Source organism: Paenibacillus vietnamensis, assembly GCF_020169515.1.
GTDB lineage: Bacteria > Bacillota > Bacilli > Paenibacillales > Paenibacillaceae > Pristimantibacillus > Pristimantibacillus vietnamensis.
Genome location: NZ_JAHMHW010000007.1, coordinates 1 through 57,671, shown reverse-complemented (window position 1 = coordinate 57,671; position 57,671 = coordinate 1). Strand labels below are relative to the sequence as shown.

Here is a 57,671-nt window from a genome sequence, read left to right as displayed (position 1 = left end):
CGGATTGCCGCCGCGGATGTTGGCCGTAGGGTGCTCGAAGGTCGCTTTGTCCAAATAGAACAGCTCCAGACCGTGAAGGCGGCAGCCGATAACGATACCGCCGCGCTCCGGGCACACCAGAACGCTCGAGCCGGTGCTTTGCTCCGTTAATTCATAGACGGTATAGGTGTCTTGAAAGCTGCGTACTCCGTAATTGCTCATTTTGTTTCCTCCAATAATCAGTATAGGTTTTCTCCGCGAAACGTGCTTTTTCCATAAGCAGGCACAGAACCGAGGTGCGCAAAGATGCAGCTAACGGTTCGTGCGCAGCAAAGCCGTTTACGCTTGTCTCCACGGCTCCGATTATACCATATTTGGCCAGCGGCCATGCATGCTGCGAACTCACGGCAGAGGCCCGGAGACAACCGCCAGGGAGCGGTTGTCCTGCGGGGGCGGCTTGCCGCAAGCGGCATTCACCTGACATGGGCACTCCGGTACAGCAGAATTGCAGGGTTCAAATTGGCCGAATCCCGTAAAACATAAATCTACGCCAATCTCTCAACCGGGAATAGAATATATTAGCTTTAGGGAGAGCATGCCTCCCCGTTATAAAGCTAAGCCGCCTGCCCGCTCATCCCTCCGAGCGCTAAAGCGGCTTCTTTTGTCGAAAACGGACATACAAAAAAGGCAGCTCCTCCGGGACCGTATTGATCCCGGAGGGAGCTGCCTTATGCCGTCTAATGCTATTCCGTTGCCGCCGATGGTTCAGCTGGCGTCTCTTCTCCAGCCGCCGCTTCCGGCTCAAGCGTGTTGGTGATTTTCGCTTTCTCGCGAATTTCGGTCATCCAAGCTTGGGAAAGCTCGTTAGCTTCGGTAGCAACCAGTTGTTTTCTGATTTCTTCTTTCTTCTCTTCCAGGGTCGGCACAACGGCCGCTTTCTCCGCCGTCTTCTTGATGATATGGAAGCCGTGCTCCGTCTGCACGACACCGCTGATTTCGTTAACCTTCAGCGCAAACGCCGCCTCTTCGAACTCGGCTACCATTGCGCCTTTGCCGAAGAAGCCCAGGTCTCCGCCGTTATCCTTCGAGCCCGGATCGGTCGATTTCTCCTTCGCAAGCGTAGCGAAATCGGCGCCTTTCTTAAGCTCAGCCAAAATCGCTTCCGCTTCTTCCTTCGTAGCCACGAGAATGTGGGAAGCCTGAATTTGCTCCGGCGTTCCAAGAGATTCCTTGTTGGCGTCATAGTACTCTTTGATCTCCGCTTCGGTAACGTCGGTTTTCGGCTCCAAAATTTTGCGGATCGTCAGGTTAATCTTCGTATCCTTCTTCAGGCTGTCCAGTGTCATGTTATATTGCGCAAGCGCATTATTGAACTCATCGTCCGAGCCGAAGTTTTTCTTGATCAGAGCGATCTCGGCGTCGATGTCGGCGTCCGTTACCGTGATATTAGTAGCCTCTGCTTCCTGCGTAATCAGCTTTTCCGTGATCAGGTTGTCGAGCGTTTGTGCTCCGCCAGCCGTTACAAGGGCGTCATACAGCTCGTCCTTCGTAATGTCGGCACCGTTAACGGTTGCGACGCCTTCGCCTCCGCCGGCACCGCCGAACGGCGGCTTGATCAGCACGATCACGAGCAGGACGGCCAGAATGGCCGAAATGGCGATCCACACTTTGCTTGCACCGCCCGAAGGCTTATCTGTCTCAGTTTTCGCAGCCGCCGCGCGGATCTCCTCGTTCGAATCTTCAGGCAGCTGCTCCGCTTTTTCGCTGCGCAGCTCTTCTTCGATAGCGGCGTCCTCGGCGGACAGCTGCTCCTGCTGCTCTTCATTGTCGTACTTGTAACGCTCCTCTTTCGCAGCCAATTCGTTTTCTGCGTCTTTCTTGGACTGCGACTCGTTGTTATTCATTGCATGAACTCCCTTCAGAATGTGCCTGTCATTTAAATACTATAACAAATTGAATGTGAAAAAACCTTAATCTAACATAAAAATATGATCGGATTACCGCTTCGTCGGCTGCTGCATAAACTTCATTGTTTATAGGAAGCGGGAGGGATGATATGATAGTGTCATAAGATCATCCAACATTATCCTACAAGGTTCGCAGGCGGATGTTATGCATAAATGTCCAGAGAAAGCTGGAGTACATACGCAGTATAGGCAGGGCGACCCGGATTTAATGGACCGCCAGGCGGAGGATGCCCTTCGTACGAACGGCACGGGCGCACATTAACAGCATTTCCATATTTCGACGATTTAAGGCATTGAATACGAATGATCATGTAGGAGGAAACAAGCTTGCTGAACAATACGGGAGTCTACGCACGATTGGCTATATCCATGCTCGTTCCGCTGCTGGGATACCTGGCACTGAGGGGATCGTCCCTCGACAAGAGCATCGATGCGCCGCATGAGCATTTTTATATCGTTAGCCTCGTAGCCGGTCTTGCGTTTGCGCTTGCTATTGCCGTCGGACTTGTTGCCATCAAGCTGCGCAACATCAAGATCAGCTTCCTGTCGTTGTCCTATGTGTCGCTGGCTTCCATGTTCGTGCTTCACGGCCTCGCGACTCCCGGTTTTCTTATGCATCATTCACAGATGGGAGGAGTCGCCGCCCAGCTAAGCGTCGTGCTCGCGGTCATCTGGCTGTGGCTGTCCTCTTTGTCCGTGGATCAGCCTCTGATCAAGTGGTTCGCCCAGTGGCAGGCGATGCTGCTTCCCGTGTGGACGGCCGTGCTGGCGGTCATCTGCGCGGTGCTGTGGCTGGCGCCCGACATTACGCATTATGTTCACCTGAAGGAATCTCCGGTCAAATGGTACGTGACCGTGTTTGTCTTCGTTGTGAACGGATGGACGATGTACAGATATTTGCAAACCTATTTGTCCTCGCGTTTTCCTCTGCAGCTGTCAATCGTGCACAGCACGGGCTGGATGATTATCGCCCAGTTCATTATCGTCAGCGGAACGCAGTGGAACTTGAGCTGGTGGCTTTACCATTTCCTGCTGCTCGCGTCCGTCATTATTATGGTGGCCGGCATCGTCAGTCAATACCTCAGCTCAAAATCGATTTCGGCTTCGGTGAAGCTGATGTTCCGCGCCAATCCGCGCGACTGGATCAATACCTACATGTCCACCAGCGTCAGGGAGCTCGTGATGACAACGGAGGCTCGCGATTCGTATACGGCCGGCCACAATTACCGGGTCGCGCTTTATGCGCTGAAGCTCGGCGAGGAGATGGGATTGTCCTCGAGCGAGCTGAGGGCGATTGCGCAGGGCGGCCTTGTGCATGACGTCGGCAAGCTGCGGATCCCGGATTTTATTCTGAATAAACCGGGCAAGCTCACGCCGGAGGAAAGACTGCAGATCGAAGGGCATCCCGTATCCGGCTACGATCTGTGCAAACGGCTGGGGTTCATGCACGAGGAGCTGTCGGTTATTCGCTCGCATCACGAGAAATGGGACGGAACCGGCTATCCGGACGGACTGTCCGGCGAGCAGATTCCGCTGCTGGCGCGAATTACCGCCGTGGCGGACGTGTACGATGCGCTTACCTCCTCGCGCTCTTACCGCAAGGCGATGACCCACGAGGCGGCGATGGACATTATCGTGAAGGAAAGCGGCAAGCACTTCGATCCGAGCTGCGTGGAAGCGTGGCAAAAGCTGGTCCTCGAGCAGCTGCCTTTCTTCGAGGAGACGCTGAGAAACAGCCCGCACTTGAAGCTGGAGCGCCGTTACCGCGACAGCATTATATGAAAGCGATAAAGCCCGGCATTCCTGCATAAGGAAGCCGGGCTTTATCGCTTTTTTGTACGAAATTGTCACTTTTCCTCATCCGTAAGGCGTCGCGCAAAAATGACATATCAGCTTTTCTAAACTCTTCGCGATCCTTCTCCCGCCTTTACGATCCATTTACGAAAATCGGTAATTGACTGGAAAGTTGGCAATTGCGCACCGTGCCGCTGCTGAGGTATACAGAAACAAAGGCGAGGCGAACGATGCCGGCCGTAAGCGACTGTAATACGATACCGATGAGGGGGAACGGCCTAATGAGCAGCAGCGAGTTGGTTCAAGCCGGAGTGACGGCTCCGGAGCAGGAAACGGAGGAAGTGCATAACGGCGTTCATAATTACAGCAGCGAGGAAGAATGGGTAAAGCCGGAGGATCCTCTTCTGCTTGAGCGTCTGGAATGGTTCAAGGATCAAAAGCTTGGCATTATGATGCACTGGGGACCGTATTCGCAGCTGGGCGTCGTCGAATCGTGGGCGCTGAGCGACGAGGACGGGGATTGGTCGCGGGACGGCATCGATTGGGACGTTGACGGGGAAGAGCTGAAGCGGCAGTATTTCGGCTTGAACAAAACGTTTAACCCGGTCCGGCTGCAGCCTGACCAATGGGCGGAGCTGGCCGCCGAGGGCGGTTTCAAATATTTGATTTTTACGACCAAGCATCACGACGGCTTCTGCATGTGGGACACGAAGACGACCGACTACCGGATCACGGGGCCGGATACGCCGTTTCACACGCATAAGTATGCCGATATTTGCAAAAATGTGTTCGACGCATTCCGGGACAAGGGACTTGCGATTGCCGCTTATTTCTCCAAGGCCGACTGGCATACGCCGACGTACTGGGCGCCGGGCATGGAGCGCGGAACCCATACGTGGCGCGGACCGTCCTACGATCCGAAGCAGCATCCGGAGCTGTGGGAGCAATTCGTGCAATTTACGCACGAGCAGATGATGGAGCTGCTCTCGAAGTACGGGCGCATCGACGTGCTGTGGCTCGATGCCGGCTGGGTGCGGGACGGCGGCAGAGTGCCGCAGGATATCCGCCTCGGCGAGCTTGTCGACCGCGCGCGCCGGACGCAGCCTTGGCTGCTGTCGGCGGACCGGACGGTTGGGGGTCCTTACGAAAACTATGTGACGCCGGAGCAGTCGATTCCGGACAGGCCGCTCAGCGTGCCGTGGGAAAGCTGCATTACGCTCGGCACCTCGTTCTCCTTCCGCTACGAGGACCGTTACAAGACGCTCCGCCAGATCGTCCGCATTCTGATGGAGGTCGTCTCCAAAGGCGGCAACCTGGCGCTCAACGTCGGGCCGCAGCCGGACGGCCGGCTGCCGGAGGGAGCGGTCGCCGCGATCAAGGAGCTTGGCGGCTGGATGAGAACGTACGGCGAAGCGGTGTACGGCACGAGAATTTGCGCTCCTTGCTTTACCGGATCGTTTGCTTTCACACAGAAGGGGGACTGCGTCTACGCGACCCGTCTTTATGAGACGGATCAGACGCCTGTGGCTGAAGAGCTGCTCATCCCCTATACGGAGCCGGTGACGGGTGTCGAGCTGCTTGGGACGGACGAAAGTCTGCCGTTCGAAAGGACGCCGGAAGGCCTGAAGGTTCGGCTGCCGGAAAGCGAGCTGTCCGGCCAGGCGCCTGCGGCGCATGTGTTCCGCTTGAGGAAATAATCGAAGCATACCCGCGCTGATAAGGCCTTCGAATTTTAACTGACGTCATTAGTTATTAATGGCGTCAGTTTTCTTATTCGCTTGTCCGGTTTTCCCGCATAGGGTATAACTGTAGGATAAGCAAGGGAAGGGGATGCCGGTTTGAACAAAATGTGGTTTCGCCGTTTGTTGTTATCGTATCTGCCTGTTTTTTTCATCGTCACTATGATTTTGTTCGTCGTGTTCTTCCAGACGCTGAACGAGCAGAACCGCAGGGAAGCGATCAAAGCGAACGAGTTTTTGGCGCAGCAGGTGATCCATTTCATGGACACGTCCCTGCGGGACATCGATTACAGGGTTGTTCGAGAAATCTTGACAAACGCTGACGTGAAGCGTTTTTTCAGCCGCAATGGCGTGGACGTGTACGCCAACATCCAGTCGCTCAAAGTGATTGACGACCTTAAATTCAGCTATCCGATCATCGATTCAATCTATTTCGTGCGCTTCAGCGACGGCTTTGTGTTCGGAGACTCCTCCCGGACGGCCGGCGTGTTCCAGGACGAGCCGTTTATCGACGGCTATGCGGCAAGCGGAACAACCGCGAAGTGGACGGGCGAGCGGAGCTTCAAGGGTTATTCGCTCAGCGAGTCCGAAAGCGTCATTACGCTTGTGAAGGAAGCTCCTTATAATATGAGCTCGAAGCAGGGTTATTTTGTCGTCAACGTCAGCTTGGCCAAGCTTCAGGAAATGGTCGGCCGCATGTACAATCCGGACATCACCTTCGTCAACATCATCGACGGGGCAGGCCGCAATTTGCTCGGCGAGGAGTCCGGCGGAAGCGCGGGGGAGCGCCCGGGCGCCGTTCTGTCCAGCTTCACCTCTCCCTACACCGGGTGGGAAATCAGCAGCGGCCCGGTCGATAAAAATGGGATGAAGCTCGCTCTTACCTTCTACAACGTATGGGTCGTACTGGCCTTTGCCGCCGCCGCGTTCGGCATTTTATGGGTTATTTATATTACCAAACGGAACTATAAGCCGATTCAGCAGATCGTCTCCCTCATCGAAACGTATGCTGTGAAAGGGAAAGGCCCGGACCGGCCGGAGGAGGGCGAGTTCGGCTTCATCCAGAATACGCTGGAAAACCTGATGAGCGAAACGAAGCAATTTCAGCAGAAGTACCGGGAAAAGCTGATTTTGCAAAAAAAATATCATTTCCACCAGGTGCTCGAAGGCAGCGCACAGCTCGGCGAGCAGGAATGGATCAGCGAACTGCGCGGCTACGATCTGGATGTAGAAGGCAAAACCGCGGCCGTTTATGTGATGGAAATCGACAGCTACACGGCGTTTACCGAAGCGTATAACCAGCGGGACCAGTCGCTGTTGAAATTTACGCTGTACAGCATCATCCACGAAACGGCCAAAAACAGCGGTGCGGCCGTATGGGCGGAATGGACGACGGACTGCCGCGTTTCGTTTATTTTGTGGGTGGATTCGGAAGGCGAGGCTGCAGGGCAAAGCCTGGAAATTGTGGACGCCTGCCGCGAATGGATCGAACAAAACGTCCGGTTTAATATTACGGCCGGGCAGGGCGGAACGGCGGAGACGCTTGAGGAGCTGCGGCAGTCGTACGAGCTGGCGAACCACTGCCTGCAGTTCAAGGCGGTGCTCGGCGCCAACCGGATCATAACGGTGCAGGATACGGTCCGTCCGCAGCAGGAAATGCAGGAATATTTCAAAACGATCGACATGCTGTCCCAGTCGCTGCGCCTTGCCGATCCGGAATGGAAGCCGCAGCTGTGCGCCTTTATCGGGCAAATGCGGGACTCGCTGCTGCCGCGCAAGGAAATCGAAAGCTTGATCTCCTTCTTCATCCACCATTTGGAGGGCGAGCTGATGGAGCTTTCGAAGGAATACCGCAGCTGCTGGCGCGAAGCGCAGGACGGGCTGCAGCGGCTTGAGAAGCGGTGGGACACGGTCGATGAGCTGCAGGAGGAATGTATCCGGATTTTCGAGGCGATGACCGGACAGATGAACCAACTGCGCGATTCGCACAGCAGCAAGGCGCTGATTATGGATATTCGCAGCTTCATCGAGGAGAATTATTCGAACTCGGAGCTGTCGCTTGAATTTCTGAGCAGCCGGTTCGAGCTGAACGCCAAATATTTGAGCAAAATGTTCAAGGAGGAGTTCGGCGAAAACTTCGTCGATTTTCTGATCGGCCTGCGGATCTCCTCCGCGAAGAAGCTGCTCCTCGAAACGCAAAAGCCGATGCAGGCGATCAGCAGCGAGGTCGGCTACTACAATTACAATTCCTTTAACCGGGCATTTAAAAATGTCGTCGGCCTTTCGCCGAGAGACTTCCGCAAGCAGCTCGGAATCGGCGGTTGAAAAAAGCTCTGAGAGCGCGCAGCAGCGCAATCTCAGGGCTTTTTTTGCCGTTGAAAGGTACCGTATATCAGGCTTCGCGAAAGATGAGTATTGTGTGAATTTTGTAAAGTTCGGATTTTGACGGCTTGTACCGCGGTTTTTCGAAAATGGTGAGATGCAGGAATCTTGCGAATTGCCTGACATTTCAGATTGGGGCTAGAATCGGGAGGTGACCGGGACGAACCGTCAATTCGAAGCAAAGGAGCTCGGCTTATGGAGCATGCACAAGTGAAGGCTGTAGAACAGAGAGTTCATCGCGACACGCGCTTTGCCGGCAAGCAATCGGCCTGGAAGAAGGTCATGAGGCATTGGGAGCTATATTTTCTGGTGCTGCTGCCGGTCGCCTACCTGATTATTTTCAAATATGTGCCCATGTTCGGGGTGCAGATCGCCTTCAAGGATTTCAACGTGGTGCAGGGCATTTGGGGCAGCCAGTGGGTAGGCATGAAACACTTCAAGGCTTTCTTTGAATCTCCCAATTTTTGGCTCACCATTCGAAATACGCTCGGCGTCAGCTTCTACTCCTTGCTCGCGGGCTTTCCGATCCCGATTCTGCTGGCGCTCGCGCTGAACGAAATCCGCACGGGCCCGTTCAAGAAGACGGTGCAGATGGTGACGTACGCGCCGCATTTTATTTCCACGGTTGTTATGGTTTCGATTGTCATGCTCATGCTGACGCCCCATGTCGGCGTCGTCGACCGGCTGTTCGCGATGTTCGGCGCCGATATGACGAATATGATGGGTGTGCCGGAATATTTCAAATCGATTTATGTATGGTCCGGCGTCTGGCAGGAGATGGGCTACGCCTCGATCATTTATATTGCGGCGCTGGCAAGCGTCGATCCCGCCCTGTACGAAGCGGCAAGAGTGGACGGTGCGTCAAGGTGGAAAAAAATCATGTATATCGATCTGCCGTCGCTGATCCCGGTAACGGTCATCATGCTGATCTTGAGCCTCGGCAATATTATGGGAGTAGGCTTCGAGAAAATCTATTTGATGCAAAATCCGCTGAACCTGAGCTCTTCCGAGGTCATTTCGACTTATGTGTACAAGGTCGGTCTCGTCGGCGCGAATTTCAGCTTCTCGTCGGCCGTCGGCTTGTTCAATTCCGTCGTGAACCTGATCTTGCTGCTGATCGTCAATTTCATTGCAAAACGAGTATCCGAAACGAGCCTTTGGTAAAGGAGAGTGTCAACGATGCAGGCCATCATCCGAAAAAAGATTAGAGAACCGCTTGGCGACCGCCTGTTTCTGCTTGTGATTTACTTTTTTCTGACGCTGCTGATGCTCGCGGTGCTGTATCCGCTGCTCTATATATTCAGCTCGTCGTTCAGCTCGCCGAAAGCGGTCGTATCCGGCCAGGTATGGCTGTTTCCGGTCGAATTCAGCCTGCGCGCCTACAAGTCGATTTTTCAAAGCTCGCAGCTCATGTTCGGTTACTATAATACAATCGTTTATACGGTGTTCGGCACGCTGATCAACCTGCTGTTCACGGTGCTGCTGGCGTACCCGCTATCGGTCAAAAAATTTTACGGCCGCAATGCGATTATGATCTTGCTGATGATTACGATGTTTTTCAGCGGCGGCCTTATTCCGACCTATCTGCTTGTCAAGGATCTGGACATGCTCGACACGCGCTGGGCGATGTGGCTGCCGGGTGCGCTGTCGGTATTCCAGGTTGTCGTCGCCCGTACGTTCTTCCAATCGTCGATCCCTCATGAGCTTTCGGAGGCCGCGCAAATCGACGGCTGCCGGGATACAAGGTTTCTGGTCAGCATCGTGCTGCCGCTGTCGAAGCCGATCCTTGCCGTGCTGACGCTGATGTACGCAGTCGGGCACTGGAACGCCTATTTCGACGCCCTTATCTACTTGCGGTCGGAGAAGCTGTTTCCGCTCCAGTACGTGCTGCGCAACCTGCTGATCTTAAATGCGTCCGATCCGGAAATGCTGGCGAACACCGCCGGGAAAATCCGGGATCAAGGCTTCGAGCAGGCGCTGAAATACGCGCTTATCGTGGTCGCGTCCGTTCCGGTGCTGGTCATGTATCCCTTCGTTCAACGGCATTTCGTCAAAGGGGTCATGATCGGCTCCCTGAAGGGCTAGAGCAGTCACGCGTTATGGAGAGGGGGGATGCCGGTTCAAGGCGGAGCTTGTCAAAGGCTGCCGGCAGGTTCATGATTAAAGATACAATATTCGGGAGGGGTAATCTTGAAAAAGACGTTTTTTTCCATGCTAGCGCTCGTATTCAGCATCACTCTGGTTCTGTCGGCTTGCGGAAAAAGCAGCAATGAGGGTACCGCAAACAGCAGCGGCAGCGGATCGGCAAATACAGATTCGGGTCCGGTCGAGATGACGTTTTTTGCCCCGCAGGGCAAGGCGGCTTGGGAGGACAACAGCTACACCAAGCATGTCGAAGAGAAATTTAATGTCAAGATCAAATGGGATCTTGCGCCGACGGATGCGCTCGTTGACCGCCGCCAGCTGCTGCTTGCAAGCGGCGATTATCCCGAAGTGTTCCTCGAGGGCAAATTTACGCATACCGATCTGCTTACCTACGGCAAGCAGGGCGTATTTCTCCCGCTGAACGACCTGATCGAGCAATATGCGCCTAACATCAAGGCGATGATGGAGAAAAAACCATATTTCAAGGATGCGATTACAGCGCCGGACGGCAATATTTATGCCCTACCGCGTCTGAACGAGTGTTATCACTGCACCTTCTCGCAGAAGTTCTGGATGAACCAGGAGTGGCTGGACAAAGTGGGGCTCAAGCTTCCGACAACGACCGACGAGCTGTACACCGTGCTCAAGGCGTTCAAGGAGCAGGACCCGAACGGCAACGGCAAAGCCGACGAAATTCCGCTTACCGGCGCGCCTAACAAAAACGTATGGAACGGCAACATCGACGCGTTCCTGATGAACTCTTTTATCTACAATGACAACGGCAAATATTTGATTTTGAAGGACGGCAAGGTGGAGTTCGCCGCGAATCAGGAGGGCTGGAAGCAGGGCCTGATTTATATGAACAAGCTGTACAAGGAAGGTCTGATCGACCCGGCTTCGTTCACGCAGAACGACCAGGCGGTCGGCCAGCTCGGCAACCGCGAAGGAGACGAGCTGGTCGGCTCGATTACGACGGCGCTCGTCAGCTATCTGGTTACCCCGTATGACGAGAAGCTTACGCGCCATAAGCACTGGGTAATCGTGCCGCCGCTTAAAGGGCCGGACGGCGTGCAGCTCGCAGGCGCAACGCAGGGCATCGCCGAGTTCCAGTTCGCGCTCACGAACAAAGCGAAAGAAGCGCAGCAAATCGCTGCAATTAAAATTATGGATTATGCCTTCAGCGAGGAAGGCGCTTTGATGAGCGAGTACGGAACGGAAGAGGGCTTCGGCTGGAAGGCGGCAGAGGAAGGCGAGAAAAATATCGACGGCAAGCAGGCGAAGTACAGCTTCAAGGGGCTGGCCGAGGTCGATCCCGACCTGATCCGCAACGACAGCTGGGTGCTGATGGGGCCGAAGGATCTGTCGAAGGAATTCCGCGATCTGTTCGCGGTTAACCAGGACCCGCTCGCGGCCGACGGCTATGAGACGCGTCTTGCCCAGGCGACGAACGCTTATGCGCCGTATTCGCCGAAGGAGATTTATCCGTCCGGCGTGTTCATCCGTCCGGAGGACAGCGATACGGCCTCGCAATTGACGACTTCGATTCAGGATTATGTCATGTCCAATATGGCCCAGTTCATCATCGGCAGCAAGGACATCGAGAAGGATTGGGACGCTTACGTGAAGGGCTTCGACGGGCTTAATCTGGCCAAGTACATCGAAACGTACAGCAACGCGGTTCAGAAGCAGGAATAGCGGGGCGGGAATTTTGAATGAAGCGCAAATACAGGTCACATCTGCATAATTACGGAAAAATGGGTTGAGGATGTTTTCCTCAACCCATTTTGTCAACTGATCTGTGTTTGTACATCGAAATAAGTAACTTAAAAAGCCCCGGCCTGCTACAATGCACTTTGTACATCAGAATGAGCTTGTTAGCTAATCCAGTCCGGTCCCACTGCACTTTATGCAGCAGATTGGCGGGAAGGCATCCTTTTGTGGCTGCTCGTGAGCGCATTCTACTGCATAACTGCAGCAGAAAGCACAGAGTCGCTCCTCATGTCAGGTATCTGCTGCATGTTATGCACTGGGCCGTGGGGGTCAATTTCGTCGCGAAATGAGCTTTTACCATAAGCAGGCACAGAACCGGGCTGCGCAAAGCTGCAGCTAACGGTTCGTGCGCAGCGTCAGCCGTTTACGCTTGACTTCTCCAACTCTTGCACAGAAGGTATAATAGTTTCAAAGTTCGACAAGCGCCGAAAGCGTGGGTTGGAGGGGAAAACCGGCTTGAACAGAATGTCCTTACGAACCAAAGGCTTGATTCTTATCGTCCTCATTTCCTTTATCCCGCTGCTGATCGCCGGAATCGGGAATTATACGGCCGTCAAGCAGGGGATGATACAATCGGAAATCGAGAAAACGGCCAGCAAGCAGTCCGGCCGGGCGAACAATCTGTCCAGCTGGATGGCGATCCGTGAGGCCGAGGTGACGGTCATCAGCCGCACGGAGCTGGTCCGGTTCGGCACCGACAAGGAGCGGCTGCATTATTTCAACAGGGAGCTTGTCCGCAGCAACTCCGCCTATCATTCAATAGGATATATCGACGAAGAGGGCCGGGCGGTCCGGACCGACGGCGAACCCGTCTTTTTGGGGGACGAGCCGTTTTTTGGGCAAGCGATGAAGGGCGAGACGGCGATTACGGATCCGTACGAGTTTGATTTTGCAAACGGTGTCCAGTCCCTGATCGTTATTCCCGTTTACGGTGCCATGGCGGAGGTGAAAGGGGCCGTTTATGCGTCCATTCTGCTCTCGACGCTGAAGCCGCAAATTTCGTTTCCCGAAGAGCAGTCGGCTATGTGTCTGTATAATGACGAGGGCGTCGTTATCTTCTGCCCGGACCGGCCGGGAGCAGCCGGTACGTCATTGTTTAACCGGGGCTCGAAGCTTAACCGGATCGCGAAGCAGCTCGTTTCCTCTGACGACGGGGTGATCGAAACAAGGATCGACGACAAGCCGCATGCCGTCTTTCACACGAAGGTCGACGGGACTCCGTGGCGGTTCGCGCTGCAGGTGCCGGCCGGGAAGCTAGAGGAAAAGCTGGCACCGCTTTTCTGGCGGATATTTACGACGATAGCAGTTTCGGAAGCGATTATCGTCGTTTTCTTTTTTCTGTATTTTGAGAGAATCATCAAGCGGCTGGTGCGCATTCTGGCAGTGACGGAGCAGGCGGCGGCCGGCCGGTTCGAGGCGGAGCATCTGGAAGTCGAGCCGCATGACGAGATCGGGCAGCTCGCCCATTCGGTCAACGGAATGATGGAGCATCTGCAGGAGATGTTCGACCGTCTGGAGGCGATTATCAACCAGAACCAGTATGCCTTCATCGTGCTTGACGACAGCTATAGAGTCAGCTATTTGAACAAGACGGCGGAGGACATGCTCGGCTATACGACCGAGGAGCTGGCCGGCAAGGCGACCCCGCTGATGTTCATGGATATGGAGGAAATCAAAGCGGAAGCGGAGAAGCTGTCGATCCGGCTCAGAAGGTATATTCCGCCCGGCATCGAGGTGTTCAAGGAGCTGAGGCGGGAGAGCTTTTCCTATGAGCGGGAGTGGACGTTCATCCATAAGGACGGCACGCGCATTCCTACCCTGCACAGCTCGAACGGGCTGCGCGACCGCAACGGCCGCTTCTCGGGCGTCGTCGGCATGGTGCTCGACATCTCGGACCGGAAGCATGTGGAGAAGGCCCGCAACCGGCTGCTCGATATCGTAGAGTCGGCGAAAGACCTGATCGCCTCGGTCGACTCGGACGGGAAGGTCGTCTATATCAACCGCGCCGGCAAGGAAATGCTGGGACTCGGCGGCGTAACGGACGGCGGGTACAGCGTCGAGCGGCATGTGCAGCCGCAAATGTTTGCGGAGCTCGTGAAGGGGGCCAGAATGGCCAAGTTACTCGGCTTCTGGGAGAGCAGCGCGCAGCTGCTGAAGAGCGACGGGGAACTGCTGAACGTCTCGATGGTCGTCGTCGCGCACCGGAACGAGAAGACGGGGGAGCTGTTCTACTCCTGCATCGCCCGCGACATTACCGAGCAGAAAATGGTCCAGGAGGAGCTTGTCCGAGCGACGCTGGAGGCGGAGGAGGCCAATCAGGCGAAAAGCCGGTTCCTCGCTCTGATGAGCCACGAGATCCGAACGCCGCTTAACGGCATCATCGGACTCGTGCAGCTTATGCGCAAAACCGGGCTGTCCGCCTCGCAGAAGGACTATATGGACAAGATGAACACGTCCTCGGAGACGCTGCTGCGGATTATTAACGACATTCTGGACTTCTCCAAAATCGAGGCGGGCAAGGTCGACATCGAGCGGCTTCCGTTTCAGCCCGACGAGGTGCTGCACAGGCTGACCGACCAGCTGAGCGTGTTCATGGGGGGCAAGGAGCAGTTCGAATTCATCGTCGATACGCCGGAGCATTTGCCCCATACGGTGATCGGGGATGCGCTTCGGCTGGAGCAGGTGCTGCTCAACCTTTGCATGAACGCCATCAAATTTACGAACCGCGGACGGGTCAAGCTGCAGCTGCAGCTGGAGGAGGAAACCGAAAACTCGGTGAACATCCTGTTCCGGGTAGCGGATACCGGAATCGGGATGAGCGAAGAGCAGGTCGATAAGCTGTTCAAGCCGTTCACGCAGGCGGACGGGTCGACGACCCGGAAATTCGGCGGCACGGGTCTCGGTCTGGTCATCTCCAAAACGCTGGTCGAGCTGATGGGCGGCAAGCTGGAGGTGATAAGCGAGGCCCGCGTAGGCAGCGTCTTCTACTTCACGCTGCCGTTTGCCGTAACGCACAAATACAGCGAACAGAAGCGCGAGGTGCGCAGCGATATGCGCGAGCAGCCGATCTGGATCGTCGAGGACGATGCGGCGATGCAGTCGCATTGGAGCCGCATGATCGAAGACTTCGGCTTAACGCCGGTCACCTTCCAGTCCTGGAAGAAGGCAAGGGAGCGTCTTGCCAGAATCGGCGCCGGCGCGCTGCCTGAGCTGATCATTCTGGACATGGAAATGCCGGATATGTACGGCGCGGAGACGTGGCTGGAATTCCATCAGGCCGCGGAGTCGGCCGGCGTCAGGACAATCGCGATGACGACCTCCTACGGGCGTGACGAGATGCTGCAGCTTCCGGAGGAGCAGCGACCGTTAACGCTGCTCATTAAGCCGGTGATGCGCTCGGCCATGCTCCGTGCCGTTGAAAGCGCGCTCGACCGGAAATCGTGGAATGACGGCGAGCCGGAATCGGCGGCTCCCGCCGCGCCTGCGCTCGGGCCGGCGGCAAGCAGCCGGATTTTGCTCGCCGAAGACAATAAGATCAATCAGCTGGTCGCGATCGAAATCTTGAAGGAGCAGGGCTACGTCATCGGGCTGGCGGAGAACGGCAGCGAGGTGCTGGAGCGGCTTGAGCAGGAGCAGTGGGATCTCATCCTGATGGATATTCACATGCCGGTCATGGACGGCTCCGAGGCGGTGCGCATCATCCGCAGCCAGCGAAAATACGATGATATCCCGATCATCGCGGTAACGGCCAACGTGGTCCGGGGCGATCACGAAAGGTATTTGAGGCTTGGCATGAACGATGTCGTGACCAAGCCGATCGCCTCCGACCGGCTGCACAAGGTCATTTCGTATTGGTTGAAGCAGGGCAGCAAGCTGCTGACAAGGAGCGAGCTGGGACAGGAGCACGCTTCGGCTGCCGGTCAGGCGGCCGCGGCAGCCGAGACAGCCGGGGCTTATCCGGCGATAGCGGGGATGGATATGGAGAGCGCGCTGTCGAGGGTGAACGGCAAAAAGCCGATTCTTCTCCATATGATGGAGCAGTTCGTGCTCGATTACGAGACGTTCGCAGAGCAGCTTCGCCCGCATCTCGGTCAGCCCGATCAGACGGTCGCAAAACGGATGGTCCATACGCTGAAAGGAGCGGCCGGCTATCTGTCTGCTTATGAATTGCTGGATGCGGTGTGCGAGTTGGAGCGGGTACTGAAGGATGCTCCTCAGAACGGGGAGCAGCAGCATTGGGCCGCGGGCGAAGTCGAGAAAGCCCTCGTGCGGCTTCTTGGCGGACTTAAGGAAGCACAGGCATTATTCGACAAATTCTCCTAACAATCTTCTAACAAGTTGTTGTCCCTTTAATAGTAGGTATTGTATAGTAGAGTTACACATACTATTCGACAGAAATCATCAAACCTCCAAAAGGGTGACGACGATGTACAAGGTTTTAGTTATCGAAGATGACGTCATGATGAGTGATATGCTGTCAATGTATTTATCGGAAGAGGGCTATTCGGTTATGCAGGCCTACCGTGCGGAAGACGGATTGAGGCAGATCGCCGAGTTTGCGCCGGATCTGGTGCTGCTTGATTTGATTTTGCCCGATTTGGACGGCATGGAGGTATGCGCGCAAATCAGGCGGCGCTCCAACGTTCCCATCATGATCCTGTCGATGAAGAGCGAGGTATCCGAGAGGGTGCAGGCTCTGAAGGCGGGAGCGGATGATTATATGTGCAAGCCCTTCAGCATGCATGAGCTGACAGCGCGGGTGGAGGCGTTAATCCGCCGCTCGAGCACGATGATGCATTCCGAGTTCGGACAGCAGCAGGCCGCGGCAGCCGAGGTGCCGGACGAACGCGAGCCGATCCAGCTTGATTTCGAGCGCCGGCTGCTGCTGGTCCGCGGGCGGCTGGTCGAAACGACCTTCTCGGAATACGAGCTTATGAAGCTGTTTTTGGCTCACCCGGGCAAGGTATTCAGCAGGGAAGAGCTGATCAATGCGATACGCGGCTTCGATTCCTTCGTCACGGACCGCGCCATCGACGTGCATATCGTTAATCTCCGCAAGAAGATAGAGAAAAATCCGAAGGAGCCGAGGCTGATCCGCACCGTTTGGGGGTTCGGCTATAAGTATACCGCTCAGCAATCGAGCAGGAGCCAAGGTTGATCGGGGCGTTCCGGATATTCGGAACGGCTCGTTTTTTTTCTAAAAATATAAGAATGTATAAATTTGAGCTTATACATGACTTATATTTCATCGCGATGGCGAGCTGTTACCGCCAAAGGACGGCACAGAACCGAGCTGCGCAAAGATGCAGCTAACGGTTCGTGCGTAGCGCCAGCCGTTTACGCTTGCAAACTTCTAATCCGGGCCCTGAATGTTTTCTAATATCTATGTGCCCAAATGAGCTTTATGAGTACTGCGTGGGGACGGTGAACGATTGAGTATGGATGCATTAACCGGGCTGCCTGACCGCATGGAGGCTTTCGCGCAGCTGGAAGCGGCCGCCGGCGCCGTGCATGCGTCGGGTAATTGGATGGTTGTGGCTTTAGTCGATTTGGACGGGTTCTATCGCGTGAACGAATCGAGAGGAACGGATTTCGGCGATTATGTGCTGCAAATGACGGGGAAAAGACTGTCGGAGGCCCGGGCGGCGAACACGCTGATTTGCAGAATCGGCGGCAATACGTTTCTGGTCGGTATGACGGTCGAGCCGGGAGAAAGCCACAGCCTGCAGGCGGTCGAAGCGGTTAAAAATGCGATCGAACGTCCGATCGAGGTGGATGGCGCCGAGCTGTACCTGACCTCCAGCATCGGCGCAACGATCTTCCCGCGGGACGGCCGTACCGGCGAGCAGCTGATCTGCCGCGCGGAATCGGCGCTCTACCAATCCAAGGAGCTCGGCGGGAACCGGGCGCGTTTCTACGCGATGGAGGATACGCTGCTGATCAAACGCCGCATAGACGTCGAGGCTGCGCTGCGGCCGGCCTTGTGCCTTCGTCAGTTTCATCTCAGCTATCAGCCGATCTACCGGGTGAAGGACGGCCGGCTCAGAGGCTTCGAAGCGCTCATCCGCTGGCATCACCCCGAGCTGGGCGTCATCTCGCCGGCGGAGTTCATCCGGATCGCCGAACAGAACGGCTTGATCATTCCAATCGGCGAATGGGTGCTGCGCGAAGCCTGCCGCATGCTCTCGGGAATGGGCAAGCAGGGGAACGGAAGCCTGATTATGTCGATTAACATTTCGCCGGTTCAGCTGCAGGACCCGTCGTTTCCGCGGACCGTACTGCATGTCTTGAAAGAGTTCGGCCTCTCCTGCTCCTCGCTGGAGCTGGAAATTACGGAGAATACGGCGTTGTACGCCTCGGATACCGCGATGTCCACGCTAAGCTGGCTCCGCGCAGCGGGCGTGCGCATTTCGCTCGACGATTACGGGATCGGTTACTCCTCGCTCGCCAATTTGAAGCAGCTGCCGATCCAATGCCTCAAGCTGGATAAGTCCTTCATCCGAAAAATCGACGTGGAAAGCGCCGAAAGAATCATTGTGGAGGGCGTCATCTCGCTCGTTCATAAGCTGGGGCTGGAGGTTATTGCCGAGGGTGTGGAATTTGAGGAGCAGTATAACCTGCTGAACGAATGGGGCTGCGGCTATGTGCAGGGTTACCTGCTGGGCAAGCCGATGGAGCCGGACGTGCTCGACCTGCCGATGCTCCGCCGCTCGGAGCTGCGGAAGCACAGCAAGGCGGTCAGCGGGAAGACGGCCCTTCTTCTATAATGCAAAAGACCTGATGGAGCACACTCGCGCGGTGTACCAGCAGGTCTTTTTGCTTAGGCGGATCAGCATACTTCAAGGTAAAGTTTCGTACCGTCATTATATTGAAAAATGGCTACGTCACGAACCATTTCAACCGATTTGATCCTTTTCCACTTCTTGCGGAAATCAAAGTCTAATTCCAGTTCGTACAATTTATGTGAAAGCATTTCTACGGCTGCGGATTGTTCGTTAGGGTAGTAGACAGGGACGGAACGACGTTTGAAGGTAACGATTTTCATCATGTTCGGTAACACCTCCGATCGATATCTCCCATTCTAACGTAAACCTTTTAGCCCCTTATGAAACACTCGTCAGGAGATTGTTTGCTTTGCTTACAATTTCCTAACAAACTCAGCTGGAGTAGCTGCTGTACTTTTTCTTGTAATAGCCGTGACCTTTAGAGGAGTAGGGAGGGCGGTTGATTGGGTGATTGTACCCTTTTTTGTAATTGCTGCTGCTATAATGGTGATAGCCGTGATTCTTTCTTCCCATAACGGAATGAAGCAGCCGGTTTAACAAATGCTTAAGCATAATGTCAGCCTCCTTATTAATATATTGCTAATTATACGAAACGCAAGGCGGCAAGGTTTCTACGCGAATGCCGGGGGGACAAGGGAATGTGGAGCTTTTTGAAGCAAAAAAGCAATGAAGCGCTGAACCGGTGGCGGGATTACCCGCTCCGCGAAGGCAGCGTTTACATGGAACGGTACTGCATCATCCGCTTCCTCGGCATGGGCAGCTACGGGCAAGCCTATGCCTGCACGGAGCTGGACACGGGGGCCGCCGTGCTGCTCAAGCGGAGCATGCCGAGCAAGAAAGAGCTGGGCAGGCGGCTGCTGAAGCGGGAAAGCGATATTTTGCAAAGGCTGGATCACCCTCAAATCCCGAAATGGTACGCCTATATCCGCCAGGGCCGCGAGGAGGCGCTGGTGATGGAGCTGATCGAAGGGGCCAACGTAGAGCATAAAGCGATGGCCGAGGGCCATGCTTATACGCTTGCCGAAGCGCTCGGGATCGTCCGGCAGCTGCTGGAGCCGCTGGCTCACGTGCATGAGGCCGGCTTCGTGCACCGGGATGTGCGCATCCCCAACGTGCTGGAGCATAACGGGAGCGTCAGCCTGATCGATTTCGGCCTTGCCTGCGGGATCGGCGAGCGTCTTCCAGAGGAGCTGCTGATCGGGCTGAAGGAAAAACCGCTTGCGGCATCGCCGCCGCACGGCGTCCCGGAGGACAGCGGCTCCGAGCTGAAGCGGAGGATGAGGCTGCCCGAGCCGTCCAGCGATCTGTACGGTCTTGGCCATCTGCTGCTGTTCATGCTGTATGCGGGCTATGAGACTGCCGCCGGCCAGGAAGAGCGAAGCTGGGAGGAGGAGCTTGCGCTGCCCCGGGAGGCTGCGCGCTTCATCCGCAGGCTGCTGCAGCAGGAAGAGCCGGGCTGGCCGTCCGCCGCGGAGTGCGGGAACGAGCTGGATCGGCTACTGGATGGCGGGCAAATCGCGAAGGGCGGCGAGCAGAAGCAGATGGGCCGGGTAAAAGCTGCGCCAGATAAAACGCGGAATCCGGATGCCGTCGAGCTTCCTTAAAGAATCGGGCATATAGACGATCAGGAAGGTAGCCGACAGGCTGAACAGCTGCAAAATCCAGCCGAAGCCCTTTACTGCTAAGCTTACCACGCTAAGCGAGAAGTGAAACAAAGTCATCCACTGTACCGCGGCATATCGGTAAATAAGCACCAGAAGCACGATATACGCTCCGTAGCTGAACGGTACGAGCTCTACCAGCAGGGCGGCCCCTGCCGCCAAGAGGACCTGGACGGCACGTTTTTCCTTCCATTTGTCCATGAGAACGAGGAGCAGCAGGCACACAAACAGAGAGCCTACCGTATTCACTTCAAGCTGGTGGAAGGCGATCTGGTAGGGAAGCTGCGAGAGCAGAGCGATGAAGCCCATTCTTTTCAAATAGCGGCCGATATTGCCGGTCCTGAAATACCCGAGCACGACCGCATAAGCGTAAAAAGGCATCGCCAGTCTTCCGATGATCCTCCATGCCGGATTGTCCGGGAACCAGATGAGGCCGATATGGTCGATCAGCATCGTAAGCATAGCCAGAAACTGTATAACGATCATCCCCGTTCCCTCTTGAAGTATAAGGAATTATACCACAAGAAACTGAAGGGAACCTGAAAGCGCAGGCCTCGCTGGCCGCTTGAGTGCGACTGCCGAGGACTCGGGGAGCTGCGCTACAGTCCGGCGTTCTTCTGGAGCCGCCTGGCGATTTCCATAAAATCCTCCTGCGAAATGCCCGGCGCGAACTCCTCCGGCACCTCGCTCAAATCAGGCATGGGAGCGCCCTGCGGAGCGCCTTGAATGACCTCGAGCTTCGCGCCCGTCAGCGGATTTTGGCCGTTCCAGATCAGGACGATATCCTTGTAGTCGTTCGGGCTGAAGGTGTAAAGCTTGTTGCCGAGCCCCATCGCTTCGAATTTGCGGGCGGCTTCGAAGCTCTCGTTGCTCAGATCGGGGATCGGAATCATCCTCTTCACGTCGACTCCCGTCGCGATCTCGAGCGCCTTGGCGTAAGCAAGCACGTGAACCCCGCCCCTTACGAGCAAATACCCGATCATCGCCCGCGCCGTCGGATGGTCGGTCATTTCGTAGACGCGCATCTTGTGCGTTCTCGCCCCGCATTCGAGGAAAAAGTTGTGCAGCAGGTCGAGCACCAGATTGCCGCTGCTGAACACATTGTCTCCGGTCCAGGCGCGTCCCATCGAATCTCCCGGCATCGACGTCTGGGCGGTCGAGATAAAAAAGTGGCTGTTGCGCTTATCCTTGCCTTCCTTGAGGGGGGCCGCATTCGGATCTCCAGGGCTCGTCGTGCCCGTCAGCACCATATTGATCGCATGGGAGACGAGCTCCACATGGCCGAATTCCTCTGCCGTAATGCTGCAGACGAGATCGTAAAACGGCTTCAACTTCTTCCTTTCCCGAAAATTAAACGACTGGTACATATAATTATTAAGCGTGGACATTTCGCCGAATTTTCCGCCCAGCAGCTCCTGCACGGCCGCCGCAGCATTCGCGTCCGCATAGGGGGACGGGGGCAGTTCCACCTGGAGCCGGTTCATTCGTTGAAACACGTTAATCACCTCTTTCTGCCTGCATAGCTTTCCTATATTTGTATGTCGCGGAGCCGGGCCATAGACCGGAAGCAAAGCCGGGCAAGACGCCGGTCCGGCGGGCGCACGTTCGCGGCAATTCGGCGCGTCCCGTATATCCGCCATATTTTTGCGGATACTATCCCCATCTTGGGCTGGAAATGATAAGTAACGTTTCCTGAACATGTTGGGCGAATGACGGAAGGGAATGACAGAACTTGGTCAAGGCAATGACGCGCGGAATAGCAATCGTACTGTGTCTGGTATTTTTGGGAGGCTTCGAGGAGCCTTACGTCAGAAAGGATAGGGCGTTCTATGAGAAGCGGGGGGAGATCGTCTGGGAGGTGCCCCTTGAGGTCAAAAAAATCGCCTTAACCTTCGACGACGGCCCGTACCCGGAGACGACCGATCCGATCCTGGACCTGCTCAAGGAATATGGTGCGAAGGCGACTTTTTTCGTGCTGGGCAACAAAGTGGAGCGATATCCGGAGACGGTAAAGCGGGAGATCGATGAAGGGCATGAGGTCGCCAATCATACGTTTAACCACGTTTACTTCAAGGACGCCATCAAATCGATGACGATTCAAGAGGAAATTGTAAGCACCGACCGGTTGTTAATGGAGTTAACGGGCAGAAAACCGATGCTGTTTCGTCCGCCCGGCGGTTTCTACAGCGAGGAGTCGATCCGGATCGCCAAGCAGCTCGGTTATACGACCGTGCTGTGGTCCTGGCATAAGGACACGAATGATTGGAGAAGCCCCGGAGTCGGCCATATCGTCCGGAAAGTACTGAACAATACGCGTAACGGCGACATCGTCCTGCTTCACGATTACATTCCCGGCTCCAGCCAGACGGTGGAGGCTCTGAAGCTGATCCTTCCGGGGCTTAAAAAGCAGGGCTTCCAGATCGTCACGGTATCCGAGCTGCTGCACGATAAGGCGGGCGCCCAAATGCCGATAGGGTTGTAATCCCCGAGGCATTTGCCTGCCCGTCCTCTCTTTCCCTTTTTTTCAGCGGATGACGGTTACTACTCGTCCATTCGAATCTCTTAATCTAGCATACGATGGATTATGCTCATAAGAGAGGGGGGAATGAGATGTCCGCAAATAAAAAAGTAAAAATCCGCAGCACCTCCCGCAAAGCTTCGCGGCGTGTCCGGATTTCGTGCTCCAACTGCAAAAGCAATGGCAATATTGGCGGTGACAGAAACAGAAGCTGCGGCAAAAAACAAGATCCTGCTGTAGAGGGAGTGCAGGAAGCCGGTAAAGTACTGGGTGATTTCTTTAAAAAGCTGAAATGCGAAGACAATGCGGAAACGCTCGTTAAAGCCATTCGCTGCCGCAATGAAAAAGCAATTGAATGCCTGCTTGGCTGCAATTGCAAGGTCGTATGCTTCTTCAGTACGCGCGATAAGGATTGCGTAAGAATCTGCTGTTCGTTTGGCCGCTGGAACGACGTTACGGTTACCTTCGATATTTGTATCAGAAAATTATTCGACCCGTGCGACCGCAGAGGCTGGTAACGGATCGGGGCTATTTCAAATGAAAAGCCGGCTAGGGGGGCTCCCCGGCCGGCTTTTTTGCAAATATAAGAAAGAATAAATTTCATTTTATACCTGTCATATATTTCATCGCGAAAAGAGCTTTTGCCGTCAAAGGACGGAGACAGCCGTTTACACTTGGGTGCAGCCGCGCAGCTTCCGCAGGAAGTCCGCATAGTAGGACGGGTCGCGTGGGACGAACTGCGACGCCCGCACCCGCCTTGTCGCCGGCGTTAACGTCCCGTCCGCCGCGGAAAGCTCCACGCCGTCCGCCTCGGCTTCGGGCCGCAGGCCTTCGAACACGGCGATCAGCTCGTCCAGGTCCGCCTCGTATACGCCGGCCACTTCCTCGGGCTGCAGCCGGAGCTCCTCCAGCGGCAGGTCGCAGACAAGCCCGAAGATGTCGCTGACCTCGCGGTCGATGAACGGCTTGCCGTTCACGATGCCGCTCGCATCCTCGCGGATTTGGCCGAGCGGGATCAGCTGCTCGAACGCGGCTTTGACGCCGAGCTCCTCCTCGAGCTCGCGGACCGCCTCGCGCATCGTTTCGCCGGCGGCCAGATGTCCGGCGGCCGTAATGTCGTAGCAGCCGGGATTCGTATCCTTGCCGGCCTGGCGCAGCTGAAACCGTACGAGGCGGCGGTCACCGTCGCGTCTGGTCAGCCAGCAGTGGAACGTCCGGTGCCAGTAGCCTCGCGCGTGCGTTTCCGCTCTCGTCGCGGTGCCGAGATGATTAAGCTGTTCGTCGTAAATGTCGAACCGCTCCTCAGCCATGCGCGGCAGCCTCCAGCTGGGATGTGCAGTGCTTGCAGCGGGTCGCCTTGACCGGCACCTTGGACAAGCAGTACGGGCAATCCTTTTCGGTCACCTCGACCGGCGCTTCTTCTTTCTTCTCCTTGCGGCGGACGATGTTAATGACCTTTACCAGCATGAAAATACAGAACGCGACGATGAGGAAGTCGAGCAGTGTATTAATGAATGAACCGTAGGCAATAGCCGGTGCTTGGGCTATTTGATCTGGGGTCATGGTCTCCGTTTTCACCAGATAAAATTTCAAATGCTTGAAATTGACTTCTCCTAGAATTCTGCCGATCGGGGGCATGATGATATCGTTGACCAGGGAAGTGACGATTTTGCCGAAAGCCCCGCCGATAATGACCCCGACCGCCAGGTCGATGACGTTGCCTTTTGTGGCGAATTCTTTAAATTCTTTAACGATTTTCAAGTACGATTCCTCCTGCGCGCCGGCTGCTGTGCCGGCGGTTACTCGGGCCTGAATCTATCGGGCCTACCCTACTATAATAGCCGAACTTTCGTCTGAGAGGAATACGCCTTGTTTTTTGACAAAAATTTGCAAAAAATGAAAGAAGAATAAAGGATTTTAAGAGAAATTGTCGAATTTGACTACATGCATTGAAAATAATCGTGATTGAGGAGTGCCATGAGTCACCCTATCCTGTTCGGAAACCCCTACTATCTCGTTTTGTCGCTGATCATTATGTGCTACGCCTCCTATACGATGCTGAATATGATCGAACAGCCCGGAGCCGGCTGGAAGATTTACGGCTTTAACTGGTTGGTCGGCGGCGCCGCCGTGTTCGGGCTCGGCTTGTGGACGATGCATGTCGTTTCTCTGCTTGCCTCCGACCACCGCATTGTGATGGATTGGAGCATGCTGCTTGTACTGGGCGGCAGCGGTATTATCATCTACGCGGCATTGCTCGTCGTGACGAAAGGCGGCCCGGCCGCGGGCAGTCTCTTCAGCGGGGCGATGCTGGTCGCGGTCGGCGCCACGCTGCTTCATTACATGTCGATGCTGAACGATTCGGTTACCATGCTTCATATGAACTGGGCATTGTACGCCCTTTCTTTCATGGTCAGCTTCGCAGGCGCTTATGCCGCCTTTTATGTAATCGAACGGAAGTATTCCCGGTTCAAGCTTAAGAGCTGCCTGCTGCTTGGCTTCTCCAGCATGCTGATGCATCAGCTCGGGATGCATGCGCTGGACATTGAGTACCGGGATATATTTACGGCCGACCAGTTAAACAATTATTTGCTGCTGTTTGCTTTTCTGCTGGGCGTGTCGACGCTGATCATTCTCAGCTTCAGCCTGACAACCCACTTCGCGGCGGGCCGGTACCGGCAAATCAATGAGCGGTACAAGCTGCTGGTAGAAAATTCCATGGACACCATCGCTCTCGTCGGCAAAGGGAAATGGGAGTTTATGAACCGCGCGGGACTCCGCATGTTCGGGGCGCAGCATGAGAGGGAGATCCTCGGTACCTGCCTGTTCAAGCTGCTGGACGAGAAGCACCATGCAGAGATGCAGCACTGGCTGATGGAAAAGCCGGCGGGGGACGATATGACGCCCGGACCGATTGAGCTGCAGTGGCAAACGCTGCAGGGCAAGCCGTTATATACGGAGATCGTAAGGGCGAGTGCGACGTTCTCCGGGAAACAGATCGAGCAGATCATTATCCGTGACATTTCCGAGCGGAAGAAAAACGAGGAGCTGCTCATCAATTCGGAGAAGCTGTATGTGGCCGGCCAGTTGGCTGCCGGAATCGCGCACGAGATCCGCAATCCGCTGACGTCCCTGAAAGGCTTTCTGCAGCTGATGTCCACGGGGCGCGGGAGCAGCGAGCATTTCTACGAGATCATGAAGTCGGAGCTGATCCGCATCGAATCGATCGTAAGCGAGCTGCTGATGCTCTCGAAGCCGCAGGTGTACGATTTCTCGAGGAAGGACGCTTGCCGGATTATGGCCGACACGGTGAATTTGCTCGATACGCAGGCGATCCTGCACAGCGTCACGCTCGATTTTCGTTCCGATTCCCGTCCGCTGTGGGTGATGGGCGTCGAAAATCAGCTGAAGCAGGTGTTCATTAACGTGCTTAAAAATGCGATCGAATCGATGTCGGGCGGAGGCACGGTCAGCATCGGTATGGAGCTGGAAGCCGGCACGGTCGTAATCCGGATTAAGGACGAGGGCTCGGGTATTTCGAAGGAGCAGCTTGCCAGCCTCGGTCAGCCTTTTTACACGACGAAGGATAAGGGAACGGGTCTCGGACTGATGGTTACCTACAAAATTATCGATAACCACCAGGGTCAAATTACGGCGGAGAGCGAGATGGGGGTCGGCACGACCTTTGTCATCCGGCTTCCATATGCCGGGGAGCAAGAATGAAACCTATAATGGCAGCAGTCGTAATAAGCTAATGCAAGAAGGCCGATTTTGTATTGAGGGTTTCTATTCTAACGTTAAGTGGAGGTCGTTGTGATGTTTAATCGTTTTTTGGCTAGTATCGGTATTGGCTCCGCAAAGATTGATACGCTTCTGGAGAAGGCCCGCTATTCGCCCGGCGAAGAGGTCCGGGGAATCGTGAGAATCCAGGGCGGCAACGTGGAGCAGCGCATCGAGACCATTCAGCTGTCGGTTATGACCGAATATATACGCGAAAGCAACGATAACAAATATACACAGCACGGCCAGGTGGGACGGTTCCACGTCAGCGCGCCGTTCACGCTGCAGCCGGGAGAAAACCGGGACGTGCCGTTCTCGTTCCGTCTGCCGCATCAAACTCCGCTTACGATCGGCCGCACTCCGGTCTGGGTGAAGACGGAGCTGGACATCAAGGGCGGAGTCGACCCGACCGATAACGACCGGATCGAGGTTGTGCCGACCGCGCCGATCAATACGGTGCTGGAGGCCGTTAACCTGCTTGGCTTCCGCCTTCGCAAAGCGGAGTGCGAATATTCCTCCCGTCTCGGACGGGGAATGCCTTTCATTCAGGAGCTGGAGTTCGTGCCGACAACCGAGTTCCGCGGCCGGCTTGACGAGCTCGAGGTGATGTTCTATCCTTCGGACAACGAGCTGGAGCTGGTGCTGCAGATCGACCGCCGCGCACGCGGGCTGTCCAGCTTTTTCGCCGAGGCGATGGATATGGATGAATCGTTCGTGCGGGTACGCTTTACGAACGCGGAGCTTGCAGGCGGACCGAATGCTATTGCCCGTCAGCTGTCCGATACTATCGCCAGATACGCATAAGCGTCAGAACGAGCCGGCCAAGGCTTCAAGCTTGGCCGGTTTTTTTATGCATGATGCGGCTGGAATTCGAAGGGCCTTGGGACCTTCTGTTTCTATGTGCGCGAATTCGGTATAATACCTAGATAGAAGAGGAGGGGACTGACGTTGGCTGAACCGCTTAAGGCTATATACGACGGACATTTTATAGAAAGCTTCGCGGCTTTGGTGAAGTCGGCCTGGAGCTCCTTTGATGAAGCGGCTTTTGCTGCGGGAGTAAGAGCAGGCGACTGGGAGCAACTGGAGCTGAAGGCGCGAATGAGAAGGATAACGGAGACGCTGGGCGCGGAGCTGCCGGACAGCTACGAAGAGGCGCTTCGGATCTTATACCGGATTGACGAAAAATGCACAGGGCTTCCTTATTTGTTTTTCCCGGATTTTGTGGAGGTGTACGGAAGGCAGGCGGAGCATTGGGAGCTCTCGATGGCCGCGCTGTCACGGTTTACGGTTCGCTCGACCTCCGAGTTCGCGGTCAGGCCGTTCATTCTGGAGGATCAGGAACGAATGGCAGCACAGATGCTGGAATGGGCGGGACATGATAACGAGCATGTCAGAAGGCTGGCCAGCGAGGGGATGCGGCCGCGTTTGCCTTGGGCGCAGGCGCTGCCGATGTTCAAAAAGGACCCTTCGCCGATTTTTCCGATTCTGGAGAAGCTGAAGCGGGATCCGTCGCTCTACGTCCGCAAAAGCGTCGCGAACAACCTGAACGATATCGCCAAGGATCATCCGGGGCTGATCGCGGATCTGGCTTATTCGTGGCGGGGCGAGGACGAACGCACCGATTGGATCGTCCGGCACGGCTGCCGGACGTTAATCAAGAAAAACGATCCGCGCATTATGGCTTTGTTCGGGTACGCCGGACCGTCCGGCGAAGAGGGGGACGAGCAGTCGCTTGCGGCATCGGCTGAGCTCAAAGCTGTTCCAGAGGCTGTGCCGATCGGGGGAGAAGCGAAGCTTCGCTACCGTATTCGTTTGCGGGAAGGCGAGCGGGTCAAGCTGAGGATCGAATACGGCGTCGATTTCGTGAAGTCCGGCGGCAAAACGTCGCTTAAGCGCTTTTTGCTGTCCGACCGCGAATATGAGGGCGGCTCCGTATTCGAAGGCGAACGCGTTCACCGGTTCGCCGATCTGACGACGCGCAAGCATTATGCAGGACCGCACCGCTTATCGCTTTGGGTGAACGGCAGGGAGGCCGCTTCCTCCATGCTTGAGGTGACGGAAACTCCCGCGGGGGCGGCTGCGGGCTTCGAGGAACCGGCAGGCGCGGCGGTACAAATGACGGGGGCTGATCGGTCATGACGATCGGAGCCCGCGTTCTCAAGACCGGCATGGCCGTGGCGCTTGCGATTTATATGAGCGGAGCGTTCGGCTTCGCGTCGCCGCTGATCGCGGCCGTCGCTGCGATTTTTACGATACAGCCTTCGATTTACCGCTCGTGGCAGCGGGTGGCGGATCAGGTGCAGACGAATTTGCTTGGCGCCGTTCTGGCGCTTGCAGCCGTTCGTTTGTTCGGCCATACGCCGATTGCGGTCGGACTCGTATGCGTTCTGGTGATTCTGATCTGCATCCGGCTCAAGATGGAAAGCACGATCAGCCTGACCCTGGTGACTGTCGTGGCGATTATGGAGGCGAACGGTCAGGGCTGGGACGCGGCGGTCGAACGGCTGCTGATGGTGCTGACCGGAATCGGAGCTTCTTTTGCCGTCAACGTGCTTGTCTTCCCGCCGCGGCCGCGCAGGCAGTTCACGGGGCAAGTACACCAGGCTTACACCCAGCTTTCGCTGCTGCTCAGGACGGCGATTTCCAACGAGATGAAGGAGCATATTTTCCACGAGGAGAAGGACAAGCTTCACGGCACCCTTCGCAAGCTGGAGGAGCGGTATCTTGTATTCGAGGAGGAGCGCAAGGTTTTGGCCCGAACGAAGACAAGCCATGCGAGGCAGCTGCTCGTCTCGAAGCAAATGATCAAGACGCTGCAAAAAGGAGCCGACCTGCTCGACGCCGTCGAGGAGCATTATTTTGCCTCGCCGAGCGCGGGGGAGTGGTCGCTCCGTTTTGACCGGCAAATTGAGGCTTTAACGAAGTACCACGAGCATATTTTGCTGAAGGCGGAGGGCAAAATAAAACCGAATGCGGCCATCGAGCCGGAAGAGGAGCGCGAGAGCAGGCTCGTCAAGGACTTGACCGCGTCGATTCTGGAAGATCCGGACGAGCACAAACGCCTGGTGTTCGTCGCGTCCGGCATATTCGAATATGCCTACCATCTTCGCCGTCTGGAGAAGCTGCTCGATCAGGTGCAGCAGCGCGAGGAGCTTGCCAAGCGGGATTCCGGGGAGCCGGAGACCGAGGAAGCTTAAGGCGTTCGGCCGGAACAATATATCATCGCGAAACGAGCTTATGCCGCAAAGACGGCACAGAAACGAGCTGCGTATAGGTGCAGCTAACGGTTTGTGCGTAGGGCCAGTCGTTTACGCTTAATCGTAAAAAAACGGCAAGCCGGAGCTCTTCCAAGAGTACCGGCTTGCCGTCGTTGTATAATATCGCTTGCTTACTGCTTGTCGCGCGTTTTGTTGCTGCCCTCGTGGCGGCGGGGATGCTGCATATGCGCTTCCGGATTGTCGTCATCGTCATGCGGGATCAGGCGCGGATCGGTATGGCCTTTGTGGTGATTGTTGAACTCAAGCTCAACCAGCTCCCATTCCGTCGTTCCCATCGCGACATCGGCCGGAAATACGTCGCCGCGGTCCAGCTTCTCCTCATTGCCCCACTCGTTTTTATAAACGCCTTTTACTTCGACCGGCTCGCCGGATATCGGATTCATTTCATGATGATTTCGATTGCTCATGGTGTCAACCAACCTTCCTGTGCTTATAATCCGTGTTTCGGAACCGCTGCGCGGTCGGCTTCTGACTGCAGCTCGCTGGCCGCTTGTTTGCTGGCCTGATGGCGATCCGCACGAGATTGGGCTTTGCTTGCTTTTTTCTGCAGATCGGATGCATGTTCGCCTGCCATAAGGTCACCCTCCTGAGTCAAAGTCATTCGTCTTGTCTTACCAGTGTCTTCACGAGAAGATCCTCAACAGTTTGCCACGAAAGGAAGGAATGTATGAGCGCGGATGGATGGCATAAATAGCCTATGGTTTACGGCGGAATAGCGCCTTGGTTGCAGGTATGCTGATGGACTTAGACGGCGATTGGCGAAGTGGGGGGAATACAGCAGAACGCTTTGAAATGGAATCCGTCGTTGGATCCACTGCAGTTTGTGCATTAGATTCGGGGAGAAAACGTGTTTTTGACTAGTAAGAGCTAATTTCAGATGCATAACTGCAGTGGATGAAGCATTACGTAGGTTCATGTCAGATATTTGCTGCAAAAAGTGCATTAGAACGGGAGAGCGGGGAGAGCAAGGAGAGCAGGGAGAGCGGGGAGAACGGAGGAAGCCGAGTGAAGGTCCGATTGAATCTCCAAGGAGATTAACCGTGATCAAACTCACAGCAGCCGCAAATCGCATGAGGGGCAGGCGGCGTCGCGTTCGGTAACCGTCTCGCCGCAGGCCGGGCAGGGCTCTGAGAAGGGTGCCGAAGACCGGGCCGGCGATCCGGCTCCCGCAGCTCCCGCGGCGCCGCCGCGATCGGCATCGTCGCCCGGTCTCAGGTGGGCCGGCGTGGCAAACAGCGTTTCGACGATTTCCTTGAGCTCTTTGTATTTGCCGGAGTCGTCGGACGCCGCGCGCACGAACAGGAACATGCCTCCCAGCAGCACGCCGGCGGCGGCAAGCACGATGGCCGTAGCCCCTACATCGAACCAGGTCACGAAGGGGGCCGCGAGCATCGAAGCATCATCTAGACGGAATGCAAAGGATCTCATGTGCGGCTCTCCCCTCCTTTGAATAGCTGCTTGCGGGGCAGCTCTTTTTGACGGTCGTAAGCGCTTGCCTTACCCGTTCACCTGATAACGCGCCTCCAGCTGCTTGCCGCCGAACCACATGACGAGCACGGCCGTAACGGTGACGAAGATGCGCCATGGCTCGTCGACAAGATTGCCGATATCAAAGCTGATCAGCGAAATGCTGAAGATCATGACGGATTTGCCGAGCAGCGTTGCCAGCAAAAAGGTGTGGAAGGGTACCTTGCTAAGGCCCGACACAATGGTAATGACGACCGACGGCGTAAAAGGGAAGCAGGCGAGCAGAAATAGGGGAGTGAACCCTTTTTTCTCCACCCAATTGAAAAACCGCTCCGTTTTTGGAAATCTGCGTTCGAGCCAGCCCTTGAAATTGCGGCCCAACGTGCGGCTTAGCCAGAACACAGAGACGGCTCCCGCCGTCACGCCGATCCACGAGAATAAAAATCCGAACCCGAGTCCGTAAATATTCGCATTGGCTGCTATGATCACAATTAACGGCAGGAGAGGAATAAAGGATTCCACCATCGGCAGCAAAATCCCGGGCAGCGGCCCCCACTGCGAATAGCTCTCCAGCGTCCATTGAATCGAATCGAGATCCATATGCTTGATATATTCCAGCCAATTGCGCCAGTCGTCCATGCGTCAAGCTCCGTTCTTTTAATAGTTCATCGCGAACGCGATTGGAAGCTTTGGCCGCCAGAGGGCGGCTGAAGCCGTTTACGTTTGTTTTATAGCCTCTTCGCCCGGGGCGAACACCTTGATGGGAAACCAAAGATAATAAAAACCGATCAAGCCGAACAGCACCGCGCTGATCCAGAAGACGGCCGATTCGCTGCTCCATGATGCGATCAAGCCTCCTGCGACGGGGCCGATCATGACGCCTACGCCCTCAAAGGTCGACAGAATGCCCCAGCCCAGCCCTTCCTGCTTCGGCGGCACATAGGAGGCGAGCAGCGCGTTCCAGGCCGGCTGGATGGCAGCATAGGATAGGCCAAGCAAGGCTACTATAAGTACACAATACCAGAACGCGAGCCCCCATGCCAGCACGTATAATCCGGCCGCAAAAGCCAGAAATCCGGCAACGAGAAACCATTTGCGTCCACCGAGCTTGTCGGCCAGCTTCCCCATCGGAATCAGCCCTCCCGCGGCGCAAATGCCGCCTGCCGTCAGCAGGACGGAATAATGGGCTCCGGTCATGCCCAGCTCGCGTTCGGCGAAGCCCGGCAGTATCGGGACCAGCATGCTGGCGCCCATCGTCTGCAAAATCATGCCCGGAAGCAGAAGCTTCATCCGGCTTAGCCGTTCCTTCAGAATGGCTGCCTGTTCGCGAAGCGGCAAGCGGAGCGGGGTGACGGCCCTTGCCCTGCTCATGAAGAAGGTAAGCAAGCAGGCCAGAGCCGACAGGGTGACAAGCAGCTTGTAAGTAAACGTAACGTTGTAATCCAGCAAAATGTTGCAAACAATCGGGCCGCTGCCGAGCCCGACCATCCAGATCGTGTACAGCAGACCCATTTGGGTAGCCCGCTTCTGCTCGGACACCTTCGTCAGGCAGACGATCCAGATCGGCGACATGCCGATGCCGTACAACGCGGCCGCTCCAATGAACATCCACGGCAGCTCGGCGAATTGCAGCAGATAAACGCCTGCAAGCGATATGAAAAGCCCGGCTTGCACGACGATACGGTAGGAGAACCGGTCGAGCAAATAGCCGATGGCCATTTTGAGCAGCGTATCGGTAATGTAATGCGCCGAAATTGCGGCTCCGATCGCATCGGGTGCGAGTCCCAGCGTTTTGGAGCCGTAAATCGGCAGCAAGCTGACCAGTACGGCGCCTCTTACAAATTCCACGAGGAACAAAATAACGGAGATGAGTCGCATCTCCGCTCCGAACCATGCTTTTTGATTAGTATGCACGGACAAGCTCCTTATCCAGTTCAATATTCGAAGCTTTTACCATTATACGATAATTGGATAAAACATCCAAAACCAGACGGTCTGCGGCAGAACCGGCCGCTTGAAGCTGCCTTACGCATGCCCTGCCGGCTTCCAGCAGCTCGGGTTCAGCTAGAAGCTGCAAAATTTGCCCCGTCAGTTCTTCCGGCTCGTAAGCAACGCTAGCCGCACCTTTGGAAGCAAGGTACAGAGCGTTCTGCTTCTCCTGTCCGGGCACGGGACGATAGGTAAACAGCGGCAAGCCGGCCGCGATCGCCTCGGACAAAGTCACGCCTCCCGGCTTGGTGACCAGACAGGATGACAGGGCCATCAGCTCGTGAATGTGCTCGACATATCCGTAAACCCGAAGCCGGGACCGGTGTTCCGGCCTGCTTCCGTACCGTTTCTCCATGCTTTCCTTGAGGGAGGCGTTACGACCGCATACAAGTGCGATCTGTACGCGTGAATCCTGCAGCAGCCCTTCGCATATGCGGTCCAGATCGGGCATGACGCCCTCCGCGCCCGCCATGATGAGCACGACCGGCCGAGCCGCCCGCAACCCGAACCGGTCATACAGCTCCGGTGACGGAGCGGCCGCACGGAAGCCGGCCTTCAGCGGAATGCCGCTGACCGTCACCGAGCCGCCCGGGATGCCGAGCTGCACGAGCTCCGCCTTCAAATCCTCCGTTGCGACGTAATAGCGCTCGATGCTGGGATGCACCCAGCGCCGGTGCAAATCGAAATCGGTAACGACGGCGTAGGAAGGGGGGTGAAGGTTCGTTCGTTTTTTCAGGCCGGGCAGGGCGAAGGACGGGAACGTATGGACGACCACGTCGGGCTGCTCGGCGGCCAAAATGCGTTTAATTTTGTCGCGGCCGAACGAATGGAGCAGCCCGCCGAACAGCGAGTCATGCTTCATCGGTTTGGTGAAGTCGTACATCCAGCCGTACAGAGACGGCATATGGGTGTAGCTCTTCATGTAAAAACGGCGGGTCACCTCGTTCAGCCAGGGATGGGATTCTGCCATCAGGTCAACCATGACCGTCCGGTGATTGCCGCGCGCTTCCATTGCGCTTTTGATCGCCCGCGCCACCTGCAAATGCCCCTCTCCATAGGATGCGTACAATATTAGCATTTTCGGCTGCAGATTCGAATTTATACGTGTCATAGGCGCACCTCCTGCCGACAGTGTAGCGGGGATTTGTCATCCGGGAATGAACGGCGTTTGGTTAGTTTGTTTAATTTTTGTATAATGGACAAGTAATCCATTCCAATTCATATTCGAAGGAGAGATGAATGGCATGCAATACACGAAATTAGGCAGATCAGGGCTCCGGGTAAGCCGGCTTTGCCTGGGTACGATGAATTTTGGCGTAGATACCGACGAGAGGGAATCGTTTCGAATTTTAGATGCGGCGCTGGATGCGGGCATTAACTTTATGGATACGGCGAACATTTACGGCTGGGGCGAGAACGCGGGCCGGACGGAAGAAATTATCGGAAAATGGTTCCGGCAGGGCGACGGGCGCCGGGAGCGCACCGTGCTGGCTACGAAGGTTTACGGGGATATGCATGACGCTCATGATGGCCCAAACCGCGAAGCAGGCTTGTCCGCTTACAAAATCCGCCGCCATTTGGAGGGTTCGCTAAAGCGCTTGCAGACGGATCATATCGAGCTGTACCAAATGCATCACGTCGACCGCAGCGTGAATTGGAGCGAGCTGTGGGGAGCGTTCGAAACCGCGGCTGCGCAAGGAAAAATCGGCTACATAGGCTCCAGCAACTTTGCAGGCTGGGATATCGCGGTCGCTCAGGGCGAAGCGAAGGCAAGAGGGTCGCTGGGCCTCGTTTCCGAGCAGCATAAATATAATTTGCTCTGCAGGCTTCCTGAGCTTGAAGTGCTTCCGGCCTCGCAGGCTCTCGGCCTCGGCGTCATCCCGTGGAGCCCGCTTGACGGCGGGCTGCTGGCGGGCAACCACCGCCGCAAGGACCGCGGCCGCCGCAGCGGCGACACGAAGCGGCTCGAGCATTACCGCAAGCAGCTGGACGCTTATGCCGAATTCTGCGACGAGCTCGGCCATCCGGAGGATCTGGTCTCGCTCGCCTGGCTGCTGGCGAATCCGGCCGTGACCGCGCCGATCATCGGCGTGCGGACGATCGATCAGTTCGAGCGCTCGCTTGAAGCGCTCGAAATCAAGCTGGACGAGTCGGCGCTGAAGCGCATCGACGAAATATTCCCTGGCCCGGGCGGCGAAGCGCCTCGCGCATACGCCTGGTAACGGCAATCGCCCGGCCTCCCGATGAGGGGGGCCGGGCGATTCTTATTTTTGCCGCGATTCATTAGAACTCAGATCAGCAGGTTGAACAACACGGGATCCTTGTTCAGCTCGAGAAACTGGAAGCCCTTTTTGGTCATGCGTTCGACCAGCGGGGCGTAATCGGACCTGTGCTTCAGTTCGATGCCGACGAGTGCCGGACCGTTGTCCTTGTTTGATTTTTTCGTATATTCAAACCGGGTAATATCGTCGGTAGGTCCAAGCACCTGATCGAGAAATTCCCGCAGGGCGCCTGCCCGCTGTGGAAAGCTCACCATAAAATAATGCTTGTATCCCTCATAGATGAGCGAACGCTCCTTGATCTCCTGCATCCGGTCAACGTCGTTGTTGCCGCCGCTGACGATGCAGACGACCGTTTTGCCTTTAATCTTGTCGCGGCAGGCATCGAGTGCGGATATCGCAAGCGCGCCGGCCGGCTCGGCGACGATCGCATTCTCATTGTACAAATCGAGCATAGTCGTGCAGACCTTGCCCTCCGGCACCGCGACGACATCGTCCAGCAAATCCCTGCAAAGCTCGAAGGTCAAGTCGCCGACTCGCTTCACGGCCGCACCGTCCACGAACTTGTCGATATGCTCCAGCGGGGTTACTTGTCCGGCATCCAGCGACGCGCGCAGCGATTGGGCGCCTTCCGGTTCGACGCCGATGACCTGCGTGGCGGGGGAGACGATTTTCACGTAAGAGGAGACGCCTGCCGCCAGACCTCCTCCGCCTACGGTAACGAAGATGAAGTCGGGCACCGTTTCGGCCGCTTCCATCAGCTCCTGGCCGACGGTTCCGTTGCCGGCGATGATTTTACGATCGTCGAACGGATGGATGAATGCCATTCCGCTGCGCTGGCTTTCGGCGACCGCCTCGGAGTAGGCGTCGTCGAACGTATCGCCGGTCAGGATCACCTCGACATGGGTGCCGCCGAAAAAGTTTACCTGAGTCACCTTCTGGCGCGGCGTCGTGCTTGGCATATAGATTTTGCCCGGGATGCCGAGCGTCTGGCAGGAGTAGGCGACGCCTTGGGCGTGATTGCCGGCGCTGGCGCATACGACGCCCTTCTCCAGCGTTTCCGGCGAAAGGGAGCGCATCAGGTGATAGGCTCCGCGTATTTTGAAGGAGCGCACGATTTGCAGATCCTCCCGTTTCAGCAGCACGCTGCATCCGTACCGTTCGGACAGCACCCGGTTATATTGGAGCGGGGTGCGCGTAATGACATCCTTGAGGTGCATCTGCGCTTGTACGATTTCTTCGAGGCCGATGCGCTCAGCCGGCGCGTCGCTCGTTGTCATAGGGACCATCCTTTCTGATTGCCGTCAGGCCGTGTCGGTCTAGCTGCCGGGAATAGGAATTTTATATGTTTCAGATTATAGCATTTTCGCCGCGGGTAAATACAGAAAATTCGGTTTATAAAAGAAAGAAGGAGGCGTGTCCGATGTGGAAAGCGATACGAAGATTATTGATGTCCTTAATTGTCATCCTATTGTTGCTTGGCGGTGCCGCATGGGCTTTGCTCGCCTATATAGCGCCGGACGAAAAGCTTGATATGGCTTATACGCCGATCAGTGTGCAGGACAAAGCGCTGGCGATTGTCAAAAGCTTAAAAACGGAGCTGGTTCTGACCGAAACCGACGTCAACTATTTGATCAAAGCCCACCTGGAACGCGAGCTTGCGGGTGCGGACGGGGCTCCGGAGCTAAGCAAGGATCTCCGCCTTGACGGGGCGGCGTTCGAGCTGGAGGCGGACAAGCTTATCGCGCACATGAACGTGACGTACAAGGACCGCGTTCCGGCGCAGCTGGATGCCGTCTACCGACTGGAGTGGCAGCCTCCTAACATTGCGCTCCGCCCTCAGTCGCTGTCCGCGAAGGAAATCGGCCTGCCGCTCGACCTGCTCCAGACGGTCATCATTCCTCTTGAGCTGGGAGAGCAGGATTTGGTGTCGATCAGCAACGTTCTGTTCGAGCAGGACCAAATCCGCGTGCAGTTTAAGGTGGATGTGAAGCTGCCGCTTTAGGCGGGGCGGGGTGACTCCAAGCGCCGACTGGGCGGGAGTAACGCTAGAAATGATAGTTATTCGCCGCCGGACTAACTGAGCAAGGTGATTAACGATAGAAACTATCGTAAATCAACCCGCCGATCCCTCACGAAGTGACTTCATATGCCGATGGGGCGGGAATAACGCTAGAAATGATCGTTGTTCGCCTCTAATAGTAACCTCGCCAAAGGATTAACGATAGAAACTATCGTTAATCCTTCTGTTTGTCCGCCTTGCAGTCAGGAGCAAACCCTGCACGTACATTGACAAACAAATATCCTAGTGTTAGGATAAACATATCCTAATAATAGGATTCTTAATTTCGTGATACATCAGAGAGGTCATCGAGCATAATGTGCGGCGACTCAGACGAAATAAAATTCAGGAGGAAACCGATATGGATATTCAAATTGTGAAGCCTCATGAACAGGGAACGGGCGAGTTTGACGGCGGCAAAATCAAAGAGCAAAAGCCGATCGGCTTTTCCGGAGAAGGGTCGAATATTAACCGGCTGGGACCGCTCTTTTACTGGGCATGGGCGCATACCGAGGGCGAGGGCGGCATCGGCCTGCATCCCCATCAAGGCTTTGAAATTTTAACCTACGTGCTCAAGGGGAAAGGTTATCATAAGGATTCGCTCGGCACGGACAGCATAGTCGGCGAAGGGGGCGTTCAGCTGATGCAGGCGGGCTCGGGCATATCTCATGCCGAAGAGATGAGAGAGCCGTCGGAGCTGTTTCAAATTTGGCTGGAGCCCCATCTGAGCAAAGCGGTACAGCGGAAGCCCGTTTATTCGAAGTATGAGCACCGGGAGTTTCCGGTGGCGGCGGACGTTGGCGGCGCAGAGGTGAAAACGGTGCTGGGCGAAGGATCGCCGATCCGCATCGTGACCGACGCCGTCATGCGGGACGTCGTCATACCCGAAGGAGCGGAGTATACGCATACTCTTTCTTCCGGCCGGATTTTGGCGGGGCTTGCGGTCAGGGGAGACGGCTTGATAGCCGGAAGCGGGCAGCATCGTTTTGACCATAAGGATTTTGTCGTCATTCACTCGGAGCAGGGCGGGCAAGCCGCGTTTCGGGCGGAAGGCGGAGAGCTCCGTCTCTTCTTGATCGAGGTTCCGGCGCAGGTGGACTATCCACTGTACAATAAACGCAAATAAAGGAAGCCGGCGTGAAATCCGGATTTCCTTGAGCTATACGGCTGAAAGATAGGAGGAAGACGCGGGTGTATGAAGGCGACGAGCGAAGCCAATTGAATTTGAGGCTGTTCCGGGTCTGGTCGAAAGCGGCCGGAGCGGTATTTGACAATATTAAAAAAGATATCGAAAGCTACGGAATCAGCATGGAAAACTTTATGATTCTCGAGCTGCTTTACAGCAAGGGGCCGCATACGATCCAAAGGATCAGCGAGATTCTGTCGATCCCAAGCGGGAGCATCACCTATGTGGTGGATAAGCTTGAGAAGAAGGACTATGTGAGAAGAGAGCCGAGCAAAGCAGACCGGAGAGCCTCGAACGTAGTGCTTACCGATACCGGCACGGGACTCTTCAACGAAATATTCCCGCAGCATGTCGATACGATCGGCGCGAATTTATCCTTTATCGGCGATGAGGAAAAGGAGCAGCTGATCGGGATGCTGAAGCGGATCGGATTAGGCGCCCAGGAGCTGCAGCCTAAGCGTGATTAATAAAAAGCGGAACCGGCGGATGATAGCCGGTTCTTTTACAATAGTTTAACTATCTATATGGAGGCCGATTTGTTAGGATAATCTCCAAATGAAAAATAAAGGATAGGATCGTATGCGAGCGACTTCATTGGAATCGGAAGCTTACATTCAAATTAAGGGACGGATCGTACGCGGAGATGTGATGCCTGGCGTGCTGCTATCCGAGAATGAGCTGGCCGGCGAGCTTGGCATGAGCCGGACGCCGATCCGGGCGGCGATTGCTATGCTGGAGAAGGAAGGGCATGTCGAGAGCTTCAAAGGCCGGGGGGTGCTCGTGAAGGAGATATCGTTCCGCCAGTTTAGCCAAATGCTCGAGGTGCTAGTGTCGATGCAGATATTCGTCTTGGACACGGCAAAGCGGAGGGAGCTCTCGTTCGATTTGGAGGCGCTTGGCCTTTACTTGAACCGCCAGGACATCTCCCGCGAGGAAGGCGACTTTCTTGGTTATTACAACAATTCATTGATGTGCATAGAGACGATATTAAGTGCTATGGGCAATGACTATATGCTTCAAGTGCTCGAATCGTATCGGGGAAAGTTCATCTGCCGGATGGTTACTTTCCGCAAGCAGTTTCCGCAGCTAAAGCCGCAATGGGCCAATGTCATGAACGCCAAAATTTATCAGGCGCTGCTCCGCAAAGACTACGACGGAGCGAAAGCCGCCATCGAGGAAAACTATAATATGACGACGCAGCAGCTTATGCTTAGCGGCGTTATTTAATAAAGATGAGGATGCCTGCGCAGGCATCCTTTTTTTTTGTCGAATACGGCCAACATGGTCTTTTACATATGATTTAGACTGCGATAACAATCCACTTACATACAACCTGCATACTTGCTCCAGATGGTCCTTCAACCATTTCATGATCCGGGAGGAGAGAAAGCAGTGACAATCGTTCAAGTAAACCGCAATACAGGTGAAATATGGTATGATGACGCCCGTTTCGATACGGACAAGCGTCCGTGGTTCGGCAAGCTTCCGGAGCTGGCGACGGGAGATTTTTCTTTCGCGGTTTTGGGCGATCGTTGCGGCATGGCGACGGCAGGCGTGTTCGAGAAAGCGCTCGAGGTCGTCAAGGATTTGAAGCCGGACTTCGTTGTTTCAGTCGGCGATCTGATCGAGGGCTACTGGAGTGACCCTGCCGATGCGGCAGCGGAATGGGAAGATATCGATGCGAAGATTCAAGCTATGGGGCTGCCTTTCTTCCACGTCGTCGGAAATCATGATTACAGCAATGAAGTCATGCTGAACGTATGGCGCGAACGCAAAGGATTTGAATATTACGCATTCCGGGCAGGCGACGCGCTGTTCCTCATGCTGAACACGGAGGACCCGCCGTCGGAGCTGTCCGATGAATTTATCGCTATTATCAAAAAAGCGACCTCTAACGTCCAGAACGATCCGGACAACTCGGCCGCTCATATGCAGGCCTTCTACGAGGATATCGTAAGCCTTATGTCTCCGGAGCAGCTCAAGGAAATGGGCCGTATCGACCTAGCGTTCGGCGAAGAGCAGCTTGCGTTCGCGGAGCGCGTCTTGGAAGAGAACCGGGATGCAAAGTGGACCTTCATCAGCATGCACAAGCCTGGATGGAAGTCGGAGGACAAGCAGTATCAAAAGCTGATCGATATGCTGAATGGCCGTCCGCATACGGTATTCGCCGGACATCTGCATGCGATGGAGTATTCCGCAGCAGGTGGCGGCGAGCGCATTCAGCTTGGAAGAACCGGCGGTCATGCGCACGGCCTGGGACCTGAAAGCGACAATTTGTTTTTGTGGGTAAATGTGCGGGATGGAAAACCTTCATACCGGGTTATTCATCTGAACGGCTTTCAAGAAATCGGCAGCTACAAACCGCAAGTTCACTTCGAGGGGGCTGAATCCTAATGCAATCCGTATTTTTCGCTCATCTTACCGATACGCATATCAACGTTCCGGGAAAAAATCCGCTTTTTGAGATGGATGCCACGAAAAAACTGCGCGAAACGTTCGCGGAGCTCGGCAAGCTGAGCCGGAAGCCGGCGTTTGTCGTCATTAGCGGCGACCTGACGCAGGACGGCGACGTCGAAGATTACCGTCATCTCCGCAATGTGCTGGACGAGCAAAAAGCGAAGCTCGGCGTACCCGTCTATGTGGCGCTTGGCAATCACGATTCGCGTCCTTTCTTCCGTGAAGGGTATTTGCAGGAGCAGCCGTCCGAGGAGTCCTACTATTACAGCGTCATGGAAGGCGGGCTTCGTCTTGTTGTCCTGAATACGCAAGTTCCGGGCACGCATGGCGGCCGTTTGGACGAAGAACAGCTGGAATGGCTTCGCGGCGTGCTTGCAGCTCCGGCTCCGAACGGCACGATTATCGTCCATCATCATCCGGTCGTTCCGACGATGACGGCGATGATGGACAGCCATCTGCTCGACAACCCGGAAGACCTTGCGGCAGCGATCGAAGGCAGCGACGTGATCGGCTTATTGTCCGGCCACATTCATTGCAACAATATCGGCCTTTTCCAAGGGGTGCCTAGCGCGGCGGCGACGGGCGTTGCGTTCGGCATTGAACCGACGAGCAATGACATCATGAAGTTTATCGACAACAGCGGGTACAATCTCGTGCTGGTGAAGAACGGGCAAATGATCGTACATCCGATGCCGATGGCAGGCGATCAGCGAATCGTTTTTGAATGGAAGCTGGACACCGCTCATGCGCATGCATAACTCGAATGTAGTGGCCTCGTCATCACGATAAATAAACCCGAACGGGTTATAAGGAGAGAGAGTTAATCATGGCTTACAAAAAAATAGCTGCAGCAACACTGGTGTCCTTATCTCTGCTTGCAACAGCTTGCGGCAATGCGGGAACAGGCTCGAATGCAAATACGAATGCGGGCACGAATTCGGCGAATGCAGCGGGTGCGGGAAATGCGGCGTCAAACGATCAGGTAACGCTGAAATTTTACAGCTACAATCTGGCGATTGCGAGCCAAGTGCCCGGCACGGAAAAGCTGATCAAGGAATTCGAGGATGCGCATCCGAACATTAAAATCGACGCGGTACCGGTAGCCTCAACGGACATTAACGCTAAGGTTCAGGCGGATATCGTAGCAGGCTCGGCGCCGGACATCGCGCAGCTGACGTTCGACGGCCTTGATTTTGCGGTTAACAATTTCAATGCCAAACCGCTGGAAGATATTGTGCCGGCCGATGAATTGCAAAGCAACTTCGAGGGCTTCTCGCAGAACGGCATGAAACTGGGACAATTGAACGGTAAAACGTATGGCTTGCCGTTCACGTTCAGTACGCCGGTATTGTTCTACAATTCGAAGATCTTCCAGGATGCGGGCCTGGATCCCGCTGCCCCGCCGGCGACGTGGGAGCAGGTGAAGGAATACGGCTTGCAGATCGCGGAGAAAACCGGACTGACAGGCGCTCATGTAGGCGGCGCAGCGGGCGGCGACTGGATTATCCAAGCCTTGATCGGCAGCAACGGCGGACAAGCGCTGTCCGAAGACCGCAAGACGATCAAGTTCGGCGAGCCGGAGGCGGCTGGGGCCATTCAAATGTGGCAGGATTTGATTAAGAGCGGCGCCAACAGCAAGCTGAACGACGGCGAAGCCATCGAAGCGTTCAGCCAAGGCAAAGTCGGCATGCTGTTGTTCACGAGCGCGCTTCAAAGCTCGTTCGTAGCGGCATCGCAAGCTGGCGGCTGGGAGCTGAAGACGGCAAAGATGCCGGCATTCGGCGATAAGCCGACGACACCGGTCAACTCCGGCAGCGCATTATTCATCCTGACCGATGACAAAGCGAAGCAGCAAGCGGCATGGGAGTTCTTGAAGTTCGTGACGAGCGAGCGCGGTTATACGATCATTACCTCGGAGATCGGCTATTTGCCGCTTCGTCCGTCCATCGTGGATGACCCGAAATACTTGAAGGATTGGGTGGAAGCGAACCCGCTTGTGAAGCCGAATCTGGAGCAGCTCGACTCGCTGCAGCCGTGGGTATCTTATCCGGGCGCTAACTGGAAACAGATCGAGACGATCTTGAACGATTCCGTATCGAAGGCGATCGTAAGCGATGGCGATGTGGCCACCATTATGCAAGATGCGCAGAAACGCGCTCAAGCGCTGATCCAATGAGTTATGAAGCCGTAGGCATGCCCCGGCATGCAGCAGGCGCCAAGCCGAAAAGCAAGGAACGCAAGCCGTTCCTGCTTCGGCTTGGCCGAATCAAGCCGTATATCTACTTATTGCCGGCTCTTGTTTCGATAGGCTACTGGATTTACAAGCCGCTGCTGCAAACGTTCCAACTAAGCATCTACCAATGGAATTTGCTTCCTACATCGCCGAAGCAATTCGTTGGGTTGAAAAATTTCAATCAATTATTCAGCTTGCCGGAGATGGGCATTGCGCTATGGAATACGCTGATCTACACGCTGGGCGTCATCCCGTTTTCGCTTATCATTCCGCTTGTCATCGCGATTGCGACCGACAACATAGGAAGAAAGGCGAGCAACATCTATCGTGCGTTAATCTTCTTGCCGATGATTATGGCGCCGGTCGCGGTTTCATCCGTATGGCGCTGGATCATGCATCCGACGAACGGCATATTGAACAAGGCGTTAACGGATTGGTTCCATTTATCCGAACCGATCCGCTTTTTCACCGACGAGCACTGGGCGATTTGGTCGATTACGTTCATTACCGGCTGGAAGCTGCTTGGATTCAGCACGCTTATTTTCTCGGCGGCAATGACGGGCATCAACAAGGAATATATAGAAGCGGCTAAAATCGACCGGGCCGGCTCGTTCCAGATCATATGGCATGTTCTATTGCCGCTGCTGTCGCCTACGATCCTGTTCATGCTTATGATGAGCACGCTGTTCGCATCGGAGTGGAGCTTCTCCTACATCAACGTTCTGACGCAAGGCGGACCCTTCAACACGACGACAAACATTTATTATTTGCTTTGGACGTATGGCTTCCAATCGTTTAATATCGGCGCAAGCTCTGCTGCCGCTGCCGTCTTCTTCCTCGGCTTCGGCGTACTGGCATGGCTGTTCATGAGACTGACGAGGAAGCTGTCGTTCTTCGACAACTAGCAGGGAGGGAACGAAGATGGAGAATGCTGGACGCAGGGCAGGCTTGTACACGTCGGCAGCCTTGAAGCACGCCTCGTTGGTCGCGCTCGCGCTGCTGGCGGTTTTTCCGCTCTATTGGATGATCGTCACCTCCTTAAAGCCGGAGACCGAGGTGTTCACCTCGAGCTTAATTCCGCTTCATTTGACTTTAGATAATTACGTCCATGCTTGGAATGCCATTCCGATGGGCCGCATGCTGACCAATTCCATGGTCGTTGCGGTTATTCAGACGGCTGCGCAGCTCATCACGAGCATATTTGCCGCCTATGCGTTCACGCGCTGGGAATTCCGCGGCAGCAGCTTTATTTTTGGATTAATCGCACTTACGTGGCTCGTCCCGTTCCAAGTCATTATGATCCCGAATTATGTAGCGATCAGCGGCTTTGGCTGGCGGGATCATTTGGCAGGCCTGATCGTGCCGAATATCGCTTCGGCATTTGCAGTACTGCAATTGTACAATGCTTTCAAATCGTATCCGAAGACGCTGATCGAAGCCGCAAGGCTGGACGGCGCTTCGGATATGGGATTGCTGTGGCGTACGATCATGCCTAACTTGAAGGCACCGGTCGCTTCTATCGGCATATTGCTGTTCATCACCTCCTGGAACGATTACTTCTGGCCGCTTCTCGTGACGACGAAGCTCGAGAATACGACGATTCAGAAGGGGCTGCAAATGTTCATCTCCTCCGACGGCAATATGTGGGGTGCGCTAATGGCGGCTACGACGATCGCCAGCCTGCCTGTCCTGCTTATCTACCTGATGCTGCAACGGCAAATCATCGACTCTTTCGTAAAAGGCGGATTGAAATAACATGACAACATCAACGGAAAGCAACAAACGGCTCCTTAAACTGCAGGGAGCGTACAATGTAAGAGATATTGGCGGTTATGCTGCGGCTGGGGGGCAAACGGTGCAAAGCGGCCGGTTCCTTCGCGCCGACGGCTTGCATCGGCTGACGGAATACGATCAGGATCTGATTCTTGGCGCAGGCGTGCGTACCGTTATTGATCTGCGGCATGCCAGAGAGCTGGCTGAGAAACGTAATGTGTTCAACGGCTCGGAGCGGGCCCGATACTACAATATCAGCTTGATTAATCCGGCGGCCCCGACCGGCGACGCCATTCGCAGCTTGGGCGACATGTACGTCAATATGCTGGATAAAAGCGGACCGCTGCTTCGCGAAGTGTTCGAGCGAATGGCGGAAGCCGAGGGTAACGGCGTGTTGTTCCATTGCGCGGCAGGCAAGGACAGGACGGGTGTCGTAGCGGCGCTGCTGCTTGATCTTGCCGGCGTTGAACGTCCGGTTATTGTAGCCGATTATGCCGAAACGGAGATTCATCTGTCGCCGATTATGGATGAGCTGCGCCGGGACCGGCCGGAGCAAATTCCGGCCGACATGTATGAGCTCTTTCTGGGCAGCGAGCCAAGCAATATGGAGCTGATGCTGGAGCATCTGCACGGCGTTTTTGGCGGGGCGGAAAAATATTTGATAAGCCTTGGGCTTACAGGGGAACAAATAGCCGGCTTGAAACGTATGCTGCTGCAGCCTTAATGATGCCTCTGGATCAACGAGAGCATTCGACTGATAGAAGTCGAGTGCTTTTTTTGTACTTACGAATGACATAAAGAGACGAGGGCGCCGAGCAGTCCACGCATCTATGCCATTGACAACATTGGTGAGAATAGTTATCATAGATACGAAAGTGATAATCATTATCATTGAGAATAGCGATGGCGAATGCGCCTGATTTTCTACATAGAACGGTAAGGAGAGAGAACATGAAGACGGAAACGAGCAGGCCGTGGAATTATTTGCTTTTTCCTTTCTCATCCGTAAAGGCCGGACCGGATTGCCTGTATGCGGCATCTCCGATGCACGGCATTTATGAAATCGATAAAGAGGGCGGCTGGGAGAAGCTTGAGAACGGAATGCCGGACGAGGCGGCGGTAAACCGGCTGCAGCTGCAGCACGATCTGCTGCACGCATGTACGTCCAAAGGGCTGTACGAGTGGGACGGCGACGCCTGGCGTAACGAAGGGCTAACCGTTTCCTGCTACCAATACCGCAAAATCGGCGGAACAAGCTACGCGGCAACCGAATACGGGCTTTGGTGCCGTTCCGGGTCGCGCTGGGAGCTGATTGCCTGCAACGGCAAGAAGGTTTATGATTTTATCAATTTGCCGCAATATTTGATTTTGGCTCATGACAGCGGCCTTTCGTTATATGACCGGTTTATGGATGACTGGGCGCATTTCGAGCTGCAGGCAAGCGTAACGAGTCTGACCGTGTTCCGAGGACATCTCATCGGGACAAGCGATTCGGGCGAGCTGCTGGTCGGCGATAAAAAAGGCGACTTCGACCGCATCCGCTTCGGCAAAACGTTCATGTACGCGGTGCTGGCGCGCGGAAACAGCTTATACGCCTGCACGGACCGGGGACTGTACCGGCTCGTCTACATGGCGGGACAGGTGACGCTGCTGTCGGTGCAGCTCGGGTACCCCGTGACGGACGCCGATCTTCAGGGCGACCGGCTGCATTTGGCGACTCTGTTCCAGGGCATTCAAACGATACAGGTTTAAATATCTATCATTAACGAAGAGGCAGGGGATGACCGGTGGCGAAGGTGCTGGTAATATACGCGAGCATGACAGGCAACACGGAGGAAATGGCGGAGGCGATCGCGGAAGGGGCCAAGGAAGCGGGAGCCTCGGTCGTTTTGAAGGAAGCCTTCGATGCGACGGCCAATGAGCTGAACGATTACGACGGCATCATCGTCGGGGCCTACACGTGGGGCGACGGGGAGCTGCCGGACGAGTTTCTCGATTTTTACGAAGAGATGAACACACTTGAGCTCAGCGGCAAAAAAGCGGCGGCATTCGGCTCCGGAGACACCTCCTATCCGATCTACTGCGGGGCTGTCGACACCATCGAAGCGAAGCTGAAGGAGCTGGGCGCGGAAATCGTAAGCGAAAGCCTGAAATTCGAATACGATCCGTCCGAAGCCGAGAAGGAGCAGGGCAGAAGCATGGGGCGCCGCGTGGCGGGGCTCGTCATGATCAACAGTTAAGGAAAGGGGCTTACGGACAGGATGGAGCTGCAGCCTGCGGTCATACGAATCGAGGATTACAAGCTGGAGGAAATGCTGCGCTGCCCCGAGCAGTTTGCGAGCATACACGAGGGACGCAAGCGGGAAGGCGATGTGAACTGGCGCCAGATGACGCAGTTCGCGGCGAGCCATACCGTCAACGATTTTTATATGCTCCCGGTAGAAGCCCGTACGCCCGAAGCGGTCGAGGCTTTGGTGGAACGGCGCTGGACGAACCGGCATTATAAGTTCCTGTCGGAAGAGCATTATGTGCAGACGAAAAGGACGGTGGCGGAAAATCTGGTTTTGTTTTTGCTGGGCGGAGCCTGCGCCGAAACGCCGATTCTCACCTTCGAGCAGTTTACCCCTTATGTGGAGGAGCTGGATATGGAGCTGTCGCAAATTTTTCATGCGATTGCAGGGGACGGGAGCGGCGATGCGGGAGGCTGCATCGTGCAAAAATTTGCGGTCGATGCGGACCGGGAAGCGCTGACGTTATTTTTCCACATGACGTCGGTCGTCTGCATGAGCGCGTTCGAAAGGCTGCCGTCGCGAATCGAGGTGCTGTCGCTGCTCGAAGGCAAGCGTATCCCCTTTGTACCGACGGAGGCGTCGCTTAAGCAGTCCTACGACTATATGTACCTGATCAAGAGTTTGCTGCCGGAGGCGGACGCCTTCAAAGTAAATCCGGGGCGGGACGTTCCGTTTTGTTCGTAACAAAAGCGAATATCGGCATTCATGCAAGCGGGCCTTCGGCCGTTATCCTTAAACAGGATGCGGCCGGGGCTTTTTTTTGCCGGAACGATGGACAAATGAAATGGTATTCAGTAACATGGCAGTAGTTATTTTTGCACATTTTCACATAGGAGCTCCAAAGGAGAGATCAGGTTGTCCGAGGAATTGTTGCTTACGTTTCGTTCGCCGCCGCTGCCGTTTTTTATAGAATCGAAAAGACTGACGTACCGCGCCGGAGAGGAGCATCCCAACCGGGTGAATCTCGGTGTGTTCGACCTGCTGTTCGTCAACCAGGGCGCGCTGTATATCGCGGAGGAGGACCGCCAGTGGAAGCTGGAGCCGGGCGACGTCCTCATTTTGAGGCCGGACCGCTGGCACTACTCTACGCGACCTTGCGAGGAAGAGACGGTGTTCGACTGGATTCATTTCCAGACTGTCGGGGCCTGGGAGGAAACCGAAGGGAATCAGTGCGGTACGCTCCGCGGAGATTATTACACTTATGCCATCCGCCTGCCGAAAAAAATGAAGCTGACCTATCCCGACGAGGCCAAGGTCATCTTCTCGCAGCTGCATGAAGCGGCGAAAAGCTCGTCGCACGGCGCGTTCTGGGACCGGCAGCAGCGGTTTCTGCACCTGCTGCAAATGCTGGACGAGGGCTGGCGCTCGGATGCCGCGAAGGCGGCCGTGTCGGTTGCGGAGCGGGCCGCGGCTTATTTAAAGCTGAATTACCGCGCGCCGATCAGCAATTCCATGCTGAGCGATGTGCTTCAGCTGCATACGAACTACATTACGCGCTGCATGTCGGAGGTGTTCGACTGCACGCCGCAGCAGTATCTCCTCTATTACAGGCTGGATCAGGCGAAGCTGCTGCTCATCAAGACGGACTGGACGATCGCCCGCGTCGCGGAGGAGACAGGCTTCCGGCAGACGCCGCACTTCTCGCGGCTGTTCGCTGCGCATACGGGCATGCCGCCGCTGAAATTCCGCAAGCGGTTTACGAGTTAGCTTTTTTTCGGACGTCCGGATGCCGTGTCGTGCATAATTTTCCACTGTTTAACAAAAACTGGTTCAATCAACGTAAAAAGGGTGGTCGCGATGATTGAAAGGTTTTCGTTAACGGCAGAGATCGGCGATATGGTGGAGGCGTTCCAGGTCAAAAAAGTGGTACGGGGGTATACGAACCGTTTTAACGCGACGCCGACGCAGACGGTGTCGATCATTATGAACGACCGGTTCGACGTGCGGACGATGCAGGAATCGAGATGGGGGTTATTCCCGTTCTGGGCGAAGGATTCGGTAAACGCCGACCATATTACGCTTTCCTCGAAGCCGTTTCTCGAGCGGATGCTGCGGAGGCAAAGATGTGTGCTTCCTTGCAGCGGCTTTTACGGGCAAAAGCAGTTCGGGCAGGAGCGCGCTCCGCGGGCGATGCATACGGTTGTTCCGGGCCAGCCGCTGCTGGGCGTTGCCGGCATTTACGATTGCTGGAGAAATGCGAGCGGCAAGGAAGTCCGTGCTTTTACGATGATTACGGCGGCCTCGTCGGGCGCGATGTCGGTTTGGCAGCCCCGGATTCCGGTCATTCTGGACGAAGAGGGAATCGAGGATTGGCTGAATCCGCGGATTACGGAATTCAGCAGCCTGCGCAAGCATCTCGAGCCAATGGATTCCTACCTGATGCGCTCTTACCCGGTCACAAACGCGGTGCATGACGACCTGTATGAGTCGCCGGACTGCATTATGGAGATTCGGACGGATTTTGCTTAAGGATGGGGCGTGGCGTTGAAGCGTCGAGGCGTCGAGGGCGTTGAGGCAGGTCAAGGCCGTCGAGGCAGGTCAAGGCGCGTCGAGGCGAAATAGATGGAATTACTGCAGTTAATGTTAGCTGCCAGCCATAATTGCCCGAAATAACTGGATTTGTTGGATCTAAATGCTGCCATTTCGCCGGAATCGCGGGAATCGGCTGTAATAGATACAATGATTCCAGTTATTTTTATTATTGGCGGAGGTTGGGGAGAAATAAGGACATCAAATCCAGCTAATATGCGTAAAAAAGGGGAGAGGGAGGCCTGTGCTGCAGGAGCTCCCTCTCCCTTTTGTATGCGGATTTACGCCTGCGCCCGCTGAAGCTCGGCCGTAAGCAGGGGGACGACCTCGAACAGGTCGCCGACGATGCCGTAATCGGCGACGCCGAAAATCGGGGCGTCGGGGTCTTTGTTGATGGCGACGATGACGCGCGACTGGCTCATGCCCGCCAGATGCTGAATGGCGCCGCTGATGCCGCAGGCGATATAAAGCTGCGGCGTCACGACCTTGCCCGTTTGCCCGATTTGGAGGGCATAGTCGCAATAGCCGGCGTCGCATGCGCCGCGGGAGGCGCCGACCGCGCCGCCGAGGACGCCGGCTAGCGCCTGCAGCGGCTCGAAGCCTGCTGCGCTGCGCACGCCCCGTCCGCCGGATACGACGACGTCGGCTTCGGCGAGATCGAGCTTGCCGCCGGTGCGGCGCACGAGGCTGCGCACGGCGGTGTAAAGCGCCGGCACCGTGAACGGCAGAGCCTGCACGGTGCCCTTGCGTTCGGCGGCGTCGACGGGCTCCGCCGCCGGCAAATTGTTCGGGCGCACCGTGATGACCCACGGGTGGCCCGGCAAAAAGCTGCGCCGCTCGAACGCCTTCCCGGCGTAGAGCGGGCGGATGAAGCCGACGTCGCCGCCATCAGCCGAAGGCTCGATGGCGGTGACGTCGGCGATGTGGCCGGCGCCATGGGCAGCGGCCACACGGGGCGCGAGCTCGCGCCCCATCGCGGTGTGGCCGAGCAGCAGCGCGTCCGGCCGCACCGCGGCCATGGCTGCGCCCAGGGCGGCGAGGTACGCCTCGGGCGCGAAGGCGCGGAGGGCAGGATCGTCGGCGATATGTACGACGTCCGCCCCCCGCGCGAGCAGCGCGGCGGCTTCGTCCGCCGCGCCGCCGGAGCAGGCGAGGACGGCGTGCACCGCGCCGTCCTTGCCTGCAAGCTGCCGCGCGGCGCCGAGCGCTTCGAACGCCACGCGGCGCAGCGCGCCGTCACGGCTCTCCGCAAACACTAGAATTGTCTTGGACATCCTATACAGCTCCTTTCGGCTAACATTCCGTCAAATCGGCTACAAAAGCTTCGCTTCCGAGCGAAGCAAATGGACCAGCGCGGCTGCCTGCTCGGACGGCTCTCCCGGAACGAGCTTGCCTGCCGCGCGCGGAGGCGGAGGGAACAGCTGCGTCCGCTGCGTGCGCGGAGCGGCGTCCGCAACCGAAGCCGCTGCAGCGCCGCCCCAAAGCTCGGAGGCATCGACGGTACGAAGCGGCTTTTTCTTCGCTTTCATAATGCCGGGCAGCGACGGATATCTGGGCTCGTTCAGCCCCTGCTGGGCGGTGATGAGCGCAGGCAGCGGAATGAGCACCGTTTCCGTATCGCCCTCGATGTCCCGTTCAACCAGCGCGTAGCGCTCTGCTTGGGGGAGGACGGAGACACCGCCGTTGCCCGACGCACTTACACTCTCGCCACCCGCACCCTGCCCCTTACTGCCCCCAGCGGCCGGAAGTGCGGCCGCCTCCGCCTTCGTCAGCACCGTCGCCTTCACCGCCGCCGAGGCGTGCGGCAGCCCGAGCCGCTGCGCGACCTGCAGCGCCACGCTGCCGGCTCCGCTGTCCACGGCGAATAAGCCGGCCAGCAGCAGATCCGGCTGAAGCGGCTCTACGACCTTCGCCAGCGCCCCCGCGACGGTAAAGCCGTCATCCGGCAGCGAGCTGCCGTCCACGCGGATCGCTTCGTCGGCACCGATCGCAAGCGCGGTGCGCAGCGCCTCCTGCGAACGTTCGGGGCCGCAGGCGACGGCGATGACCTGTCCGCCGTGCTTCTCCCGCTGCCGCAGCGCTTCCTCCAGCGCATATTCGTCGTACGGGTTGATGATGAATTTGGCGCCTTGCTCGTTTACGCCCGAAGGGGAAAGCACTATTTTTTCCTCGGTATCGAATGTCTGCTTGAGAAGCACCACTATTTTCAGCATGGAAGTTCCCTCACTTGTACCTGAAATTTTGGGCAAACCAACTGTCCATCAGTGCTACGATATGTCGTCCATCGGCCGAATAGACCCGGCGGCATGTTCGGGGCCGAAGGCTCATATACATGGAGCACCGCGGCTATTTATGTAAGCGCTTTTAATGCTTGTCCGCTCGCTTTGCGCATAATCGCCGATTACGAGTACTGCATCCAGGGGGGAAGGGCATATGGTATCGCTTTGGACATTGTGGACGCCCGGGCAATCCGTGTACTGGGTAAAATGGCTCCTGTTCGCCGCCGTGACGCTGTTTGCGGTATGGATGTTCGCGACGGTCGTTCGAAGGCGGATCTCGTATATCCGTCTCGGCACGCCGGCGGAATTCGCAAGGCATCCTCGAAAGCGCGGCAGCAAAAGCGGCTTCGGCGCGCAGGTATTCGGCCATCGCAGGCTGCTGAACGATTTGCGCAGCGGGATTATGCATTTGGTTTATTTTTACGGCTTTATCGTGCTGCAGTTCGGCGCGCTGGATTTGATCTGGAAAGGGCTTGCCGGCGGCGATCCTCTGCCTTTTCCCTTTTACGGCTGGTTTTCCTTGTCGCAGGAAATCACGGTAACGCTCGTTCTGGCGGCGGTGCTGTACGGCGCCTTCCGCCGTTACGGGGAGAAGCTGCCAAGGCTGAAAAGAGGCTGGAAGCCGTCGCTCGTCATGTGGTTCATCGGCTCGCTGATGCTCACGGTGCTGTTCAGCCTGGCCTTCGAGCGGCTCGCGGCAGGGACGGGGGCGGACGGCAGCCAAGTGCATGCGGCAGGTTTCTCCCCGGTCAGCGCGCCGCTTGCGGAGCTGCTGCAGCAGGCGGGAATCCCGTCCGGCGGCGGCCTGGCCGCAGCGGGCTTTGAGCTGTTCTGGTGGCTGCATTTGCTGGTGCTGCTCGGCTTTCTGGTGTACGTGCCGCAGTCGAAGCATTTTCACCTGCTGACGGCGCCGGTCAACTTGTGGTTCCGGCGCGGCACGCCGCCGGGCCGGCTGACGCCGCTTAATCTGGAGGATGAGGAAGCGGAGAGCTTCGGCGCGGGGAAGGTGGAGCATTTTACGCAAAAGCAGCTGCTCGACCTGTATGCCTGCGTCGAGTGCGGGCGCTGCACGAACGTATGCCCGGCTGCGGGCACCGGCAAAATTTTGTCGCCGATGCATCTGATCGTCAAGCTGCGCGACCATTTGACCGAGAAGGGGGCGGCGGTCACATCGACCTCGCCGTGGCTGCCGGCCGGCTTCTGGCAAAAGCATGGCGGCGAGCGGAATGCCCATGTGATGGGGGCTGTCATACCGGCATGGGAAAGTCCGCCCGGGGGCGGGACGACGATTGTGCCGACGATGGCGGCGCAGGCCGGTGCCTGGATGAAGCGCGACGGCAAAAAAGCGGAGGAGGTGGAGCTGATCGGCGAGGTGATGAGCGAGGATGAGCTCTGGGCCTGCACGACGTGCCGGAATTGCGAGGAGCAGTGTCCCGTCGGTAATGAGCACGTCGATAAAATCATCGATATGCGCCGCCATCTGGTGCTCATGGAGGGCCGGCTGCCGGCCGACGGGCAAAGGGCTTTGCAAAACATCGAGCGGCAAAGCAATCCTTGGGGGCTGCCGCGCGCCGAGCGGGCCGCCTGGATTGCGGAGTGCGAAGCCCGGACCGGCGTCCGCGCAGTTACGCTGCAGGAGCTGAAGCGGGTCGGACGGAAGGCCGACGTACTGCTCTGGGCGGGCTCGATGGGATCGTACGATATGCGGAGCCGGCGCGTGCTGTACGATGTGGTGCGGCTGCTCCACCATGCGGGCGTAAGCTTCGGCGTACTCGGGCTGGAGGAGAAAAGCTCCGGCGATACCGCCAGGCGGATCGGCAACGAACTTCTGTTCCAGGAGCTGTGCCGCGAAAACATCGAAACAATAACTAAATATGGCGTAACTCATATCGTCACCCCTTGCCCGCATACGTATAACACGTTAAAAAACGAATACCCCGACTTCGGGCTGAGTCCCGATGTGCGGGTCGAGCATCACACGGAGCTGCTGGCCCGGCTGCTGGAGGAGGGGGCGCTTCGTCCGGCGAGTGCGGTCGACGAGCGAGTCACGATCCACGATTCCTGCTACCTCGGGCGCTATAACGGCACCTATGAGGCGCCGCGCCGCCTGCTGCGCGCCATACCGGGCATCGTGATCGAGGAGATGGAACGTTCGCGCGAGAACGGGATGTGCTGCGGGGCCGGCGGAGGCCTGATGTGGATGGAGGAGCATGCGGGTACCCGCGTCAATCACGCCCGGACGGCGCAGGCGCTTGAGGTGAAGCCGTCGGTTATCAGCTCGGCATGCCCGTACTGCCTGACGATGATGGAGGACGGATTAAAGGCGCTGTCCGCCGACGAGCGCGTCATTGCGCGGGACGTCGCGGAGCTGCTTGCCGAGAGCGTGTTCGGGGAGTAAGGCGGTGAAACGGGGGTTCGCAGCCAGAAGATGGCACAGAACCGGGCTGTGTCAAGATACAGCTGACGGTTCGTGCGCAGCTGCAGCCTTTTACGCCTGTGATGCCTATCAAAAGGAGGTTACCTATGACGGGAACATCGTCGCAACTGGATGCCGGCTCGATCCGCCGTGCGGCGGTTATCGGCTCGGGTGTGATGGGGGCGGGCATTGCCGCCCATTTGGCGAATGCCGGCATGCGCGTCCTGCTGCTGGACATTGTGCCGAAGGCGCTGACGCCGGAGGAGGAAAAGCAGGGACTGACGCTCGCGGACCCCAAGGTGCGCAGCCGGCTGGCCGGCGCGGCGCTTGCCCGGATGGCCAAGGCGCAGCCTGCGCAGCTGTACGATCCGGCCTGGGCAGCGCGCATTACGCCGGGCAATCTGAGCGATCACCTCGGCGAGCTGGGGGAAGCGGACTGGATTGTAGAAGCCGTCGTGGAGCGGATGGATGTGAAGCGGGAGGTGCTTGCTCTGCTGGATGCGGCCCGCCGGCCCGGCTCTCTCGTCAGCACCAACACGTCCGGCTTGTCTGCGGCAGCGATGGCGGAAGGGAGGAGCGAGGACTTTAGGCGGCATTTTGCGGTTACGCATTTTTTTAACCCTCCCCGTTATATGAAGCTGGTGGAAATCGTTCCGACGGCGGATACGGCGGATGAGACCGTCCGGCTGCTGACGGAGGTGTGCGAACGGCGGCTCGGCAAAGGGGTCGTGCCGGCCAAGGATACGCCGAACTTCATCGCAAACCGGATCGGCACCTACGGCATGCTGGTGACGCTGGCGGATACGGTGCGCTTCGGGCTGACCGTCGAGGAGGCGGATGCGCTGACGGGGCCGGCAATGGGCAGGCCCAAAACCGCGACGTTCCGTATGCTCGATCTCGTCGGTCTCGACACGCTGCTGCATGTCGTGGATAACGTCCGCGAGCGCAGCGCCGATCCGGAGGAGCAGAGCGCTTTTGCAAGGCCGGCTTTGCTGGAGCGGCTTGTCGCGCTGGGACGAACCGGGGAAAAGGCGGGGGCGGGCTTTTACCGGAAGGTCAAAGGTCCGTCGGGCAGCGTCATTGAGTCGCTTAGGTTCGACACGCTCGAATACGGTCCGAAGCGCTCCGCCGGCTCGCAGGTGCTGGATGCGTCCAAGGCGGCCAAAGGAGCGGCGGCAAAGGTGAAGGCGCTGCTCCGCACCGATCCGCGGGACCGGTACGCCCAGTTTGCGTGGTCCACGATCAAGAAGACGCTGCTTTATGCAGCCGCCCAGGTCGGCGTTATCGCCGATTCGATCTCGGAGATCGACCGTGCTATGCGCTGGGGCTTTAATTGGGAGCTGGGCCCGTTCGAGCTGTGGGACGCGATCGGACTGCCCGAGACGGTGCGGCAAATGCGGAAGGAGGGCGAGGCCGTTCCGGAATGGGTGACGGCTTGGATCGAAGGCGGACATAGCCGTTTTTACGGAACGGAGGGGGGCAAGCGGGTTTATGCGTCGAGCGGGGGCTTCAGGCAGGAGGAGCCGGAGCCGGACGTCATTTCGTTAAGCGCGTTAAAAGCCTCCGGCCGGACCGTACTGTCCACCGTCGGGGCAAGCCTGATCGACATCGGGGACGACGTTGTCTGTCTGGAATTCCATTCGCAGAACAACGCGATCGGCGGCGACATTTTGTCCGCAATCCGGCAGAGCGCGGAAGAGGTGGAGCGGAACTGGCGCGGGCTCGTGATCGCGAACGAAGGACGGAACTTCTGTGTGGGCGCGAATCTGATGCTGCTGCTGATGGAGGCGCAAAGCGGGGAATGGGATGAGGTGGAGGAGATCATCCGTTTTTTCCAGAGCAGCATGCTCGCGCTGAAGCGGCTGGAGCGCCCGGTCGTGGCGGCCCCGCACCGGATGACGCTCGGAGGCGGCGTCGAGGCTTGTTTGCCGGCTGACCGGATTATTTTTTCGCCGGAGACGTATTTCGGCTTGGTCGAGACGGGAGTCGGGCTCATTCCAGCCGGCGGGGGCTGCAAGGAGGCGGCCGTCATGGCGGCGGAGCGGGCGAACGTGGCGGGCAGCGGGAAGCAGGGAGCGGATGTTCAGCCATACTTGAACGCTTTGTTTGAGACGATTGCGCTGGCCAAAACGTCGACAAGCGGCCACGAAGTCAGCCGCATCGGACTGATGAGGCCGCAGGACCGCGTCATCATGCGGCAGGAGGCTCGCATCGCCGAGGCGAAGCGGGCGGTGCTGGAGCTGGACCGCGCCGGGTACGAGCCGCGCGCGGAGGGGCGTGTCCGCGTAGCCGGGCGCGACGGCATGGCGGTGCTGAAGGCCGCAGTGCAGTCGATGCGGCTGAGCGGCCATATCAGCGGGCATGACGCGCTGATCGCGGGCAAGCTCGCGCATGTGCTGGCCGGCGGCGATGTGCGTCCGGGCGCGGAGGTGAGCGAGCCGTATTTGCTCGATCTGGAATGCGAAGCGTTCCTCAGCCTTTGCGGCGAGCGCAAAACGCAGGAACGCATGAGCCACATGCTGGCGACGGGCAAGCCGCTGCGGAATTAGCGGCTTGTGGCACGACCGCGAGCCTTGTAGTCTGCTGCACAAAGTGCAGTCTGGTGGTGACGCGACCGCGAGCCGCACAAGTCTGCTGCACAAAGTGCAGACTGGTGGTGACACGATCGCGAGCCGCACAAGTCTGCTGCACAAAGTGCAGTCTGGTGGTAGCTCGTTCACTGAGCGCCCCCTTCCGCTGCACATTCTGCATCAGAAACCTGACATGGGACGCGTACGAGCAAGCTGTGCTGCACTTGTGCATCGGAATTAGCTCTATGAGCGCCACTTTAGGCGATATCCTGCGATTCTGATGCATTAAGTGCAGTCCCGAAGAAACTAGTCCGTTTTACGCTCCATTCTGCTGTACAAAGT

The 57,671-nt window shown here is 56.6% G+C and carries 51 protein-coding genes (1 of these 51 running past the window's edge); 34 read left to right on the top strand and 17 right to left on the bottom strand.

The window, feature by feature from the left end; genetic code table 11:
• Positions 1-201: the beginning of an aldose epimerase family protein gene (locus KP806_RS15520; RefSeq protein ID WP_224724616.1), read on the bottom strand. Its footprint begins 672 nt before the window's first position; 201 of the gene's 873 nt are visible here — the first part of the coding sequence; the start codon lies at positions 199-201; its stop codon lies beyond the left edge, outside the window.
• 521 nt (positions 202-722) lie between these two features.
• Complete coding sequence (locus KP806_RS15515) at positions 723-1,883, bottom strand: peptidylprolyl isomerase (protein WP_224724615.1); 1,161 nt, start codon at positions 1,881-1,883, stop codon at positions 723-725.
• Between the two features lie 390 nt (positions 1,884-2,273).
• On the opposite strand from KP806_RS15515, the gene KP806_RS15510 reads away from it, so the two are divergent.
• The 9 genes from KP806_RS15510 (at position 2,274) to KP806_RS15470 (ending at position 18,543) form a co-directional block, all read left to right on the top strand.
• Positions 2,274-3,728 (top strand): HD-GYP domain-containing protein, encoded by a 1,455-nt coding sequence (locus tag KP806_RS15510; RefSeq protein WP_224724614.1) that lies wholly within the window; start codon positions 2,274-2,276, stop codon positions 3,726-3,728.
• A gap of 293 nt (positions 3,729-4,021) precedes the next feature.
• Complete coding sequence (locus KP806_RS15505) at positions 4,022-5,437, top strand: alpha-L-fucosidase (protein WP_224724613.1); 1,416 nt, start codon at positions 4,022-4,024, stop codon at positions 5,435-5,437.
• Positions 5,438-5,587: 150 nt separating this feature from the next.
• Entirely contained in the window at positions 5,588-7,804 is a 2,217-nt protein-coding gene (locus KP806_RS15500) for a helix-turn-helix domain-containing protein (protein ID WP_224724770.1), read from the top strand.
• Between the two features lie 339 nt (positions 7,805-8,143).
• A complete protein-coding gene (locus KP806_RS15495; protein ID WP_397376410.1) occupies positions 8,144-9,025 on the top strand; it encodes an ABC transporter permease in 882 nt (293 codons plus the stop codon).
• 15 nt (positions 9,026-9,040) lie between these two features.
• On the top strand, positions 9,041-9,946 hold the full coding sequence (locus KP806_RS15490; RefSeq protein ID WP_224724611.1) for a carbohydrate ABC transporter permease: 906 nt from the start codon (positions 9,041-9,043) through the stop codon (positions 9,944-9,946).
• 105 nt (positions 9,947-10,051) lie between these two features.
• On the top strand, positions 10,052-11,701 hold the full coding sequence (locus tag KP806_RS15485; RefSeq protein WP_318153646.1) for a type 2 periplasmic-binding domain-containing protein: 1,650 nt from the start codon (positions 10,052-10,054) through the stop codon (positions 11,699-11,701).
• Positions 11,702-12,241: 540 nt separating this feature from the next.
• Positions 12,242-16,099 carry a response regulator gene (locus KP806_RS15480; RefSeq protein ID WP_224724768.1) on the top strand — a complete coding sequence of 1,286 codons (3,858 nt, stop codon included), beginning with the start codon at positions 12,242-12,244 and terminating at the stop codon, positions 16,097-16,099.
• 103 nt (positions 16,100-16,202) lie between these two features.
• Complete coding sequence (locus tag KP806_RS15475; protein ID WP_224724610.1) at positions 16,203-16,934, top strand: response regulator transcription factor; 732 nt, start codon at positions 16,203-16,205, stop codon at positions 16,932-16,934.
• A 280-nt stretch (positions 16,935-17,214) separates the two neighbouring features.
• Positions 17,215-18,543 carry a putative bifunctional diguanylate cyclase/phosphodiesterase gene (locus KP806_RS15470; RefSeq protein ID WP_224724767.1) on the top strand — a complete coding sequence of 443 codons (1,329 nt, stop codon included), beginning with the start codon at positions 17,215-17,217 and terminating at the stop codon, positions 18,541-18,543.
• 62 nt (positions 18,544-18,605) lie between these two features.
• Here KP806_RS15470 and KP806_RS15465 read toward each other — a convergent pair whose 3' ends face one another.
• Both KP806_RS15465 and KP806_RS15460 read right to left on the bottom strand, forming a co-directional pair.
• Complete coding sequence (locus KP806_RS15465) at positions 18,606-18,824, bottom strand: hypothetical protein (RefSeq protein WP_224724609.1); 219 nt, start codon at positions 18,822-18,824, stop codon at positions 18,606-18,608.
• Between the two features lie 109 nt (positions 18,825-18,933).
• A complete protein-coding gene (locus KP806_RS15460) occupies positions 18,934-19,113 on the bottom strand; it encodes a hypothetical protein (protein WP_224724608.1) in 180 nt (59 codons plus the stop codon).
• An 86-nt stretch (positions 19,114-19,199) separates the two neighbouring features.
• Here KP806_RS15460 and KP806_RS15455 point away from each other — a divergent pair, with 86 nt between their 5' ends.
• The gene (locus KP806_RS15455; protein WP_224724607.1) at positions 19,200-20,165 is read left to right on the top strand and encodes a serine/threonine protein kinase; all 966 of its coding nucleotides are present in this window, start codon (positions 19,200-19,202) and stop codon (positions 20,163-20,165) included.
• On the opposite strand, the gene KP806_RS15450 is transcribed toward KP806_RS15455, so the two are convergent.
• Both KP806_RS15450 and KP806_RS15445 read right to left on the bottom strand, forming a co-directional pair.
• Entirely contained in the window at positions 20,058-20,708 is a 651-nt protein-coding gene (locus KP806_RS15450; protein ID WP_224724606.1) for a TraX family protein, read from the bottom strand. The two genes, KP806_RS15455 and KP806_RS15450, sit on opposite strands and share 108 nt — an antisense overlap.
• A 113-nt stretch (positions 20,709-20,821) precedes the next feature.
• Positions 20,822-21,718, bottom strand: coding sequence for a manganese catalase family protein (locus KP806_RS15445; protein ID WP_224724605.1), 897 nt, complete (start codon positions 21,716-21,718; stop codon positions 20,822-20,824).
• Positions 21,719-21,954: 236 nt separating this feature from the next.
• Between KP806_RS15445 and KP806_RS15440 the strand changes: the two genes are divergently transcribed.
• Both KP806_RS15440 and KP806_RS15435 read left to right on the top strand, forming a co-directional pair.
• Complete coding sequence (locus KP806_RS15440; protein ID WP_318153645.1) at positions 21,955-22,704, top strand: polysaccharide deacetylase family protein; 750 nt, start codon at positions 21,955-21,957, stop codon at positions 22,702-22,704.
• Between the two features lie 128 nt (positions 22,705-22,832).
• A complete protein-coding gene (locus KP806_RS15435; protein WP_224724604.1) occupies positions 22,833-23,258 on the top strand; it encodes a hypothetical protein in 426 nt (141 codons plus the stop codon).
• Positions 23,259-23,408: 150 nt separating this feature from the next.
• Here KP806_RS15435 and KP806_RS15430 read toward each other — a convergent pair whose 3' ends face one another.
• Both KP806_RS15430 and mscL read right to left on the bottom strand, forming a co-directional pair.
• The gene (locus KP806_RS15430) at positions 23,409-24,050 is read right to left on the bottom strand and encodes an NUDIX hydrolase (RefSeq protein WP_224724603.1); all 642 of its coding nucleotides are present in this window, start codon (positions 24,048-24,050) and stop codon (positions 23,409-23,411) included.
• Positions 24,043-24,501, bottom strand: coding sequence for a large-conductance mechanosensitive channel protein MscL (mscL, locus tag KP806_RS15425; protein ID WP_263575724.1), 459 nt, complete (start codon positions 24,499-24,501; stop codon positions 24,043-24,045). Before mscL ends, KP806_RS15430 begins: the two co-directional genes overlap by 8 nt.
• Before the next feature lie 216 nt (positions 24,502-24,717).
• Here mscL and KP806_RS15420 point away from each other — a divergent pair, with 216 nt between their 5' ends.
• From KP806_RS15420 to KP806_RS15405, 4 genes are all read left to right on the top strand, one after another.
• Positions 24,718-26,463, top strand: a complete 1,746-nt coding sequence (locus tag KP806_RS15420; protein ID WP_224724602.1) for an ATP-binding protein — start codon at positions 24,718-24,720, stop codon at positions 26,461-26,463.
• Between the two features lie 93 nt (positions 26,464-26,556).
• Positions 26,557-27,324, top strand: coding sequence for a sporulation protein (locus KP806_RS15415; protein WP_224724601.1), 768 nt, complete (start codon positions 26,557-26,559; stop codon positions 27,322-27,324).
• A gap of 144 nt (positions 27,325-27,468) precedes the next feature.
• Positions 27,469-28,659: a DNA alkylation repair protein gene (locus tag KP806_RS15410; RefSeq protein WP_224724600.1), complete on the top strand. Its 1,191-nt coding sequence runs from the start codon at positions 27,469-27,471 to the stop codon at positions 28,657-28,659.
• Positions 28,656-29,717: an FUSC family protein gene (locus KP806_RS15405; RefSeq protein ID WP_224724599.1), complete on the top strand. Its 1,062-nt coding sequence runs from the start codon at positions 28,656-28,658 to the stop codon at positions 29,715-29,717. The genes KP806_RS15410 and KP806_RS15405 overlap by 4 nt, the downstream gene beginning before the upstream one ends.
• A gap of 191 nt (positions 29,718-29,908) precedes the next feature.
• Here the strand turns inward: KP806_RS15405 and KP806_RS15400 are convergent, their stop codons facing one another.
• The 6 genes from KP806_RS15400 to KP806_RS15375 all read right to left on the bottom strand — a co-directional run bounded on the left by KP806_RS15400 (position 29,909) and on the right by KP806_RS15375 (position 34,365).
• Entirely contained in the window at positions 29,909-30,205 is a 297-nt protein-coding gene (locus tag KP806_RS15400) for a transposase (RefSeq protein WP_224724598.1), read from the bottom strand.
• Positions 30,206-30,228: 23 nt separating this feature from the next.
• The gene (locus KP806_RS15395) at positions 30,229-30,372 is read right to left on the bottom strand and encodes a hypothetical protein (RefSeq protein ID WP_224724597.1); all 144 of its coding nucleotides are present in this window, start codon (positions 30,370-30,372) and stop codon (positions 30,229-30,231) included.
• 476 nt (positions 30,373-30,848) lie between these two features.
• A complete protein-coding gene (locus KP806_RS15390; RefSeq protein WP_224724596.1) occupies positions 30,849-31,226 on the bottom strand; it encodes a hypothetical protein in 378 nt (125 codons plus the stop codon).
• A gap of 69 nt (positions 31,227-31,295) precedes the next feature.
• Positions 31,296-31,904 (bottom strand): TVP38/TMEM64 family protein, encoded by a 609-nt coding sequence (locus KP806_RS15385; protein ID WP_224724595.1) that lies wholly within the window; start codon positions 31,902-31,904, stop codon positions 31,296-31,298.
• 78 nt (positions 31,905-31,982) lie between these two features.
• Positions 31,983-33,179, bottom strand: a complete 1,197-nt coding sequence (locus tag KP806_RS15380) for an MFS transporter (RefSeq protein WP_224724594.1) — start codon at positions 33,177-33,179, stop codon at positions 31,983-31,985.
• On the bottom strand, positions 33,169-34,365 hold the full coding sequence (locus tag KP806_RS15375; protein ID WP_224724593.1) for an MGDG synthase family glycosyltransferase: 1,197 nt from the start codon (positions 34,363-34,365) through the stop codon (positions 33,169-33,171). The genes KP806_RS15380 and KP806_RS15375 overlap by 11 nt, the downstream gene beginning before the upstream one ends.
• A 133-nt stretch (positions 34,366-34,498) precedes the next feature.
• On the opposite strand from KP806_RS15375, the gene KP806_RS15370 reads away from it, so the two are divergent.
• A complete protein-coding gene (locus KP806_RS15370) occupies positions 34,499-35,476 on the top strand; it encodes an aldo/keto reductase (RefSeq protein ID WP_224724592.1) in 978 nt (325 codons plus the stop codon).
• Positions 35,477-35,544: 68 nt separating this feature from the next.
• Here KP806_RS15370 and ilvA read toward each other — a convergent pair whose 3' ends face one another.
• A complete protein-coding gene (gene ilvA, locus KP806_RS15365; RefSeq protein WP_224724591.1) occupies positions 35,545-36,813 on the bottom strand; it encodes a threonine ammonia-lyase IlvA in 1,269 nt (422 codons plus the stop codon).
• A 143-nt stretch (positions 36,814-36,956) separates the two neighbouring features.
• On the opposite strand from ilvA, the gene KP806_RS15360 reads away from it, so the two are divergent.
• From KP806_RS15360 to KP806_RS15290, 15 genes are all read left to right on the top strand, one after another.
• Complete coding sequence (locus KP806_RS15360; protein WP_224724590.1) at positions 36,957-37,538, top strand: hypothetical protein; 582 nt, start codon at positions 36,957-36,959, stop codon at positions 37,536-37,538.
• Between the two features lie 418 nt (positions 37,539-37,956).
• Positions 37,957-38,721: a pirin family protein gene (locus KP806_RS15355; protein ID WP_224724589.1), complete on the top strand. Its 765-nt coding sequence runs from the start codon at positions 37,957-37,959 to the stop codon at positions 38,719-38,721.
• Between the two features lie 65 nt (positions 38,722-38,786).
• Positions 38,787-39,248: a MarR family winged helix-turn-helix transcriptional regulator gene (locus tag KP806_RS15350; protein ID WP_224724588.1), complete on the top strand. Its 462-nt coding sequence runs from the start codon at positions 38,787-38,789 to the stop codon at positions 39,246-39,248.
• Between the two features lie 112 nt (positions 39,249-39,360).
• Complete coding sequence (locus KP806_RS15345) at positions 39,361-40,008, top strand: GntR family transcriptional regulator (RefSeq protein WP_224724587.1); 648 nt, start codon at positions 39,361-39,363, stop codon at positions 40,006-40,008.
• A 165-nt stretch (positions 40,009-40,173) separates the two neighbouring features.
• On the top strand, positions 40,174-41,175 hold the full coding sequence (locus tag KP806_RS15340) for a metallophosphoesterase family protein (protein WP_224724586.1): 1,002 nt from the start codon (positions 40,174-40,176) through the stop codon (positions 41,173-41,175).
• Positions 41,175-41,996 (top strand): metallophosphoesterase family protein, encoded by an 822-nt coding sequence (locus KP806_RS15335; protein WP_224724585.1) that lies wholly within the window; start codon positions 41,175-41,177, stop codon positions 41,994-41,996. The genes KP806_RS15340 and KP806_RS15335 overlap by 1 nt, the downstream gene beginning before the upstream one ends.
• A 68-nt stretch (positions 41,997-42,064) precedes the next feature.
• A complete protein-coding gene (locus KP806_RS15330) occupies positions 42,065-43,414 on the top strand; it encodes an ABC transporter substrate-binding protein (protein ID WP_224724584.1) in 1,350 nt (449 codons plus the stop codon).
• A complete protein-coding gene (locus KP806_RS15325; protein ID WP_224724583.1) occupies positions 43,411-44,376 on the top strand; it encodes a carbohydrate ABC transporter permease in 966 nt (321 codons plus the stop codon). The genes KP806_RS15330 and KP806_RS15325 overlap by 4 nt, the downstream gene beginning before the upstream one ends.
• Before the next feature lie 16 nt (positions 44,377-44,392).
• Positions 44,393-45,226, top strand: a complete 834-nt coding sequence (locus KP806_RS15320) for a carbohydrate ABC transporter permease (protein WP_224724582.1) — start codon at positions 44,393-44,395, stop codon at positions 45,224-45,226.
• Position 45,227: 1 nt separating this feature from the next.
• The gene (locus KP806_RS15315; RefSeq protein WP_224724581.1) at positions 45,228-45,968 is read left to right on the top strand and encodes a tyrosine-protein phosphatase; all 741 of its coding nucleotides are present in this window, start codon (positions 45,228-45,230) and stop codon (positions 45,966-45,968) included.
• A gap of 227 nt (positions 45,969-46,195) precedes the next feature.
• Positions 46,196-46,996 carry a hypothetical protein gene (locus KP806_RS15310; protein WP_224724580.1) on the top strand — a complete coding sequence of 267 codons (801 nt, stop codon included), beginning with the start codon at positions 46,196-46,198 and terminating at the stop codon, positions 46,994-46,996.
• 35 nt (positions 46,997-47,031) lie between these two features.
• The gene (locus KP806_RS15305; protein WP_224724579.1) at positions 47,032-47,484 is read left to right on the top strand and encodes a flavodoxin; all 453 of its coding nucleotides are present in this window, start codon (positions 47,032-47,034) and stop codon (positions 47,482-47,484) included.
• 21 nt (positions 47,485-47,505) lie between these two features.
• The gene (locus tag KP806_RS15300; RefSeq protein ID WP_224724578.1) at positions 47,506-48,219 is read left to right on the top strand and encodes a hypothetical protein; all 714 of its coding nucleotides are present in this window, start codon (positions 47,506-47,508) and stop codon (positions 48,217-48,219) included.
• Between the two features lie 171 nt (positions 48,220-48,390).
• A complete protein-coding gene (locus KP806_RS15295) occupies positions 48,391-49,242 on the top strand; it encodes an AraC family transcriptional regulator (protein ID WP_224724577.1) in 852 nt (283 codons plus the stop codon).
• Between the two features lie 90 nt (positions 49,243-49,332).
• Entirely contained in the window at positions 49,333-50,004 is a 672-nt protein-coding gene (locus KP806_RS15290) for an SOS response-associated peptidase (protein ID WP_224724576.1), read from the top strand.
• A gap of 341 nt (positions 50,005-50,345) precedes the next feature.
• Here the strand turns inward: KP806_RS15290 and KP806_RS15285 are convergent, their stop codons facing one another.
• A complete protein-coding gene (locus KP806_RS15285; protein WP_224724575.1) occupies positions 50,346-51,338 on the bottom strand; it encodes an electron transfer flavoprotein subunit alpha/FixB family protein in 993 nt (330 codons plus the stop codon).
• A 39-nt stretch (positions 51,339-51,377) separates the two neighbouring features.
• A complete protein-coding gene (locus KP806_RS15280) occupies positions 51,378-52,277 on the bottom strand; it encodes an electron transfer flavoprotein subunit beta/FixA family protein (protein ID WP_224724574.1) in 900 nt (299 codons plus the stop codon).
• A gap of 220 nt (positions 52,278-52,497) precedes the next feature.
• Between KP806_RS15280 and KP806_RS15275 the strand changes: the two genes are divergently transcribed.
• Together KP806_RS15275 and KP806_RS15270 are read left to right on the top strand one after the other, a co-directional pair.
• Positions 52,498-54,741 carry a (Fe-S)-binding protein gene (locus KP806_RS15275; RefSeq protein WP_224724573.1) on the top strand — a complete coding sequence of 748 codons (2,244 nt, stop codon included), beginning with the start codon at positions 52,498-52,500 and terminating at the stop codon, positions 54,739-54,741.
• A gap of 125 nt (positions 54,742-54,866) precedes the next feature.
• Positions 54,867-57,308: a 3-hydroxyacyl-CoA dehydrogenase/enoyl-CoA hydratase family protein gene (locus KP806_RS15270; RefSeq protein WP_224724572.1), complete on the top strand. Its 2,442-nt coding sequence runs from the start codon at positions 54,867-54,869 to the stop codon at positions 57,306-57,308.
• Positions 57,309-57,671: the final 363 nt, after the last annotated feature.

What these genes read in the sequence shown, in the direction of transcription:
- KP806_RS15515 (WP_224724615.1), bottom strand. Translation starts at nt 1,883, where the DNA reads ATGAATAACAACGAGTCGCAGTCCAAGAAAGACGCAGAAAACGAATTG.
- KP806_RS15505 (WP_224724613.1), top strand. Translation starts at nt 4,022, where the DNA reads ATGAGCAGCAGCGAGTTGGTTCAAGCCGGAGTGACGGCTCCGGAGCAG.
- KP806_RS15500 (WP_224724770.1), top strand. Translation starts at nt 5,588, where the DNA reads ATGTGGTTTCGCCGTTTGTTGTTATCGTATCTGCCTGTTTTTTTCATC.
- KP806_RS15495 (WP_397376410.1), top strand. Translation starts at nt 8,144, where the DNA reads ATGAGGCATTGGGAGCTATATTTTCTGGTGCTGCTGCCGGTCGCCTAC.
- KP806_RS15490 (WP_224724611.1), top strand. Translation starts at nt 9,041, where the DNA reads ATGCAGGCCATCATCCGAAAAAAGATTAGAGAACCGCTTGGCGACCGC.
- KP806_RS15480 (WP_224724768.1), top strand. Translation starts at nt 12,242, where the DNA reads ATGTCCTTACGAACCAAAGGCTTGATTCTTATCGTCCTCATTTCCTTT.
- KP806_RS15475 (WP_224724610.1), top strand. Translation starts at nt 16,203, where the DNA reads ATGTACAAGGTTTTAGTTATCGAAGATGACGTCATGATGAGTGATATG.
- KP806_RS15470 (WP_224724767.1), top strand. Translation starts at nt 17,215, where the DNA reads ATGGATGCATTAACCGGGCTGCCTGACCGCATGGAGGCTTTCGCGCAG.
- KP806_RS15465 (WP_224724609.1), bottom strand. Translation starts at nt 18,824, where the DNA reads ATGATGAAAATCGTTACCTTCAAACGTCGTTCCGTCCCTGTCTACTAC.
- KP806_RS15460 (WP_224724608.1), bottom strand. Translation starts at nt 19,113, where the DNA reads ATGCTTAAGCATTTGTTAAACCGGCTGCTTCATTCCGTTATGGGAAGA.
- KP806_RS15455 (WP_224724607.1), top strand. Translation starts at nt 19,200, where the DNA reads ATGTGGAGCTTTTTGAAGCAAAAAAGCAATGAAGCGCTGAACCGGTGG.
- KP806_RS15450 (WP_224724606.1), bottom strand. Translation starts at nt 20,708, where the DNA reads ATGATCGTTATACAGTTTCTGGCTATGCTTACGATGCTGATCGACCAT.
- KP806_RS15435 (WP_224724604.1), top strand. Translation starts at nt 22,833, where the DNA reads ATGTCCGCAAATAAAAAAGTAAAAATCCGCAGCACCTCCCGCAAAGCT.
- KP806_RS15430 (WP_224724603.1), bottom strand. Translation starts at nt 24,050, where the DNA reads ATGGCTGAGGAGCGGTTCGACATTTACGACGAACAGCTTAATCATCTC.
- KP806_RS15420 (WP_224724602.1), top strand. Translation starts at nt 24,718, where the DNA reads ATGAGTCACCCTATCCTGTTCGGAAACCCCTACTATCTCGTTTTGTCG.
- KP806_RS15415 (WP_224724601.1), top strand. Translation starts at nt 26,557, where the DNA reads ATGTTTAATCGTTTTTTGGCTAGTATCGGTATTGGCTCCGCAAAGATT.
- KP806_RS15405 (WP_224724599.1), top strand. Translation starts at nt 28,656, where the DNA reads ATGACGATCGGAGCCCGCGTTCTCAAGACCGGCATGGCCGTGGCGCTT.
- KP806_RS15400 (WP_224724598.1), bottom strand. Translation starts at nt 30,205, where the DNA reads ATGAGCAATCGAAATCATCATGAAATGAATCCGATATCCGGCGAGCCG.
- KP806_RS15395 (WP_224724597.1), bottom strand. Translation starts at nt 30,372, where the DNA reads ATGGCAGGCGAACATGCATCCGATCTGCAGAAAAAAGCAAGCAAAGCC.
- KP806_RS15390 (WP_224724596.1), bottom strand. Translation starts at nt 31,226, where the DNA reads ATGAGATCCTTTGCATTCCGTCTAGATGATGCTTCGATGCTCGCGGCC.
- KP806_RS15385 (WP_224724595.1), bottom strand. Translation starts at nt 31,904, where the DNA reads ATGGACGACTGGCGCAATTGGCTGGAATATATCAAGCATATGGATCTC.
- KP806_RS15375 (WP_224724593.1), bottom strand. Translation starts at nt 34,365, where the DNA reads ATGACACGTATAAATTCGAATCTGCAGCCGAAAATGCTAATATTGTAC.
- KP806_RS15370 (WP_224724592.1), top strand. Translation starts at nt 34,499, where the DNA reads ATGCAATACACGAAATTAGGCAGATCAGGGCTCCGGGTAAGCCGGCTT.
- ilvA (WP_224724591.1), bottom strand. Translation starts at nt 36,813, where the DNA reads ATGACAACGAGCGACGCGCCGGCTGAGCGCATCGGCCTCGAAGAAATC.
- KP806_RS15360 (WP_224724590.1), top strand. Translation starts at nt 36,957, where the DNA reads ATGTGGAAAGCGATACGAAGATTATTGATGTCCTTAATTGTCATCCTA.
- KP806_RS15355 (WP_224724589.1), top strand. Translation starts at nt 37,957, where the DNA reads ATGGATATTCAAATTGTGAAGCCTCATGAACAGGGAACGGGCGAGTTT.
- KP806_RS15345 (WP_224724587.1), top strand. Translation starts at nt 39,361, where the DNA reads ATGCGAGCGACTTCATTGGAATCGGAAGCTTACATTCAAATTAAGGGA.
- KP806_RS15335 (WP_224724585.1), top strand. Translation starts at nt 41,175, where the DNA reads ATGCAATCCGTATTTTTCGCTCATCTTACCGATACGCATATCAACGTT.
- KP806_RS15330 (WP_224724584.1), top strand. Translation starts at nt 42,065, where the DNA reads ATGGCTTACAAAAAAATAGCTGCAGCAACACTGGTGTCCTTATCTCTG.
- KP806_RS15325 (WP_224724583.1), top strand. Translation starts at nt 43,411, where the DNA reads ATGAGTTATGAAGCCGTAGGCATGCCCCGGCATGCAGCAGGCGCCAAG.
- KP806_RS15320 (WP_224724582.1), top strand. Translation starts at nt 44,393, where the DNA reads ATGGAGAATGCTGGACGCAGGGCAGGCTTGTACACGTCGGCAGCCTTG.
- KP806_RS15315 (WP_224724581.1), top strand. Translation starts at nt 45,228, where the DNA reads ATGACAACATCAACGGAAAGCAACAAACGGCTCCTTAAACTGCAGGGA.
- KP806_RS15310 (WP_224724580.1), top strand. Translation starts at nt 46,196, where the DNA reads ATGAAGACGGAAACGAGCAGGCCGTGGAATTATTTGCTTTTTCCTTTC.
- KP806_RS15300 (WP_224724578.1), top strand. Translation starts at nt 47,506, where the DNA reads ATGGAGCTGCAGCCTGCGGTCATACGAATCGAGGATTACAAGCTGGAG.
- KP806_RS15290 (WP_224724576.1), top strand. Translation starts at nt 49,333, where the DNA reads ATGATTGAAAGGTTTTCGTTAACGGCAGAGATCGGCGATATGGTGGAG.
- KP806_RS15285 (WP_224724575.1), bottom strand. Translation starts at nt 51,338, where the DNA reads ATGTCCAAGACAATTCTAGTGTTTGCGGAGAGCCGTGACGGCGCGCTG.
- KP806_RS15280 (WP_224724574.1), bottom strand. Translation starts at nt 52,277, where the DNA reads ATGCTGAAAATAGTGGTGCTTCTCAAGCAGACATTCGATACCGAGGAA.
- KP806_RS15275 (WP_224724573.1), top strand. Translation starts at nt 52,498, where the DNA reads ATGGTATCGCTTTGGACATTGTGGACGCCCGGGCAATCCGTGTACTGG.
- KP806_RS15270 (WP_224724572.1), top strand. Translation starts at nt 54,867, where the DNA reads ATGACGGGAACATCGTCGCAACTGGATGCCGGCTCGATCCGCCGTGCG.